At 70.2% G+C, this 45,959-nt stretch carries 28 protein-coding genes and 2 pseudogenes (1 of these 30 cut by a window edge); 6 read left to right on the forward strand and 24 right to left on the reverse strand.

Going from position 1 to position 45,959, the window contains the following annotated elements:
* From OO71_RS11375 to OO71_RS11385, 3 genes are all read right to left on the reverse strand, one after another.
* On the reverse strand, window positions 1-170 hold the beginning of the coding sequence (locus OO71_RS11375) for a putative protein N(5)-glutamine methyltransferase (protein WP_033289643.1). The gene continues 580 nt to the left of window position 1, outside the view; 170 of the gene's 750 nt are visible here — the first part of the coding sequence; it begins with the start codon at window positions 168-170; its stop codon lies beyond the left edge, outside the window.
* A gap of 19 nt (window positions 171-189) precedes the next feature.
* Window positions 190-1,305, reverse strand: a complete 1,116-nt coding sequence (locus tag OO71_RS11380) for an acyl-CoA dehydrogenase family protein (protein WP_245633638.1) — start codon at window positions 1,303-1,305, stop codon at window positions 190-192.
* Between the two features lie 109 nt (window positions 1,306-1,414).
* Window positions 1,415-1,900, reverse strand: coding sequence for a universal stress protein (locus OO71_RS11385; RefSeq protein WP_033289645.1), 486 nt, complete (start codon window positions 1,898-1,900; stop codon window positions 1,415-1,417).
* Between the two features lie 195 nt (window positions 1,901-2,095).
* On the opposite strand from OO71_RS11385, the gene OO71_RS11390 reads away from it, so the two are divergent.
* Window positions 2,096-4,168 (forward strand): AMP-binding protein, encoded by a 2,073-nt coding sequence (locus OO71_RS11390; RefSeq protein WP_033289646.1) that lies wholly within the window; start codon window positions 2,096-2,098, stop codon window positions 4,166-4,168.
* Window positions 4,169-4,180: 12 nt separating this feature from the next.
* On the opposite strand, the gene OO71_RS11395 is transcribed toward OO71_RS11390, so the two are convergent.
* Both OO71_RS11395 and OO71_RS11400 read right to left on the reverse strand, forming a co-directional pair.
* Complete coding sequence (locus OO71_RS11395; protein WP_033289647.1) at window positions 4,181-8,314, reverse strand: tetratricopeptide repeat protein; 4,134 nt, start codon at window positions 8,312-8,314, stop codon at window positions 4,181-4,183.
* A 108-nt stretch (window positions 8,315-8,422) separates the two neighbouring features.
* A complete protein-coding gene (locus tag OO71_RS11400) occupies window positions 8,423-9,373 on the reverse strand; it encodes a LysR family transcriptional regulator ArgP (RefSeq protein ID WP_245633639.1) in 951 nt (316 codons plus the stop codon).
* 67 nt (window positions 9,374-9,440) lie between these two features.
* Here OO71_RS11400 and OO71_RS11405 point away from each other — a divergent pair, with 67 nt between their 5' ends.
* The 3 genes from OO71_RS11405 (at window position 9,441) to OO71_RS11415 (ending at window position 14,854) form a co-directional block, all read left to right on the forward strand.
* Window positions 9,441-10,049 carry a LysE/ArgO family amino acid transporter gene (locus OO71_RS11405; RefSeq protein ID WP_425388666.1) on the forward strand — a complete coding sequence of 203 codons (609 nt, stop codon included), beginning with the start codon at window positions 9,441-9,443 and terminating at the stop codon, window positions 10,047-10,049.
* A 212-nt stretch (window positions 10,050-10,261) separates the two neighbouring features.
* Complete coding sequence (locus OO71_RS11410; RefSeq protein WP_211260489.1) at window positions 10,262-12,391, forward strand: transglycosylase domain-containing protein; 2,130 nt, start codon at window positions 10,262-10,264, stop codon at window positions 12,389-12,391.
* An 825-nt stretch (window positions 12,392-13,216) separates the two neighbouring features.
* On the forward strand, window positions 13,217-14,854 hold the full coding sequence (locus tag OO71_RS11415) for an AMP-binding protein (protein ID WP_211260490.1): 1,638 nt from the start codon (window positions 13,217-13,219) through the stop codon (window positions 14,852-14,854).
* A 31-nt stretch (window positions 14,855-14,885) separates the two neighbouring features.
* Here OO71_RS11415 and OO71_RS11420 read toward each other — a convergent pair whose 3' ends face one another.
* The 6 genes from OO71_RS11420 to OO71_RS11445 form a co-directional block, all read right to left on the reverse strand.
* A complete protein-coding gene (locus tag OO71_RS11420) occupies window positions 14,886-15,299 on the reverse strand; it encodes an ATP-binding protein (RefSeq protein WP_033289650.1) in 414 nt (137 codons plus the stop codon).
* A gap of 2 nt (window positions 15,300-15,301) precedes the next feature.
* Window positions 15,302-15,673 carry an STAS domain-containing protein gene (locus OO71_RS11425; protein ID WP_051791432.1) on the reverse strand — a complete coding sequence of 124 codons (372 nt, stop codon included), beginning with the start codon at window positions 15,671-15,673 and terminating at the stop codon, window positions 15,302-15,304.
* Window positions 15,674-16,113: 440 nt separating this feature from the next.
* The gene (locus tag OO71_RS11430) at window positions 16,114-17,712 is read right to left on the reverse strand and encodes a glutamate synthase-related protein (protein WP_156096254.1); all 1,599 of its coding nucleotides are present in this window, start codon (window positions 17,710-17,712) and stop codon (window positions 16,114-16,116) included.
* 9 nt (window positions 17,713-17,721) lie between these two features.
* On the reverse strand, window positions 17,722-18,672 hold the full coding sequence (locus OO71_RS11435) for an acetamidase/formamidase family protein (protein ID WP_033289651.1): 951 nt from the start codon (window positions 18,670-18,672) through the stop codon (window positions 17,722-17,724).
* Window positions 18,669-20,984 (reverse strand): cation-translocating P-type ATPase, encoded by a 2,316-nt coding sequence (locus tag OO71_RS11440; RefSeq protein ID WP_051791433.1) that lies wholly within the window; start codon window positions 20,982-20,984, stop codon window positions 18,669-18,671. The genes OO71_RS11435 and OO71_RS11440 overlap by 4 nt, the downstream gene beginning before the upstream one ends.
* 4 nt (window positions 20,985-20,988) lie before the next feature.
* Window positions 20,989-22,107, reverse strand: coding sequence for an FAD-dependent oxidoreductase (locus tag OO71_RS11445; protein WP_033289652.1), 1,119 nt, complete (start codon window positions 22,105-22,107; stop codon window positions 20,989-20,991).
* A gap of 205 nt (window positions 22,108-22,312) precedes the next feature.
* On the opposite strand from OO71_RS11445, the gene OO71_RS11450 reads away from it, so the two are divergent.
* Entirely contained in the window at window positions 22,313-22,711 is a 399-nt protein-coding gene (locus OO71_RS11450; RefSeq protein ID WP_033289653.1) for a thioredoxin family protein, read from the forward strand.
* Between the two features lie 240 nt (window positions 22,712-22,951).
* On the opposite strand, the gene metH is transcribed toward OO71_RS11450, so the two are convergent.
* The 12 genes and pseudogenes from metH to OO71_RS11505 all read right to left on the reverse strand — a co-directional run bounded on the left by metH (window position 22,952) and on the right by OO71_RS11505 (window position 37,691).
* Window positions 22,952-26,551: a methionine synthase gene (gene metH / locus OO71_RS11455; protein WP_033289654.1), complete on the reverse strand. Its 3,600-nt coding sequence runs from the start codon at window positions 26,549-26,551 to the stop codon at window positions 22,952-22,954.
* Window positions 26,552-26,690: 139 nt separating this feature from the next.
* Window positions 26,691-26,939: a hypothetical protein gene (locus OO71_RS52140; protein ID WP_245633640.1), complete on the reverse strand. Its 249-nt coding sequence runs from the start codon at window positions 26,937-26,939 to the stop codon at window positions 26,691-26,693.
* The gene (locus tag OO71_RS52145; protein ID WP_245633641.1) at window positions 26,905-27,291 is read right to left on the reverse strand and encodes a DinB family protein; all 387 of its coding nucleotides are present in this window, start codon (window positions 27,289-27,291) and stop codon (window positions 26,905-26,907) included. The genes OO71_RS52140 and OO71_RS52145 overlap by 35 nt, the downstream gene beginning before the upstream one ends.
* The gene (locus tag OO71_RS11465; RefSeq protein WP_342669923.1) at window positions 27,292-28,761 is read right to left on the reverse strand and encodes a carboxylesterase/lipase family protein; all 1,470 of its coding nucleotides are present in this window, start codon (window positions 28,759-28,761) and stop codon (window positions 27,292-27,294) included.
* A gap of 71 nt (window positions 28,762-28,832) precedes the next feature.
* Window positions 28,833-29,636: pseudogene (locus OO71_RS48710) on the reverse strand (lysylphosphatidylglycerol synthase domain-containing protein); the annotation flags it as partial.
* Window positions 29,633-30,616: a glycosyltransferase family 4 protein gene (locus tag OO71_RS11475; protein WP_033289655.1), complete on the reverse strand. Its 984-nt coding sequence runs from the start codon at window positions 30,614-30,616 to the stop codon at window positions 29,633-29,635. The gene OO71_RS11475 and the pseudogene OO71_RS48710, both read right to left, overlap by 4 nt.
* A 114-nt stretch (window positions 30,617-30,730) precedes the next feature.
* Window positions 30,731-30,914, reverse strand: a pseudogene (locus tag OO71_RS48715) (aldo/keto reductase); the annotation flags it as partial.
* Window positions 30,915-31,293: 379 nt separating this feature from the next.
* Window positions 31,294-31,707, reverse strand: a complete 414-nt coding sequence (locus OO71_RS11485) for an SsgA family sporulation/cell division regulator (protein ID WP_051791434.1) — start codon at window positions 31,705-31,707, stop codon at window positions 31,294-31,296.
* Between the two features lie 1,038 nt (window positions 31,708-32,745).
* Window positions 32,746-34,155 (reverse strand): L-fucose/L-arabinose isomerase family protein, encoded by a 1,410-nt coding sequence (locus OO71_RS11490; RefSeq protein ID WP_033289657.1) that lies wholly within the window; start codon window positions 34,153-34,155, stop codon window positions 32,746-32,748.
* Between the two features lie 5 nt (window positions 34,156-34,160).
* Window positions 34,161-35,165 (reverse strand): substrate-binding domain-containing protein, encoded by a 1,005-nt coding sequence (locus OO71_RS11495; protein WP_033289658.1) that lies wholly within the window; start codon window positions 35,163-35,165, stop codon window positions 34,161-34,163.
* A gap of 25 nt (window positions 35,166-35,190) precedes the next feature.
* On the reverse strand, window positions 35,191-36,171 hold the full coding sequence (locus OO71_RS11500) for an ABC transporter permease (RefSeq protein ID WP_033289659.1): 981 nt from the start codon (window positions 36,169-36,171) through the stop codon (window positions 35,191-35,193).
* Window positions 36,168-37,691 carry a sugar ABC transporter ATP-binding protein gene (locus OO71_RS11505; protein ID WP_033289660.1) on the reverse strand — a complete coding sequence of 508 codons (1,524 nt, stop codon included), beginning with the start codon at window positions 37,689-37,691 and terminating at the stop codon, window positions 36,168-36,170. The genes OO71_RS11500 and OO71_RS11505 overlap by 4 nt, the downstream gene beginning before the upstream one ends.
* Window positions 37,692-38,089: 398 nt before the next feature.
* On the opposite strand from OO71_RS11505, the gene OO71_RS11510 reads away from it, so the two are divergent.
* Window positions 38,090-43,546, forward strand: coding sequence for an ATP-binding protein (locus OO71_RS11510; protein ID WP_033289661.1), 5,457 nt, complete (start codon window positions 38,090-38,092; stop codon window positions 43,544-43,546).
* A gap of 6 nt (window positions 43,547-43,552) precedes the next feature.
* Here the strand turns inward: OO71_RS11510 and dnaE are convergent.
* On the reverse strand, window positions 43,553-45,959 hold a 2,407-nt coding region (dnaE, locus tag OO71_RS11515), incomplete at its 5' end, for a DNA polymerase III subunit alpha (protein ID WP_033289720.1).

Genomic DNA, 45,959 nt, shown 5'->3' on the forward strand with positions numbered 1-45,959 from the left:
CGCCCGGCGAACTCCGCCCAGCCGAGCACGTACTCCAGCGGCTCCCCCGCGACCCGCCGCGCGACCATGGCGCGGAGCTCGTCCCCGGACGCTGCGGCGGTGAGCAGCCGCGCCTCGTCCTCGGCGAACACGCATCCGGCCGCGCGCAACTCCTCGACGACATCGCCCACCCAGGCACCTTAGCCCTGGTCAGAGCAGTTCGGTTTTCGTGGGCCGGCCGAGCAGCAGGCGGCCGGTCAGCCCGTACATCGCGGTGCCGACCTGGTGGTGCGCAGTCACGGTGTGCGCGTCGCGGAACCGGCGCTGCAGCGGTGAATCGTCGAAGATCGCGGTGCCACCGCCGAGGTCGTACATCGATCGCGCGACATTCGCCGATACCTGCGCCGCATACGTACTCGCCAGCCGCAGATCGACCTTGACCCGCTGGGGAATCTCGGCCGATTCCTGCGCCGCCTGCCACGCGTCGTCGATCGCCCGGTAGTAGAACTCCCGCGCCGCCCGCAGCGACGCCTCGGCTTCGGCAACCGCGGAATGCGTCGCCGAGCGCTCCGCGAGCAACCGGCTCGACCCCGACGGCTGCTTGGTACCGGCCAGCTCGATCAGTTCGGTGATCGCCCCGCGCGCATTGCCGAGCGCTGCCGCCGCGATCGACGCCGCGAAGAACCCGAAGACCGGGAACCGATGTAGTGGCCCGGCATCCGCGGGCGGACCGTCCAGCAGGGAGAACACCCGGCGCTGCGGGACGAAGACGTCGTCCGCCGTGGTGTCGTGGCTGCCGGTCCCGCAAAGGCCCGACGTCCGCCAGTTGCCCAGGATCTCCAGTTCGGCCGTCCGCACCGCGACGACCACCGGTTTGCCGCCGAGAAACCCGCCGAGGAAGATCCAGTCGGCGTTCGAAACCCCGCTGCAGAACGGCCAGCGGCCGGTGACCGTGACCCCGCCGCCGGCCTCGGTCATCGTGCCGCGCTGCGCCCAGACCCCCACGGCGACGGCGTCCGGATCGCCGTACACCTCCGCCCCGCCCTCGGGCGATACGTAGGCACTGTTCAAGCTGCTGGTCGCCGCGATCGACACGCACCATCCGGCGGACGCGTCCGCCTCGGCGACCCGCTCGGCCGCCCGCAATGCGGCCGCGGGCGGAGGTTCCGTGCCGCCGAGCCGCCGCGGCAACCCGGTCCGCAGCAGCCCGGACGCCCGCGCCGCCGCCTCGACCGCAGGTGCCAGCGCCCGCAGGCGTTCCGTCTCCGCCGCGTGCGCACCCGCAACGGCCGCCAGCGTCTCCGCTGCTTCGAGAAGCTCGTCCACCATGACTCCGTCCGGCCGGGATGACTGCCACGGCGACGATCACCAAGCGGGCGTCCGGGGTCAACCTCCGCGCCGGGGCCGATGCCCGTCCGCCCCCGGATCGGGCCGCTCAGGGCACGACCACCACCGGCCAGGTCGCGGCCCGCACGAGGCGGTTGCCGACCGACCCGACGAGCCGGTGCCCGCCCTGCTCGGACGCGCCGACCACGACCAGGTCCGCGTTCTCGTCGAGCGCGGCCTGGCGCAGCTCGGGAAACGTTTCGCCACGGCGTACCGCGAAAGTGACCGGCACCTGCAGGTCGGCTGCGCGGTCCCGCAGTTCGGCCCGCAGCTGTTCGATTTCTTCCTCGAAAGTCTGCTGCTGCACGTCGACCACCGCAGCCGCGGCGAGGCCGGTCCACACCGTCGGCGCGGCCACGTACACCACCACCAGCCGGGCACGCTGCCGCCGGGCGAGACCTCCGGCGTACGCCGTCGCGCGCAAACCGGTCGGCGAAGTGTCCGCGCCGACCAGGATCACGCGCGGTCCGTCGGTGCCCCGTTCGTACGGACCCGGGTCCCAGCGCGGCCCGTACTCCTCGACCAGTTGCTCCACCCGCCCATTATGTCCGCGCTGCCGGACCTCGCCCGTCCGCCTCCGCACCGGGCCGGGAGAAAATTCCCACCATGTTGGATTTTGCGCCGTTCGGAGTATCCCGGACCCTCGGCAACTGGTAGCGTGCCCGCCACCTGACACGCGTCCGGAAAGGACCGGGGAGCCCACACGCGTGCTGCGGCGAGGCGGATCGCGATGCGAGACGATGTGGTCGAGGCGAGTGCGGTCATCGGGCATCGGCCCGAGCAGGTGTGGCAGATCGTCGGCACGCCGGAGCTGTACTCCCGGTTCGTGCCCGCCGTCAGCTGGTGCGAGATCACGCGGGCGGCCGAGCGCGGCCGCGGCCCGCACTGCCTGGTCCGGCTCGCGCCTGACCGGGAAACGCTGGCCGAGGGCATCGTCCACACCGCGGTGTGGCGCCCTGGCGAGCACGTGGTCTGGTGCGGGCTGCCGGACGAGCGCACCTGGGTGTCGGTCGAGCTGCGCCCGGAAGGCCGCGGCAGCACGGAAATCGTGCTGCGGATGATGCTTCCGTCGCTGCCGCCCGGGCATTCCGCACTGCTCTCGCGCAGCACGGTGCGCGGCCTGCTCCGGCAGCTCGCCAAGCGGATCGACCAGCAACTGTCGGCGCTCCCGGGTGACCCGCCGGAACACGAGCGCGCAACCGCCCTGCGCACGGCCAACACGCTGGTCCGCGCGGGGGTGCTCGCCGCCGGACGGCCGGACAAAGTGGTGCGGCAGCTCAGTTCTTTCGCTCAATGGGGTGCGACGCTGGCCGGCGGCTACCTCGCCGCGGCCGCACGCGGAGCCGACGACGTCGCCGTGCACGACGAGCGCAACAGCCGCACCTTCGGCGAGATCGACGAGCGCAGCAACCAACTGGCGAACGCGCTGGCTGCGCTCGGCGTACGGCCCGGCGCGCGGGTCGCGCTGATGTGCCGTAACCACGCGGCGATGGTCGAAGCGTTCGTGGGCTGCAGCAAGCTCGGCGCCGACGTCGTCCTGCTCAACACCGGCCTCTCCCCCGCCGCCGTCGAGGAGGTGCTCACCGAGCACGCGCCTGCCGCGGTACTGGCCGACGACGAGTTCGCCCCGATCATCGCTTCCGTGCCAGGGGATTTCCCGCGCGTGAGCATGTGGGACGACGCCGAGCAGGGGTACCGGACGATCGACGAGCTGATCCACGACGCGCCGGGCACGCGGCCGAAACCGGCCGAGCGCGAGGGCCGGATCGTCGTGCTCACCTCCGGCACCACCGGCGCCCCGAAAGGCGCGCGCCGTCCGACCCCGAAGGGCGTGAGCACGTCCGCGACCATCCTGTCCCGGATTCCGTTGCGGGCACGGGACAAAATCGCCGTGGCCGCACCGCTGTTCCACAGCTGGGGCCTGGCCGCGATGCAGCTCGGCATGGCGTTGCGGGCGGAACTGTCGCTGATCCGCCGTTTCGACGCCGAGCAGACGCTGCGGATGATCGCCGAGCACCGCTGTGACGCGTTGTTCGCGGTACCCATCATGCTGCAGCGGATCCTCGACCTGCCCGAGCGCGTGCGCAGCAGGTACGACCTGTCGTCGCTGCGGATCGTGGCCAGCAGCGGGTCGGCGATGCCGGGTGCGTTCGTGACGTCGTTCATGGACGTGTTCGGCGACGTCCTCTACAACTTCTACGGCTCCACCGAGGTTTCCTGGGCGAGCATCGCCGACCCGGTGGACCTGCGGGCGGCGCCGACCACCGCGGGCCGCTGCCCGCCCGGCACCCGGATCGCGATCCTCGACGACGACCGCCGCCCGGTCCCGCCCGGCGACGAGGGCCAGATCTTCGTGGGCAACGACATGCTGTTCGACGGCTACACCAACGGGTCCAGCGTGCCGCGTGCACACGACCTGATGGCGACCGGCGACGTCGGGTACCAGGACGCGTCGGGACGGCTGTTCGTCACCGGGCGGGCGGACGAGATGATCGTGTCCGGCGGCGAAAACGTGTTCCCGCGTCCGGTGGAGGAGGCGCTGGCCGCACTGCCCGGGGTTTCGGACGCCGCGGTGGTCGGCGTCCCGGACGACGAGTTCGGCCAGCGGCTCGCGGCGTACGTCGTGCTCCGCCGCGGAGCCCGCATGCACGCCGACGACGTGCGGCACTACATCCACCAGCGCCTCGCGCGCTTCGCCGTGCCACGCGACGTGTACTTCGTCCCGGAACTCCCCCGCAATGCCACCGGAAAGATCGTGAAACGCCTGCTGAACGACGATTTGTGGCCGCTGCCGCAGTCCTGATCCAGTCCTGAGCTACAGCCTCGCCAGCTGCCCCTGCGGCCCCGGGCTGACCGCCGCGGCGGTAACGCTGAACCGGCCGGGGCCGAAGGTCTCCTCGCCGGTCGGACCGGACGAGATCTGCCGGATGCTCGCGCTGAGGTCGGCCTCGACGCCGCCGGGGAGCTTCAGCCGGATCAGGAACGGCAGCACCAGCCCGAGGACCACGAGCCCGACGAGGACCGGCGTGAGCGTCGTCAGCATCACGCCGCTTACCTTGTCGGACAAGAAGAACGCGGTCCACAACGCCGCCAGCGCGGCGATCCCCACGACCACCACCACGACACTGCCCGCGGTGCTGCTGCGGGTGATCCGCAGGCTCTCCTCCATGATCTGCAGGCTGCGCTGCGCTTCGACGTTGCCCGGGTCGATCTTCACGCACCGGCGCAGGTCGCGGATCGCCTTACGACGTTGCGCAGGCTTCGCGGGGAAGTCACCGGCGGACTCGGCCAGCTTGTACCGCGCGACTGCTGCCACGAAGTACGGCTCGGCTTCGTTCGAGGCAAGGGAAATCGCCTCCTGCGCGTGCGCGAGCGCGTCCGCGTGGAACTGCCTGCCCTGCGTGGCGTCGCCGCGCTCGATCAGCAATTTGGCCACTGCCACCAGCAATTGCCAGCGCGGCAGGTCACAGTCGTTGCGGCGCAACGCTTGCTGTAACACGTCTTCGCCCTCGACGAAATCCCCCGCCGACCGCGTGAGCGCCACCGCGAGCCCGAGGCTGGCGCTCCCGTTGGCCGGGTCGATCTGCCGGGCCTGCCGGAAATGCCGGACGGCACCGGCCCCGGGTTCGCTCGCCGGATCGTCGATCGCGCGCTGCAGATGGAGATACCCGAGCTCGACGTGCGCCTGCGCGTCGTACCAGTCGCGGGCCAGCGCCGCGGTGAGGTGCTCCTCCGCTTCCTCGAACCGGCCGAGCTGGGAGTACAGCGCGCCGAGGTCGACGTAGCTCGCGTGATGCCGGTCCAGTTCGACCGCGCGGCGGAAATGCTGTTCCGCTTGGGCGAACTGCCTGCGCTGGTAGCCGAGGACGCCGAGGCAGGTGTGCGCCGCATGGTGCCGGGGTTGCTGTTCCAGCACGGAAAAACACAGCTGCTCGGCCTCGTCCCGGCCCCGCGGCGTCGCCTGCCGGACGAGGCACCAGGCCAGGCCGAACCGGTGGTCGACGCTGTCCGGTTCCTTCTCGCACGCCGTGCGGAACCGCTCCTCGGCCGCCGGGTAATCGCCTGCGGCGAACCGGACCCAGCCCGCCTGCGCGGCGGTTTCGGCTTCCTCTCCGGGATTCCGGTTGCCGTCTTCGAGGCGGACGAGCTCCTGATCGGCTTCGTCGAGCCGTCGGCTGTCGTGGTGGATCCAGACGAGTTCCCGGCGCAGCGCCCGGTTCCACGGCATCCGGCCGAGCGCTGCGACGACCCCGCGCTCGGCCTCGTCGAACCGCCGCAGCGACCGCAGCGCCGCCGATCGCCCGTTGATCGCGCTGACGTCCGCCGGATCGATCCGGAGCGCTTTCTCGAACCAGGTCAGGCTTTCCTCGTACTGCAGCTGCTCGTCGTGGAGCAGGCCGAGTTCGACGAGCAGGTCCGGCTCGTCCGGCCGCCGCCGGATCGCCTCTTTCGCCGCGGCCTCGGCCTCGTCGTACCGGTCGAGCTCGCCCAGCGCGGTCACCTGGCCCACCAGCGCGGATTCGTGCAGCGGGTCGGCTTCGAGGACTTGGCGGAGGGTCGCCAGCGCGTCCTCGAAACGGTCCTCGTCGCCTTCGAGCCAAGCCCGCTCCACCAGCAGGTCCGGGGCGTCCGGGTGCAGCGCGAGCGCTTCCTTCAGTGCGGCGCGGGCCTCATCGAACCGGCGCAGCCGCCGCAGCATGGTGACCCGCCATTCCAGCGCACCGGCATGCCGCGGCTCCACCTCCAGCACGCGCTCGTACCACTGCAGCCCGGCCTCCGGCCCGACCCAGACGCTGTGCAGCGACGCCATGTTCATGAACGCGAGCACGTTGTCCGGCTGCCGGTCGAGGATCGCCTGGTTGGCGGCCTTGGCCTCGTCGAACCGGCGCAGCCGGAAGAACGTGACCGACTGGGAGCGCAACGCCCATTCGTACGCCGGATCGAGCGCGAGCGCCCGGGCGAAGCTGTCCAGCGCGTCGTCGAGGCGCTGCCGGTCGAAGCGCAGCCAGCCCTGCTGCACGAGAAGGCCCGGGTCGTCCGGACGCCGTCCGATGGCTTCGGCTGCCGCCGCTTCCGCCTCGTCGAACCGTCGCAGCCGACGCAGGATCGCGACCCGCTCCCCCAGCGCGCTGGCGTATCCCGGGTCGACGTCCAGCGCCCGCGCGCACCAGCGAAGAGCCGACTCGAGCCGGTTGCGGTCGCCTTCCAGCCAGGACCAGTGCACCAGCAGGTCGACGTCGTCGGGGCAGTGCCGGAGTCCTTCTTCGAAGACCTCCTCGGCCTCGGCGAACCGGCGCAGGGAGGCCAGCATCGCCACGCGCGACCGCCACGCCCAGGCGTGCTCCGGGTCGACGTCCGCGGCCTTCCGGAACGTCTCCAGTGCCTGCTCGTACTCGTATCGTGCGTCGTGGATCCAGCCCAGCTGCACCAGCAGATCCGGGTCTTCGGGATCGCTTTGGGCCACTGCTTCGGCGTCGGCGTAGCGGCGCAGCAGGCGCAGGGCCAACGCCTTCGACCGCAGCGCGATCCGGTGCTCCGGGTCGAGGTCCAGCGCCCGGTCGTACCAGGTCAGCGCCGCTTCATAGCGGTCCTGATCCGCCTCGATCCAGCCCATGACGACCCAGCAGCTCGCGTTGTCCGGGCTCCGCTCCGCGACCTCCCGCGCCGCCTTCTCGGCCGTCTCGAACCGCCGCAGCACGCGAAGCACGAACAGGCGGCCCAGCTGCGCGTCGGTGTCTTCGGGATCAACGCCCAGCGCGCGCTCGTACCAGCTCAGCGCCTCCTCGAACCGGGACCGGTCCTCAGCCACCTTTGCGGCCTGCACCAGGAAGGCCGCGTCGTCCGGGAAACGCTCCACGGCTTCCTGCACGGCCCTCGCCGCCTCGTCGAACCGCTTCAGCTCGTGGAGCACCCGCACGCGGGCCCGGGCGGCGAACTCGTTCCACGGTTCGAGCGCCTGCACTCGCCCGAACCAGTCTGCGGCTTCCTCGAACTGCTCCCGGCACTCGGCGAGCCAACCTCCTTGCAGCAGGAGATCGGCATCGTCCGGACGGAGTTCGAGCGCCGCCTGCAAGGCCGTCTCGGCCTCGTCGTAACGCTCCAGCTGCCGCAGTGCGCTCAGCCGCCATTCGAGCGCCCGGCCGTACTGGGGCTCGATCGCCAGCGCCTGCTCGTACCAGGCGAGGGACTCCTCCTCGCGATCCCGGTCGTCCTCCACCCAGCCCAGCGCCACCAGCAGCCGCGGTTCCCGTGGCCGCAGCGCGATCGCGGCCCGGCCGGCGGCTTCGGCCTCGTCGAACTGTTCGAGCCGGCGCAGCGCCCCCACCTTGAGCCGCAACGCCCATTCGCTGCGCGGATCGACCTCCAGCGCCCGCTCGAACCAGCCGAGAGACTCCGCGCAGCAGTCCCGTTCGTCCTCGATCCAGCCCATCGTGACCAGCGGATCGGGGCTGCCGGGATACCGGTCGATCAGCTCCTGTGCCGCTGCCACCGCCTCGTCGAACCGCCGCAGCGACGCCAGCGTCATCACCCGCCAGCGGCCCGCCCGGACATGCCCCGGATCGGCCGCCAGCGCCTGCTCGAAGAACGGCAGCGCGCCGGCCCAGTCCTGCTGGTCGCAGTACACCCGCGCGCGAGCATGGAGGATTTCGGCCTCCGGGCGGTCCGCTGCCACCTCCTCCGCCGCGGCGAACCGCCGCAACCGGCTCAGCGCGGCGACCTGCCACGCCACCGCTTCCGGCGGCGCATCGGGACACCGCACGGCCCGCTCGAAGGACTCGAGGGCCTCCTCGCGGTGGTACAAGTGGAGCTGAGCCTTCCCGAGCGCGATCCAGCGCTCCGGATCGTCCGGGCAGTCCTGCACCGCCTTGCGGCCCAGGTCCTCCGCCTCGCTCATCCTCCAGTCGTCGCACAGCCGGTCGATGGCCTCGGCAGCGGCCGGTTCCGTCACGGGCGTTCCTTCCCCTCAGCAGGTCCGCGCACAGCATGCCTGGTGCGGGCCGGTTCCGTCACGGTGTTCCTCGCACCCCGGCGCTGGTCCGCGCACAGCATGCCCGCGTCACCGGCCTTCCTTCCCCTCCGCAGCCGCGCGCACAGCATGCCCGGCGCGGCCCGTTCGTGTCTGCCGTTTCGCCGGGTCCAACGCCCGCCCAGCCGCCTTCCGGACCGCCTCGGCCACCGCAGCCAGCGGCGGTGACTCGAGCTTCCACTGCTGCCAATACAACGCGACGTCCGCAGGCCGGTCCGGGGCGAGGTCAACCAGGTCACGGCCACGCAGCTGCAGCTCCGGCACCATGCCCCACGCCAGCCCGGCCGCCACGGCGTCCACAAAGGACACTGACGCTGGTACGTAATGCCGGACCGGGCTCGGCAGCCGACGTCGGGTCAGGCGGCGCAAGAAACGGTCCTGCAGGTCGTCTTTGCGGTCGAACAGCACAGCCGGCGCGGCGGGCAGGCGCTCGGCCAGCGAACCGCCGTCGAGCCAGCGCGCGGCGAACTCCGGGGACGCCACGGCGCGGTAGCGCATCGAGCCGAGGCGGGTCACCGTGCAGCCCTGCACCGGCTGCGGCGTTGCCGTGACCGCGGCCATCACGAGACCCTCGCGCAACAGCACGGCGGTGTGATCCTGGTCGTCGCTGCGCAGGTCGAAGGAGATCGGCGGCTCGGCGGGTACGGCTTCGAGCGCGGACAGGAACCAGGTGGCCAGCGAGTCGGCGTTGACCGCGATGGGCAGCGTGGTCGCGCCGCCCGGCCCGCCCAGCGCGGCCCGGGTGTCGGCTTCGAGCCGGGTCAGCTGGCGGGCGAACCGCACGAGGACCTCGCCGGATTCGGTGAGCCGCACGGGTTTCGACCGCAGCACGAGCACCCGCCCGATCCGCTGTTCGAGCGCCTTCACGCGCTGGCTCACCGCGGGCGGCGTCACGTGCAGCACCGCCGCGGCCCGGTCGAACGACTGCTCGTCCACGACCGCGAGCAACGTGCGGACCTGGTCGAGCGGAAGGTCGGACATCACAGTTGCTTATCTTAGATCAGAATCTTTACCTGGAGTTAAGTACCGCCGCAGCCGTAGCGTCGGGATCGTGTTCGCTCCGCTGACCGCCGGATTCGGCACCGGCCTGTCCCTCATCGTCGCCATCGGCGCGCAGAACGCGTTCGTCCTCCGGCAAGGGCTGCGCGGCGGCGTCGTGCTGCCGGTGATCCTCGTGTGCACGCTGTCCGACGCGGTCCTCATCGCGGCGGGGGTGAGCGGGATCGGCGTGGTGCTGCACAACTGGCCGTCGGCGATCGGGGTGATCCGGATCGTCGGCGGGATCTTCCTGGTGGCATACGGGATTCTCGCCGCATACCGGGTATTCCGCCCAGCCGCACTCACAGTCTCGCCGGACGCCCTGACGTCTCGTCGCCGCACCCTGCTCACCTGCCTCGCGCTCACCTGGCTCAACCCGCACGTATATCTCGACACCGTGCTGCTGGTCGGTTCCGTCGCGGCCGGACACGGCGACGGACGCTGGCTGTTCGGCATCGGCGCAATCGTCGCGAGCGCGGTCTGGTTCAGCGCGCTCGGCCTTGGTGCGCGCCGGCTTTCCGGGGTCTTCGCGCGACCGGCCGCTTGGCGCGCACTGGACGCGCTGATCGCGGTGACGATGGCCGCGCTGGGGATCGCGCTCCTGCTCGAACGGGGATGAACCGGGAGGCTCCCGGTGAATGGTCGCTCAGCCGTTGCGCGGTCCGGCCGACACGCCGCGCGGAAAATTGATCGGCCTCCGGAGAACCTTTTCGCGGATCTCGGCGTCTGGGTAAGTGCGACCGCATCAGCGATCGTGACCGCACCGCCCGGAAGGCCGCCCGATGACACACCCCCGCCCGCGCCGCACATTCCTGCCCGGACCGGCCTAACGTGGGTACCGTGGCTCGTCGCAAGGGGATCGCCCCGTTCCTGGGTTTGTGTGTGCTGGCCGGAATACTCGTCGCCGGAACGCTGGCGCCGGCGGCGATCGGTGCCGGGGTGCTGTCCAACCGGATCAGCACTTCGGTGGACGCGATCTCGGCCGATCTCGTGCGCGCGGAACCGCCGCTCGTCACCACGGTGACGGACCGGAACGGCGGGACGATCGCGACTTTGTACGCACAGGACCGGATTCCGGTCACCCCGGCGCAGATCGCCGCCACGATGAAGGCCGCGATCGTCGACATCGAAGACCGGCGGTTCTACTCCGAAGGCGGCGTCGATCCGCAGGGCATGCTGCGGGCGGCCGTGCACGACAGCTCGGGCGGGAACCTGCAGGGCGCGTCCACGATCACGCAGCAATATGTCAAGAATTACCTGGTGAACGTCGTCGACCGCAACGACAAGACGGCACAGCAACGGGATCAGGAGGATTCGCTGGCCCGCAAGCTGCGCGAGGCGAAGATGGCGGTGCAGCTGAACCAGACGGTGCCGAAGGACGAAATCCTCGCGGATTACCTGAACGTGGTGGAATTCAGCGGCACGGTGTACGGCGTCGGCGCCGCCGCGCAAGCGTATTTCGGGACGACAGCGGACAAATTGACCGTACCGCAGGCCGCGTTGCTGGCCGGAATGGTGAACAACCCCAACGTCTACAACCCGTACACGCATCCGGACAAGGCGCTCCAACGGCGCAATCTGGTGATCGACGCGATGGTGTCCGCCCGCTCGATCCCGGCTTCCTACGCAACCACCGCGAAAGCGACGCCCCTCGGCGTCACCGGCACCCGCCCGCAAGCGCCGCCGAGCACGTGCATGGGCGCGGCACCGGACGCCGGATTCTTCTGCGCGTACGCGGTGCATTACCTCGAACAGTCCGGCCTCACCGCAGACCAGATCGACACCGGCGGGTACACGGTGAAGACGACGCTCGACCCACGCGTGAGCCAGGTGACGAAGGACGCGGTCGACGCGAACGTCCCGACCACACAGGACGGGGTCGCCAACACCTTCGCGGTGATCCAGCCGGGCAGCGACGGGCACCAGGTCCTCGCAATGGTGTCGAACCGCAACTACGGCACCGATCCGGCACAGGGCGAAACGTCCTCGAACATCGTGGCGGACGCGAGCAACAAGTTCGGCGCAGGCTCGTCGTTCAAGATCTTCACCTCGGCGGCCGCGATGGTCACCGGCAAGGCAGGGCTGAACACACCCCTGCCGAACCCGTTCAGCACCTGCTTCACCCCGCCGAACGCGAACCAGTACACGCATTGCTACCCGGTGAGCAACGACGGCGCGGGCTACCCCGACCCGATCTCGCTGGCGAGCGGGCTGGCAACGTCGCCGAACGTCGCTTTCGTGGGCCTCGAATCGCAAGTAGGCATGCCGGCGGTCCTGGACATGGCCCGGAAACTGGGCCTGCGCACCACAATGGCAACCAACGACGCAGGCACCAGACCGATCACCGACCCGGCCGATCCGCGGTCGAAAAACCCGCAGTACAACGAGCCGCAGTCGCAGTATTTCCAGAACCTGCTGTCGTTCACCCTTGGCAACAGCCCGGTGAGCCCACTGGAAATGGCGAACGTGACGGCAACCCTGATGAGCGGCGGCACCTGGTGCCCGCCGACCCCGATCCTGTCGGTGACCGACCGCCACGGAAACCCGGTAGCGTTGCACCAGCAGGCGTGCGAACAGGTAATCCCACCGGGCGTCGCGAACACCCTGGAAGCAGGCCTGAGCCAAGACACCACCACCGGCACCTCGGCGACCGCCGCCCACGCCGCCGGCTGGACCCACCCGGACATCGGCAAGACGGGCACCACACAGGAAAGCGAATCAGTGGCATTCGTCGGCGGAGTCGACCACTACGCCGTCTCGTCCATGGTCTTCGCCGACGGCCCCCACCCGGAGGAAATCTGCCCAGGCACCCCAGTCCACCTGGGCACCTGCGGCCACGGCGCATTCGGCGGCACAGTCGCCGCACCGCCGTACTTCCACGCAATGACGAGTTTACTGGCCGACCAGCCGGACGTCCCGATCCCACCACCGGATCCGCAATACCTGGACGCCCACCCCTGACCCCGCTCCCGGCTCGGCTGCACGCGACCGCCCCGGCCCGACACCCCGCCCAGACAAGGAGGACCACCCCGGACGCGGCTTCCCGGGCCACCAGACCGCCGACACGCAAGCCACCAGACGGCGCAGCCCGCTACGCAGCGCAAGCTGCTCCGGCGGCGCAGGCCGCTCCGGCGGCGCAGGCCGCTCCGGCAGCGCAAGCCGCCCTGGCGGCAGGCCGCCCAACCGCCGGGCAGCACAGGCAACTGACCCACTGAACCACTCCGCCCACAAACCCGCGGCCGCCCACCCACCGCCCCGCCCACATTCCGTGAAGGGAACCATCACGGAATCTGATTCCCTCATGGTTCCCTTCACAGCCCCCCACATTCCGTGAAGGTTCCCTTCACAGCTTCCCCCACCACCCAAGCCGCACGCGCGAACCCAACTCAAGCCGGGCAGCCAGCCCCCGCCCTGCGCCCCGATACGAAGCCGAAAACACGGGCGGCGGTGGGTTGTCAAGGCATCTTTCCCGCCTTGACAACCCACCGCCGCCCGTAGTCACAATCCGGCTTCGGGGTGCTCCCACCGCCACGTCATCCCGCACCCAGACCCCAACCGCCGCCAATGCGCGGAACAGACCAAGCCGCACGGAATGAGACCGCACAACCAGCCCGGCGCGCCCCAAGCCCCCGCCCCACAGACCGCCCACAGACCGCCTCACGAACCGCCCACGAACCGCTGCTCTCCGTACTCCCCCAAACCCCCTCCGCAACCATCCGATGTTGCGTCTTCCTGACGGTCGTAAAACGTATTACAGTAGCTTCCGCGTGATAACCGAAGCCTGAAATGGGGTCAGTGGTGGTGCAGCTCCAGCCGAGTGCGCATGTGGACACGTTCTGCCGGGATCACCTCCCGCCGTTCGAGCAGTGGCCTCGACTCACCTTCGACCTGCCCGAACTCCACTACCCGGACCGGCTCAACGCCGCCACCCGACTGCTCGACGACACCGTCGCGCGCTGGGGCGCGGACCGGCCCGCCGTGCTTTCGCCCACCAGCTCCTGGACGTACGGCGAGCTCCAGACCCGCGCGAACCAGATCGCGCACGAGCTCACCGCGCTCGGCGTCGTACCGGGGAACCGCGTCTTGCTGCGCGGGCCCAACACGCCGTGGCTCGCCGCGTGCTGGCTCGGCGTGTTGAAGGCCGGGGCGGTCGCCGTCGCCACCATGCCGATGTTGCGGGCGCACGAGCTGGCCAAGATCGTCGACGCCAGCTCGCCCGTGGTGGCGTTGTGCGATCACCGCTTCCCCGACGAGCTGCGGACTTTCGACCTGCCCATCGTCACCTACGGCGGCGACAGCGCCGACGACCTCGCGGCCCGCTGCGCCACCCGGCCCGAAACGTTCGAGGACGTCGACACCGCTGCCGACGACGTCGCGATCCTCGCGTTCACCTCCGGCACCACCGGCCGTCCCAAGGCCACCATGCATTTCCACCGCGACCTGCTCGCGATCGCCGACACCTTCTCCCGGCACATCGTGCAGCCCCGCGAGACCGACCTCTTCTGCGGCACTCCGCCGCTCGCGTTCACCTTCGGCCTTGGCGGTCTGCTGGTGTTCCCGTTGCGCGCCGGAGCCGCGACGTTGCTCGTCGAACGCGCCACCCCGGCCGAGCTCGCCGACCTCGCCGCCGAGCACCACGTCACCGTCCTCTTCACCGCGCCCACTGCGTACCGGGCGATCCTGGCGTCGGACAAGCGGGCGCAGCTGGCGAAGCTGCGCCGCGCGGTCTCGGCCGGTGAAGCGCTGCCCGAGGCCGTAGCGCTCGATTTCCACGAGGCCACCGGCAACTGGCTCATCGACGGCATCGGCAGCACCGAAATGCTGCACGTGTTCATCTCCGCCGCCGACGACGACACCCGCCCAGGCGCCACCGGCCGCGCCGTGCCGGGGTACCGCGCGCAGGTCGTCGACGACAACGGCGACCCGGTCCCCGACGGCACCCCCGGCCGCCTCGCCGTGCAGGGCCCCACCGGATGCCGCTACCTCGCCGACGACCGGCAGACCGTCTTCGTCGAGAACGGCTGGAACCTCACCGGCGACACCTACGTCCGCGACTCCGACGGCTACTTCCACTACCGCGCCCGCAGCGACGACATGATCGTGTCGTCCGGCTACAACATCGCCGGTCCCGAGGTGGAGGAAGTGCTGCTGCGCCATCCGGACGTGGTGGAGTGCGCCGTCGTCGCGGCCCCGGACGACGCACGCGGTTCGATCGTCGCGGCGTACGTCGTGCTCAACGAGGGCGTCGAGGGCAACGACGCGAAGGTCAAGGAACTTCAGGACTTCGCGAAAAACCTTGCTGCGCCGTACAAGTACCCGCGGCGGGTGGAGTTCGTCAAGGACCTGCCGCGCAACCCGAGCGGGAAACTGCAGCGGTACCTCCTCCGCCACCGCGCAGCCGGGGAAACCGCGCCGGTGAGCTGAGCCGTCACGGCGCCGAGCCAGAACCGAACCGTCACGGCTCCAGGTGCCAGCCCAGCGTGACCACCGTGCCGTCCACGCCGGTGCGCACGTCCGCCTCGTCGGCCGTCGCCTGCAGCAGCAGCAAACCGCGGCCGCGCAAGGACACCGGGTCGTCGGCGCCGTCCGGCGGGTGCCAGCGGCCGTGGTCGGTGATCACGACCTGCACGGAGCCGGGATGGCACACCGCATCGAGGTCGACCAGCCCGCTCTCCTCGCCCGGGTACGCGTGGTCGGCCACGTTCGCGAGGGCCTCGTACCCGGCGAGCACGATGTCGTGCGCCCGGTCTTCGGGGATGCCGGACGCCAGCGCCCAAGCCAGCAGCCGGTGCCGCAACGCGCGCAGCGCACCCGGCTCCGCGACGATGCCGTGGCAGCTGAGACCGCGGGTGCCCGCCTGCACGTCCACGCTCAGCCGCCCGACCCGGCGACCCCGGCCAAAGCCTGGTCGACCGACGTGAACAGGCCGATCCACTCGTCGAGCCCGGTGCTGGTGAACGGCCGCGAAGTAACCGCCGACGTACTCACGACGCGCAGCGCGCCCTCGTCGAGCCTGCGGTGCGCCCCGGCGAGCACCTGCAGCCCGGACGAACTCAGGAAATCGACCCCGCGCAGGTCGACGACCAGCACGCCGGGTTCACGTTCCAGCACCCCGCCGACGACCTCGCCCAGTTCGGGCGCAGTGACCAGATCGATCTCCCCGCCCACGGTCACCACCGCGGCCGGACCACGCCATCGCACGGAGACCTCGAGGTCGCCGGTGTCGTCTCCCGAAACAGCCACGATTGCCGATCGTGCCGGATCGGCGGCCCGCCCGCCAGGGCCCACCCGGTGAACCACCCGGGCCATCGTCCTGGAACCCGCAGTCGATCCCCGGCCAGCTGCCAGGTGCGCCCGAGGCCGTCCGGATCGGGCCCGAACTGCAAGACCAACCGCGCCCGGGCCCGCCGGTGAAACGATCGGGATCTGGCGCCGCCCAACCCCGCTGAGCTCAGCGGCGAAACGCGCCCCATCCCGCGAACCAGACCGCCTCAGCCGCCACCCGGCTCGGCAACGAAACGCCGCGCGCGCCCGGGCAGAATCCGGATCGGGCCTGAACTGCAGGAGCGACCGCGCCCAGGCCGGCAAACCGATCCACCTCCGCCGCCACCCAGCCCGGCACCGGAACAACCCTCAACCCACCAACCGGACACCATTCTCCCAACCCGGCACCGGAACACCCCTCACCCGGCAAACCGATCCGCATCCGCCGCCGCCCAATCCTCCGCCCAACCCGGCAGTGGTTCCGCAATCAGCTGGCCAGGCTCAAGCCAGTCGAACCACTCCGCGTACGACAGCACCGTCCGCGGGTCCACCCGGCGGCGCAGCTGGTGCGGCGCCAGCCCCGACGGGTCGTCCACCCCCATCGCGGCCATGATCCGCAACGCGCTCGCCACCGTGGCCTCCTGATAACGCCGCACCCGCAATGACTTGTCGCCGACATCCAGCGCCCGGGCCCGTCTCGGGTCCTGCGTCGCCACGCCCACTGGGCACCTGTTCGTATGGCACCGCTGTGACTGGATGCAGCCGACCGCGAACATCATCGCCCGGGCGGCGTTCGTGTAGTCCGCGCCCTGGATCAGGCGCTTCACCAGGTCTGCGCCGGTGGCCACCTTGCCGCTCGCGCCGAGGCGGATCCGGTCGCGCAGGCCGGTGCCCACCAGTGCATTGTGGACGATGTGCAGGCCCTCGGTGAGCGGCGTACCCAGGTGGTCGGCAAACTCCAGCGGTGCGGCCCCGGTGCCGCCTTCCGAGCCGTCGACCACGATGAAGTCCGGCGTCACGCCCTCCGCCAGCATTGCCTTGCACACCGCCAGCACCTGCCGACGGGACCCGACGCACAGCTTGATCCCGGTCGGCTTTCCACCGGCGAGCGCGCGCATCCGCGCCACGAACAGCACCAGCTCGCGCGGCGTCGAAAACACCCGGTGATACGGCGGCGACACCACGGTCTGCCCCACCGGCACCTCGCGTACCCGCGCGATCTCGGCGTTGACCTTGCTACCCGGCAGCACTCCGCCCATCCCCGGCTTCGCGCCCTGCGACAGCTTCAGCGACACACATTTCACCGCGTCCTGCGCGGCCTGCCGCGAGAACTCTTCGGGGTCAAAGTCGCCGTCGCGGGTTCGGCAGCCGAAGTAGCCCGTGCCGATTTCCCAGATCAGGTCGCCGCCGCCGCGCAGGTGGTACTCCGACAGCCCGCCCTCGCCGGTGTCGTGGGCGAAACCGCCGAGTGCGGCGCCGCGGTTCAGGGCGAGAATTGCGTTGGCGGACAACGATCCGAAGCTCATCGCCGACACGTTCAGCAATGCCATGTCATACGGCCTCGAACAGTCCGGCCCGCCGACCCGCACCCGCGGCGGCGAGTCCGGCACTGCCACCGGCGCGAGCGACGGGACCAGGAATTCGTACCCGTCGGCGTACACGTCCCGTTCCGTGCCGAACGGTTCCTCGGCGGCCGTCCCCTTGGCCCGCTGGTAGACGATCGACCGGACGTTACGGTCGTAGGGGCGGCCGTCGAAGTTGCGCTCCACGAAATACTGCTGCATCTCCGGCCGGATGCGCTCGAGCAGGAACCGCGCGTGCCCGAGGACCGGGTAGTTGCGCAGCACCGAATGCCGCCGCTGCACCAGGTCGTATACCCCGGTCGCGGCCGGCGCGAGCAGTGGTCCCGCGAGGAACCACCACCACGCCGACCCCGCCGCGGTCAGCACCACCGCCCCGCCCGCGAGCACCACCAGCCCCGCGACCAGCCCGAACCGGACCAGATTGAATCTCGCCACCCGCCGAAACTAGCCGGAGCCACCAGCGCCCGCAGGTCGGCGGATCGCATCGTGGCCGAGAGTGGCGTGCACGCCCCACGTTTCGTTCACCACTTGCGTCACATGCAGGTCGACGACCGCGCCGGCCAGCGCGAGCGCAACCGTCTTGGACAGGCCGTGCGAATGCTGGATCCACTGGACCATCGCGTCGAGCGCGGTGGTCGTCGCGACGGCGAGGTCCTCGTCGAAGCCGAACGTGACCCGCGCAGCCGGCGTGACGGCGTGGATACCCGGCACGGGTGCACCGGGCAGGACATCGACCGTCATTTCGGTGGTCATCGGACATTCCACCGCGGTACCGGCCACCTCGCCGTCGCCTTGCGCCGCATGGCCGTCGCCGACGTGCAGCAGCGCGCCGGGCACCGTCACCGGCAGGTACACCGTCGTACCGGCGACGAGGTCTCGGCAGTCGATGTTGCCGCCGAACGACGTGCTCGGTGGCATCGTCCGATGCTCGCCCGGTTCGGCCGGGGCGACGCCGAGCACGCCGAGGAACGGCGCGATCGTGACCTCGTGCCCGAGCTGGTCGGTGGCCGTGCCGCGGTCCGGATCGATGTCCCACAGCAGCCAGGCGGGCGGCTCGCCGGTCACGTTCAGGTCCCGGTTGAGCTTGGTGTCCTTGGCCGCCGCGACCGTCCAGCCCCACCGGCCGGGCCGGATCGACTTCAGCTGCACGGCCAGCACCGTCCCCGGTTCCGCCGTGCGCACCGCGATCGGACCGGCCAGGCAGTGCCCGCGCCCCGCCGGGAACATCCGGGGTTGCTCCTCCCCCGGCGTCTCCAACGGCGCGAGATAGCCCCGCGCATCGAGCGCGTCGACGACGACCGTGTCGCCGGGATCGATTTCGAGCACCGGTGGCGTGTCCTGGTCGAACACGTCCACCACCGCCGCGCGAACCGGGTCGAGCCGGTGCCGCGTCATTTCGCCCACCTCCGCTGGCAGAACCGGACGAGCTCCATGGCCGCGATGCCGGCCGCACCGATGCCGAGCCCGAGCGTCGTGTGGCCGAGCCGGCTCGGGTCGAGCTCGAAGAAGTCCCGCGGGCCGGGGATCAGGAAGATCAGCAAGGTCGACAGCGCCATCCCCACGATCAGCAGGATCTTCCACCAGCGGAACGGGCGGGCGATCGTGGTGAGCGTCCACAGTGCCATCAGCATCAACGTGATCAGCGCGGTGGTACCCGCTTGTTCCGGTGTGGCAACATCTTTCACCGCGACGTACGACCCGAATGCGGCCAGTCCGATGAGGACTCCCGCCGGGGTGGAGGTCCACAATGCCCGTTTGACGAACCCGGGCCGCACGCGTTCGTCGTTGGGGGTCAAGGAAAGGACGAACGACGGAATCGCGAGCGTGAACACGGCGATCAGCGTGACGTGCCGCGGCAGGAACGGGTACTGCAGCTGCGCGATCCCGATGGCCAGCGCCAGCACCACCGAGTACACCGTGCGGACCACGAACAGCGTGGTGAGCCGCTCGATGTTCCCGATCACCCGCCGTCCTTCGGCGACCACGTGCGGCAGCGCGGAGAACTTGTTGTCCAGCAACACGAACTGCGACACCGAGCGCGCCGCCGGGCTGCCCGAGCCCATCGCGATGCCGATGTCGGCGTCCTTGAGCGCGAGGACGTCGTTGACGCCGTCACCGGTCATCGCGACCGTGTGCCCCCGCGATTGGATCGCCTGTACCATTTCCCGTTTGCGTTCCGGGGTGACCCGGCCGAACACGCCGTACCGCTCGGTCGCCTCTTCCAGGGTGCCCGGCAGATTCTGCGCGTCCTGCGGGGTCCGCGCGGTCGGAATGTCCAAAGTGGCCGCCACGGCGCCGACGGTCGCCGCGTTGTCCCCGGAAACCACCTTCACGTCCACGTTCTGGGCGGCGAAGTAGTCGACGGTTTCCTTGGCATCCGGCCGGATCCGGTGGTCCAGCACCACGAGCGCCACCGGCCGGACGTCACCGACCGTGTCCCCGGCGAGCTCGGCCCTGGCGAGCAGCAGCACCCGGCTGCCGGTGGAACCGATCCGATGAGCCTGCTCGGATTCCGCGCTGCCCGCCGGAAGCAGGACGTCCGGCGCCCCGAGCACCCACTGTCCATTGTGGCCGAAGCTGGCCCCGCTCCACCGCCGTGCGGAGGAGAACGCCACCGAATGATCCGCCACCCAGCCGGGATCGGCGGGGTAAGCGTCCACAATGGCCAGTGCGCTGGCGTTCGGGCTGCTGCCCACGCGGGCGAGCGCGGCCAGCGCGTCGGCGGCCGGGGCACCCTCGTCGAGCACGACGACCTCGGCCAGCTGCATGCCTTCCTCGGTGAGCGTGCCGGTCTTGTCGGTGCACACGACGTCCACCCGCGCGAGACCTTCCACCGCGGGCAGTTCCTGCACCAGGCACCGCCGCTTGCCGAGCCGTACCACCCCGACCGCGAATGCCATGCTGGTCACCAGGACCAGCCCTTCGGGCACCATCGGCTGCAGCGCGGCGACCATCCCGCGCAACGCCTCGGACAGCGGCGCGTGCACCACGAACAGCTGGTTGAAGATGGTCAGCGCGCCGACCGGGACCAGCAGGTACACGATGAACGTCAGCACCCGGTCGATGTCCCTGCGCAGCCCCGATTTCGTGAGCGTGAACCGGCCGGCTTCCTCGGCGAGCCGCGCCGCGTAGGCGTCCTTGCCGACCTTGGTGGCGCGGTACGTTCCGCTGCCCGCCACCACGAAACTGCCCGACCGCACCTCGTCGCCGGGCTGTTTGACCACCGGATCGGACTCCCCGGTGAGCAGCGATTCGTCGACCTCCAGCCCGGTGCCGCCCAGCACCACGCCGTCGACCACGACCTGGTCGCCCTGGCGGAACTCCACCACGTCGTCCAGCACGACCTCGTTGCGCGCGACGTCCACCGGCGCGCCGTCGCGGCGCACGACCGGGCGGACCTCGCCGAGCACCGCGAGTTTGTCGAGCATCCGTTTCGCGCGGACCTCCTGCACCATGCCGATCGCGGTGTTCGCCACGATCAGGATGGCGAAAATGCCGTCGGCGAGGTACCCGGTGGAGGCGACGATGAGAAACAGGATGCCGTAGATCAGGTTGATCCGGGTGAAGGCGTTGCCGACGATGATCTGCGTGACGGTGCGGCTCGTGCGCACCGGAATGTCGTTGACCTGCCCGGCTTCGATTCTCTCGCGCACCTGCGCGGCGGACAGTCCCCGGTCCGGCGCGCTGTTCTCGATCACGGTTTCCATGCCGTCACCGCGCCGAAACCAGCTCGCGGCCCGCGACGGGCTGCTGGCTGGTCATCCAGTGGCTGAAAGCGGCGTAGTTCTGCGCGAATTCTGCCGGGGACGCGGATTTCTCCACTGCCCCCGACAAGGTCGCCACGTGCTCGTAATGCGGAATCCGGTCCGCCTCGTACCGGGCCAGCGCGTGCTCGGGATCGTCCGCGAAGTAGCGGGCCAGCAATGCGGCATCCTCGACGCCGAGGGAAGCCCCCGCGGTGATGTGCGGGGACATCGCATGTGCCGAATCCCCTGCCAGCGCAACCCGCCGAGAGGTCCAGCGCGGCAACGGCGGCACGACCATGATCTGGTTGTGCAGGATCGCTTCCTCGGGCGTCGCCTCGATCAATTCCTCGAGAAGCGGATTCCAATTGCCGTCATTGAGGTCACGGGCACGAAGAAGGCACTGTTCCTTTTTCGTCCCGGTGAGCTCTGGTGCATTGAACTGCGAAAGCAGCCAGAACACGCCGCCGTCGTACGTACGCGCGTACCCGCCGCGGGAATCGTTGCGCCCCACCACCATTACGTCACCGGGCGCGGTCGCCACCTCCGGCGGCAGCACCGCCCGCCACGCGTGGTGCCCGACGTGCTCGCGCGCCGCCGCGCCGGGCACCAGCTGCTCCCGGACCACCGAATACGCGCCGTCCGCGCCGATGAGCAGGTCCGCCTCGATCTCGGTGCCGTCGGCAAACTGCGCCGTGACCCCGCCGTCGTGTTCCTCGTACCGGCCGAACCGGGCGCCGAGCCGGATGTTCTCCGCCCCGATCGCGTCCGCGACCAGCTTGTTCAGCTTCGCCCGGTGCACCAGCAGGTAGTCCCCGACCCCGGCGGGAAACCCGTCGGGCCGGATGATCTTGCCGTGGTTGTCGTGGAAGTACATTTCACTGGGCTTGCCGATGTCCTGTACCCGGTCGTGCAAGCCCAGCGTGGCGAAAACCGCCAGCGCGTTGCTCCACACGCCGAGCGATGCCCCGGCCGCCCGGATCTCGTCCGCTTGCTCGCAGACGATCACCTCGGCCCCCGCCTGCCGTAACGCCAGGCCCGCCGTCAAGCCGACGATCCCGCCACCGATCACGACTGCTCGTGTCATTTCCGCGCCTCCCGGAAGTGGTTTGTGTGCCCGGTTTCGACGCTAGTGACGTTTGCCGATTAACTCCATTGCATGCTTGGTACAAAGTCATTCCACCTGTGGTCATCGGCAGCTGGTCCGGAAGGGCAGGAATCCCGGTACTCGACGGGCATCATGTCCGCGCAGCACGGCCGGGAGCGGAGTGCCGGGTATTACCGTGAGCCGCATGATGAAGGCACTGTCTGCAGACCAGCACGACACCGTTCTCGCCGACGGGCTGACCGTCCTGGTGTTCCGGGTCGCCGAGAGCCCGGCTTGCCGGGAATTCCAGCCGGAACTGGACAAGTTCGCGGCGCGGCGACCGGAGATCGCGGTGTGGACGGTGGAGGCGATGGAGCAGCGTGACCTCGCTGAGCGGCACGGCCTGCGCGCGCTGCCGACGATCGTGCTCTACCGCGACGGCCTGCCGGCCCGCCGCTTCGCCGGTGGGATGTCGGCAGACGAGCTCGAGGAGGAGGTGGCCGAGCTCGCCGACGCCGACATGCAGGAGGAGTACAACGACTGGATGGTGGAGATGCTGGAGACCGGCGAAGCAGGCTCACCGCACGTCGGCACGAGCCGCTGAGCCGTACTCACGGTGACCGCACGAGCCGAAGACTGCCAGCGGCCAACGCGAGCAGATCGGCCGGTGGTACTCCGGCACGGCGCATGAGCATGGCGGCAACATCCGGGCTCCCGCGCGGCGAAACCACGACGGCCGACCCGGCAATGGTTTCAGGGATCTGATCGGCCTTCCGCACACATCCCATCGCCCAGGCGCGCACGCCCTTCCCCCACCGCAACCGCGAGCGGTGAGCGGGTTCTGTCAGTACGCCAGATTCGGCCGCAGCCAACGCTCCACTTCGGACAGTTCCAGACCGCGCCGCCGGGCGTAGTCCTCGACCTGGTCGCGGCCCAGCCTGCCGACCGTGAAGTACCGTGACTCCGGGTGCGCGAAGATCAACCCGCTCACCGCCGACGCCGGGGTCATCGCGTACGACTCCGTGAGGCCGATGCCGATTTCCTCCGCGCCCAGCAGCGTGAACAGGTCCTTCTTCTCGCTGTGGTCCGGGCTTGCCGGGTACCCCAGCGCCGGGCGGATGCCGCGGAAGCGTTCCGCGTGCAGGTCTTCCAGCTTCGGCTCCGCGTCCGGCTCGAACCAGCGGCGGCGGGCCTCCAGGTGCAGGTGCTCGGCGAACGCCTCGGCCAGCCGGTCGGCCAGTGCCTTGACCATGATCGCCCGGTAGTCGTCGTGTTCGGCCTCGTAGCGGGCGGCCAGCTCGGCCGCGCCGTGGATCGCCACGGCAAAGCCGCCCAGGTGGTCCCGGGAAGGAGCGACATAGTCGGCCAGGCAGCGGTTCGCGCGGCCTTCGGGCTTCTGTGTCTGCTGGCGCAGCATCGGGAACTTCCAGTCCGAATACTCGCCGTCGAGCAGGATGTCGTCGCCTACGGAGTGCGCGGGCCAGAACGCGTACGCGCCGCGCGCGGTGAACGCGCCGTTCGCGATGATCTCGTCGAGCAGCTCGTTGGCGTCGTCGAACAGCTCGCGCGCCACCGGCTGGTCGAGGATTGCCGGGTACTTGCCCTTCAATTCCCAAGCCAGGAAAAGGAACTGCCAGTCGACCATCTCGCGCAGCTCGGCAATCGACGGCTCCACCACGCGTACCCCGGTGAACTCCGGCACCGGAATCTCGTCGAACGACACGCGTTCGGCGTTTGCCCGCGCCTGTTCGACCGTGAGCATCGGCGTCGCGTGCCGGTTTGCGTGTTGCTCACGCAGCCGCTGCTGCTCGGCGCGGTTGCGCGAATCGAGCGCGTCGGCACGGTTGACGTCCAGCAGGTCCGAGACCACGCCGACCACGCGCGACGCGTCGAGCACGTGCACCGTGGTGTGGTCGTACACCGGCGCGATCTTCACGGCCGTGTGCTGCTTCGACGTGGTCGCGCCGCCGATCAGCAGCGGCAGCTTCAGCCCGCGCCGCTGCATTTCCTGCGCCACCGACACCATTTCGTCCAGCGACGGCGTGATCAGCCCGGACAGCCCGACGACGTCGGCGTGCTCGGCCACCGCGGTGTCGAGGATCTGCGCCGCGGGCACCATCACGCCGAGGTCGATCACCTCGTAGTTGTTGCAGCCCAGCACCACACCGACGATGTTCTTGCCGATGTCGTGCACGTCGCCCTTGACCGTCGCGAGCACGACCTTGCCCTGCCCGCGTGACGTGTCGAACCGCCCCTCGGCCTTGAGCTTTTCCTTCTCCGCCTCCATGTACGGCTCGAGGTAGGCCACCGACCGCTTCATCACGCGCGCGCTCTTGACCACCTGCGGCAGGAACATCTTGCCGGACCCGAAGAGGTCGCCGACGATCTTCATGCCGTCCATCAGCGGACCCTCGATCACCTCCAGCGGCCGGTCGAAGGCGAGCCGCGCCTCTTCGGTGTCCGCCTCGATGAAGTCGACGATCCCGTGCACCAGCGCGTGCGAAAGCCGCTGCGCCACCGGCGCTTCCCGCCACGACAGGTCGACGACCCGCTTGGTGCCGCTGCCCTTCACCGTCTCGGCGAACTCCACGAGCCGGTCGGTGGCGTCCTCCCGGCGGTCGAAGAGCACGTCCTCGACCAGTTCCAGCAGGTCCGCCGGGATGTCCTCGTACACCGCGAGCTGACCCGCGTTGACGATCCCCATGTCGAGCCCGGCCTTCACGGCGTGGAACAGGAACGCCGAGTGCATGGCCTCACGCACGACGTTGTTGCCCCGGAAGGAGAACGACAGGTTCGAGATACCGCCGGACGTGTGCGCGCCCGGGCAGCGCTCCTTGATCAGCGGCAGCGCCTCGATGAACGCCCTCGCGTACCCGTTGTGCTCGCTGATGCCGGTGGCGACGGCGAGCACGTTGGGGTCGAAAATGATGTCCTCGCCCGGGAATCCGGCCTCGCGGGTGAGCAAATCGTACGCCCGCGCGCAGATCTCGACCTTGCGCTGAGCCGTGTCGGCCTGGCCCTTCTCGTCGAAGGCCATCACCACGACACCCGCGCCGTAGTCGCGGATGCGCCGCGCCTGCTCCAGGAACGGGCCTTCGCCCTCCTTGAGGCTGATCGAGTTGACCACGCCCTTGCCCTGCACGCAGCGCAGCCCGGCCTCCAGCACGGTCCAGCGCGAGCTGTCGATCATCACCGGGATGCGCGCGACCTCGGGCTCGGTGGCGATCAGGTTGAGGAAGGTGGTCATCTCCTGCTCGGATTCGAGCAGATCGGCGTCGAAGTTGACGTCGAGCAGGTTGGCGCCGCCGCGGACCTGCTCCAGCGCGACGTCCACGGCCGCCTGGTGGTCCCCCGCCTCGATGAGCCGACGGAACTTGGCCGACCCGGTGACGTTGGTCCGCTCGCCGATCATCACGAACCCGGTGTCGGCGCCGATCGTGAACGGCTCCAGGCCGGAGAAGCGCGTGCTCTGGGTGTGCGAAGGCACCCGCCGCGGCGGCAGATCCTTGACCGCCGCGGCGATCTTCGCGATGTGCGCGGGTGTGGTGCCGCAACAGCCGCCGACGATGTTGACCAGCCCGGACCCGGCGAACTCGCCGAGCATGCCGCCGGTTTCCTCGGGCGTCTGGTCGTAGCCGCCGAACGCGTTGGGCAGGCCCGCGTTCGGGTACGACGCGGTGTACGTGCCGGCCAGCTTGGAGAGCTCCTCGACGTGCGGGCGCATCTCCTCGGCGCCGAGCGAGCAGTTGACGCCGACGACCAGCGGTTCCGCGTGCGCGACGGAACTCCAGAACGCCTCGACGGTCTGGCCGGACAGCGTGCGGCCGGACAGGTCGACGATGGTCACCGAAATCCACAGCGGCAGATGCGGCGCGACCTCGCGCGCGGCAGTAATGGCGGCCTTGCAGTTGAGCGTGTCGAAGATCGTCTCGACCAGCAGCAGGTCGACCCCGCCGTCGGCGAGCGCCTTGATCTGCTCGGCGTAGGAGGCCTTGACGTCCTCGTACGTGACCGCGCGGTACGACGGGTCTTCGACGCGCGGCGACAGCGACAGCGTGACGTTGAGCGGCCCGATCGACCCGGCCACGAACCGGTTCTCGAACTCGTCCGCGGCCTGGCGCGCCAGCTCGGCGGCCCGCAGGTTCATCTCGCGGACGTGGTCCTGCAGGCCGTAGTCGGCCTGGCCGATGCTGGTGGCGGTGAACGTGTTGGTGGTGGTGATGTCCGCGCCCGCGGCGAGGTACTGGCGATGGACGTCGAGGATGACGTCGGGCCGGGTGAGGTTCAGCAGGTCGGGATCGCCGGTGACGTCCTTCGCGTGCCCGTCGAGCCAGTCCGCCCGGTAGTCGTCCGGGGTGAGACCGGCGCCCTGCAGCATCGTGCCCCAGGCCCCGTCGAGCACGACGACGCGCTGGTCGAGCAGGTTCCGCAGGTTCTGGGTCATCGCCACCTCCGCATAAGTCCACGGAGGCGCCCTTGGGATGGTGGTGCCGGCCGAGCGTGGCGGACCACCGGTCCGTTGCAGCGCCTCTCGACCTGGGTGTCGAGACTACCGGATGTGACCGTTCCGTGGGCAGCCGTGTTCACTCCGCGGGACGGGCGCCGTCCTCCGGCGGGCTCCCGCGCCACTTCCAGCCGGTCCGGCGCGGACGTCCCGGCAGCTCGATCCGGCCCGCGCACCAGCGCAGGAAATCCCACGCGCCGGGAACGGGTTCCTGCTCGGGGAACAGCCGCGCGGCGACGCGGGTACACACGTCGCGGGGCGGGTCGAGGACGGCACCGAGGCCCTGGGCGAGATCATCGCCATGGAGCAGGAGTTCCGCGCAGCCCATGGCCACGAATCCGGCCGGATCCGACTGGCCGGTGGGGGTGATACGCCCGTTCGCCGGGGTCGCTGGCCCGGACGGCCGAAGCCAGCAGCCGCGCGCCGGTCACGATGAATTCGAGCAGCTCGGCCGGGGTCGCGTCGTCGTCGGTCTTGGCGAGGAACCGGACGTAGTGGTCGGCCGGGCGGGCGACCACCTGCGCCGCGTACGAAAGGAGCACGTCACCGAGGTGCTCCGCGGTCTGGCGGCAGTCCCAGTCGAGGTCCCCGGCGCGGCGGGTCCAGTCACTCTCGGTGACCGGTTCCAGCGCGGTGACGACGCTGGTCAGGGCTTCGTCGAGGTCTTCCGGGGACACCATTCAGCTCCAGAATCCGCAGTGGTGGTCTTGGGTGAACCCGGTCAGCGGGTGCGCGCCGTCCGGGCGGTAGGCGGTGGCGGAGGCCGCGGGCCGGCCACGGACGAACGACGTCCAATCGTCCACCATCCGGTCCGCGAGGCGTTGCTGCTTCTCGGTGAACGACGCGGGCTTGCCGTCGAAGTCGAAGAGGTACGGCAGCTCGGCGGTGTGGGTTGCGCCGAGGGGGAACGGCGCGGGCCAGGTGACCGCGGTGGGGTCGGCGAATTCGTAGGTCGAGGCCGACGGCAGGGAGGCGGCCATCCGGGCGGCCGGGCAGGAGAACGACGAGTCCGTGACTGCCGCGGCGTACGCGAGGGAAGCGTTGCCGCTGAACGCATCCACCGGGTATTCGCGAGCGACTGCGGTGGCGTTCGGGAACACGCGGCCGAGCGCTGCGGGGTAGCCGTGCCGCGTGATTTCCTGTCCGGTCGCGGTCTGCTGCGCGAGGAAGTAGGTGAACTCGTCATGGGTGGTACCGATCAGCACCGGAACCGGAGCGGTCGGCCCGCCTTTCGGCAGCACCGAGCCACCGGTGACCGGACCGGGCATTTCGATCCTGGCGAGCGAAACGTACGTCGGCGCTTCGAGCAGCTTCGCGACCGGCAGCGCGCGCAGGCATGCCGCAGCGGTCGCGCGATCGGTGCAGCCTCGGGCAGCCGCGTACGTGACACTCTTGCGCTGGGCGTCCGCGAGCGTCGTCTGGGCCTGACAAGGTCCACTTTGGACAATCGCGGCCCGGAACAGCCCCCGTGAGCCGGGCGCGACGAGGTGGTCGCACACCGACATCCCACCCGCGGACTCCCCGGCGATGGTGACTTGCTTCGGATCGCCGCCGAAGGCTGCGATGTTGTCGCGGACCCAGAGCAGGGCCTGCTGCTGGTCGAGGAAACCGTAGTTGCCGGGTTCCTTGCCGAGCGCCGGGTCGGCCAGGAAGCCGAGCGCGCCGAGCCGGTAGTTGAGCGTGACGACGACCTCGTCACCGCGGCCGACCAGCCGCCGCGCGCCGTAGCGGTCCCCGCCGCCGGTCACGAACGCGCCGCCGTGCAGCCACACCAGCACCGGCCGCCCGGTCGCACCGGCCGGCGGGGTCCACACGTTCAGGTACAGGCAGTCCTCGCTGGTCACGGCTCCGGACTGGGGACAACGGGGTCCTGGCCGGGTGGCGTCGCGCTCCCCCGGCCACGGCGGTACCGGGGCGGGCGGCTGCCAGCGCCGCTCGCCGACCGGCGCAGCCGCGTACGGAATGCCCTGGAAGAGCCGGTGATCAGGGGCGCCGGTACCCCGGACGGAACCGGCCGCGGTCGCCACGACGTCACCGGCCCGGACGACCGCCGCGTCCGAGGCCGCGCATGCCGTCGCGAACAGGACCGGCAGGAGCACGAGGGCCGCGGACCATCGTCGCCGTGCCGCGCGAAAAGCCGCCTCCACCACGGCGCGGACCCTACCGGCCGGACGCGCGGGATGATCCGGCGGACCACGAGGACCACTCCGCCGGGCAACGTCGACACGAGACCGAGCACGCCGTACCCGACCGCGACCGTCACGCCCAGCTGCGCACCCAGCCCGGCAGCCGCGAAAGACACCGCCGCGGCACCCTCACGCGGTCCGAAACCGGCGACGTTCAACGGCAGCCCCATCGCCAGCAACGCCAGCACGAGCAGCGGCAGGAGCACGGTCAGCGGGGCGGTGGCACCGGCCGCGCGGGCGGCGATCACGAACAGCGTGAGATGCCCGGCGACCGCGACGACGGACCATCCGGTGACGCCGGGCCAGACGGCGAGCAGACCGGTCCGGACGTCCACCGCCCAGCCCCGGCGGCGCGCCCACCACCCGAACGCGACCAGCACTACGGCCACGATCGCGAGACAGATCAGCATTTGCCGCGGCAGCAGCTGCGGCCGGAAGGCGAGCACCGCGAGCCCCGCCACGACCACGACGGCTTGCCCGGCCGCGCGTTCGAGCACGACTGCCCGCACGCCGCGTCCGACATCACCCGTGCGCCGTCCGTGCTGAACCGCACGGTTGACGTCGCCGAGCACTCCGGCAGGCAGGACGCCGTTGAGGAATTGCGCGCCGTAGTAGTCGCCGACGGCTTCACCGAACGGCAGCCGCAACCCGAGCCGCGCCGCGACCAGCCGCCACCTCGCGGCACTCGCGACGGTGGTCACCGCTCCGAGACCCAATGCCGCGGCGATCGGACCCGGACCCAGCGAGCGCAGGCCGTCGAGGAAAGCGCCGGTGCCGAACCGCCAGAACAACGCGGCGACCAGCGCGGCCCCTGCCAGCAGACGCAGCCATCGCATCATCGGACCGCCTGTCCGGCAAGGATTCCGCCCAGCCGGGCCGCCGCGGCCGGCCAGTCCTCCAGCGTTCGTCCGGCGGCTGCCGTTCGCAGCTGGTGGCGCAGGTCTTCGTCGTCTCGCCATTTCCGGAGGGCTTCCGCCAGCGCGGACACGTTGCCAGGTGGAACGAGCATCCCGCCGTTGCCGCCCAGTGCGTCCGGAACTCCGCCGACGGCCGAGGCCACCACGGGAATTCCGCGGGCCAGCGCCTCGGTGATGACCATTCCGTAGGTTTCCGCGTGGGAGGGCAGGACCAGGAGGTCGGCGCGATGGTAGGCCGCGTCGAGATCGGCGCCGGAAAGCGGGCCGGTGAGGTCCGTCCGGAGGCTGGTTGCGTAGGCCCGATCCCGGATGGGGCCGACGAATTCGGCCCGCAGACCGTCCACTTGGGACAGTGCGGCCACGAGAATGTCCTGTCCCTTGCGCGGGGTCACCGAGGCGACGCAGAGCAGCTGCGACACCCCGTCGGTACCCGCGGCTTCGGGCGCGGGATCGGTGCCGGGCGGAGCGACGTGGACGGAATCGAGACCGTGCCGGGCGATCAGCCCACGCGCGGCGGCCGGGCTGGTGACCACGATCCGGTCGGCCAGCTTGAGGGTCTCGCGTTCGCGGGCGTCCAGGTCGGCAGCGCGATGCGGGGCGTCGTCGGCGAGCGGCAGATGCACGAGGACCACGAGCCGGAGCCGCTGGGCATGCGGCGCGAGGACGTCGGGAACGCCGCAGGCGACGAGACCGTCGAGCAGCGCCAGGGACCCGTCGGGGACGGCGGCGAGAGCCTCGCCGAGCCTGCGTTTCGCGCCGGGATCGGGGTCAGGCCAGCTCCCGGCGACGGCCACCTCCCGCGCGGGCAGGTACCCGGCCATCCGGCGGTCGTAGGTGTTGCCGCCGCTGGGCAGGCGCGGGTCGGCGATATCGCCGGGTACCACGAACCAGAACGGTCGCACGCTGTCTCCCTTCCACGGGACACACGTGCGACCGCGCACTCCGGTTCACGACGGTCCTCGATCGGCGGGTTCACGTACGGATCGCGGCCCGCCTCCAGGTACCCGCGGCCGCTTCTCGCGGATGCGCTGGGGGGTAACGGATTTCGCGAAGACGACGTTGCCGAGCTGCAGATGCCACCGGAGCACGACCTGCGCGGGTCTTGCCGTATTGCTCCGCCAGCCCGGTGAGCAGCGGATCGTCGAGGACCTCGCCCTTCGCGAGCGGGCTCCACGCCTCGGTGACGATGCTGTGTTCCGCGGGTCCTGGTGCGGCAACGGCCGGTGGATGAGGGAGAGGTCCGCGTAGTCGAGGCCCAGCCGCTGGAGGCGGCCTTCCAGCGCGGTGATCGCGTTGTCGTGGCAGCGTCGTTGGCGAGCTTGGTCCGCGGGTTTCGACCGTAATGGTTTCGGCCTGCCCGGGCCTACTGGCGTCGATGACCACGGTCCGGCGAGGGTTTCGACGAGTTCGCGGAGGACGGGCGCGGTGGCCGCGTCGAGATCACCGGCCGGGGCGATGCTGTCCGCCTGCCGGACGGTGAGGTTCATCAGTGCGCATGTTCCGCAGACCTGCCTGCGCCGACCGCTGGGGCCAACCCGCCGAAGGCACGCACTGCGCCAGTGCCGTCCACTGTGGAGGGTCAGTCGCGGAGGGCGAGTTTGGCCAGCTCGTCGTCGAAGTCGAACCAGCTGCCCTCGTCGCCGGCAGGCACCTCGTCGTAGGTCCGGTCGAGGAAGTCGGCGAGCTCGCTCGCGGCGGCCTCCAGCACGGCGGACCCGTCGGGCGCATTCAGCTCGACGACGATCCGGCTGTCGTCAGCGGCGGGCCGCACCCGGACGTCGCCGTCCCCGGAAGGGGCGAGCAGCCCGTCGGCGAGCAGATCGCGCCCGAACAGCCAGCGCACGACCCCGCCCCCGGCGTGGTACCCGACGGACACCGCGAACGGATCCGAGGGGTCGTACTCGAGGTCGGCACGCACCGGCAGCGGGACGGACCCGAACGTGCGCAGCCCGAAGATGATCGTCGCGCGGACGACCTGAGGCTCGGCACCCACGGCGGCACCTCCTTCGTGTTACCCGGTCTCGAACACGTCCGGACCGTAGTGAATGGTTCTCCATGAGTAACGCGCCGTAAGAGAGTAAGCTGCCCGGCTGGCCAATCTTCACCCCAATGGTGGAGATTTATGTCTCACTTGCTTACTCCCGGGCAACAGAATGAGCACGAACGGGCAGCGGGAGGTGCCCCGACCGAGTCGCGGGCGAAACCGTGCCGGGGTGACGGGACCTGGGGAAACCACCACCGGGCCGAGCCGGGGGTGAACGGTCCGGCAGGGGACGGACGGGGGCCGTGCGGGGGCGGAATATCGGCTTGACGGGGTGCCGGAATCCGGTTGAAGCCGGGGCAGCTCGGTGCGGCGGGGGTCACGGGGGTTGATTGCTCACCGGGCGGGGTGATACCGGGGTGGCCTGCCGCCTCCGGGGTGATGCCTCCCGGGCGCGACGTCCGCGGCGCCGCCTCCAGAGCGCAACGTCCGACGCCACCTCCCTGGCGAAACATCCGGGGCGCTGCCGCCCGGGCACAACTTCCGGCGCCACCTCCCGGGCGAAACACCCGGGGCGCTGCCTCCCGGGCGCGACTTTCCGGCGCCACCTCCCCGGGCACAACGTCCGCGGCGTCACCTCCCGGGCGAAACACCCGGGGCGCTGCCTCCCGGGCGCAACTTTCCAACCCGCCGCCACCAAGGCCCGCTCCCGTCCACGGGAACATCACGACGATGGCAGCTCATCCCGCGGAACATCACCACTGCCTGCGCGTCCACCGGTGGCCACCGCGATTGCCCTCGTCTCCGCTGGACCACCCCGCTCGGGCGCGCGCTCCGCCGGAACGTCACCACCGTCTGCGCATCCGGCGACGTGTCACCACCCACGCCCCGGACACCACCCGCGTATCCGCCGAAACGCCGCCGCCCTGGCGGATCTCAGCCAAGGGCGCCGGTCAGATCAGGCAAACCGGGCATCATACCCGCGACAAGCCCGAAGGTCGCCCCGAAGCCGGACCCCAAACCCCGGCCCTTCACCGCAAGCTCACGAGGTCACCGGCTCCACTCCTCCACCCGGACCCCCATCAACCCCGCCGCCGCGCGTACCTCCCGTCGTCGATCCCCCGGTACCGCATGCACATGGTTCGCACCGAAACGGGACAAAAACACCTCCGCCGCACAATCCAGGCGGGCGAACGCATGCGGCCACTCCGGCGTGGACCGGGCCACCAGCTCCTGCGTAGTCACCTCGTCGTACGTCTCGAAGTCCGCCAGCACCAGCTGCAGCCGGTACTCCCCCGCCAGGCGGCTCAGCCGGGCCAGCGTCATCTGCCCCGGGGCCGCGATGTGCTGCACCGACGCACCACCGGCCGGGAAGAAGAACACCTCCGGGTACAGGTGCACGTTGGCCAGGTTCTCCGCCGGATCGTCGCTGCGGGCGGCGAACCACGTCGCGTGCTGGCCGGAGTTGCAGAGGTCCCAGACGTCGCGGTCCGGATGGTGGTGGCGGACGTCCGCGAACAGCACCGGCGTACCCGTGATCCGGTGCAGCAGCTGCATCGTGAGCGCGCCGTCCATGTCCGCCTCCGTCGCGGTGACGTGCACGGCCTTGGGCCCGTTCCAGTCGTACGGGTCGTTGAGCAGCGCCTCGGCCACGTCCGCGGTCGCGAAGTGCTCGGTCAGCTCCGGTTGCGCCTTGATGCCGGAGAAGTCGAGGTGCCGTTCGGCCACCACGTCGCGCACCGCCAGGTACAGCCGCAGCTGCCGCTCCAGCAGTTCGGGCGTGAGGCGGTCGCCGTCGTAGTGCACGGTGGCGTTCCGTTCCAGCCACTCGCGCCCCTTCTCCGCCTCCGACGACGCCGAGGCCTCCGAAGCCCGTCGTACCAGCTCGTACTGGTCGATTTCCTCGACGTCCACCCCGAACTGCCGCATCCACTGATCTGTGTTCGCCACCGCCGTGTTCATCCCCATCGGGCGCCCGCCGAAGCGGCCGAACGTCGAACCGCGCAGCGACCCGACGGCAGCCGCGGCGCTCGCGTGTGCGCTCACCGACGCGATCAGCTCCGCGTCGTCCGGCGCGCCCCACAACCGCGTGTGCGTACGCCCGATCTGGTCCAGCGCTCCCCCGGCGGCCAGCATGCCGACCAGGCCCGGCTCGGTCGGGTCGGTGCTCGCCACGAGCAGCAGCGGACCCGGGGTCGCGTCCGCGGCCAGCATCGTGAAGTGCGGAAACGCCCACACCGCGTAGTACAGCACCGTCACATCCACCGACCCGGCCGCCACCGAGCGCGCGGCCGCCGTTGCCGTGGTGTTCGTGGCGACCAGCCCGCCGCTGACGACGTCGTGGCCCGCTGCCGTCAGTGCGGCGGTGAAAGCGTCCATTTTGGACCGGATGAAGCCGGTGTTCCGCTGGTGCACGTGGTCGCGTCCGTCGGAGACGGCAAGGACACCGATTCGCGCCATGGGGGTCAGCTCCGGTTCAGCTCGGCGTACACCTGAGCCGCGTTGTCACGCGTGACCAGGCGGGTGGACAGGGTCTGGGTCTTGGCCACCGGCTGGCAGTCGATGAGCAGTTTCTTCGCCGCGGCAACGGCTTCCGCCCCGCCGGTGGGGTAGATGAACGTGGCCGACAACCGTCCCGCCTCGACCGCCTTGAGACCTCCTTCGGGCACCGGCAGGCCGTCGATGCCGACGATCGGCAGGTCGGCGCGACCCGCGTTCTGCGCGGCAATTCGCGCGCCCTCGGCCATCGGGTCGTTCTCGGAGAAGATCGCCTGCGCGTCCGGATGCGCTTTCAGCAACGCGTCCGCCTGCTGTTGTCCCTTGTCCCGCAACCAGTCCGCGTCCGCGGTGGCCAGGATCGTGATCCCGCGCCCCGCGATTCCTTCGGTGAACCCGTCGGCGCGCTCTTTCGCCGGAGTGGATCCGGCAAGTCCCTTCAACTCCACGATTTTCCCACCCTGCGGTAACACTTTCTCGGCGACGAACCGGCCCGCCTGCCGCCCGATGTCGACGTTGTCCGCGCCGATGAACGACGTATAAGCGTCCCCGTCCACTTTCCGGTCCAGCACCAGCACCGGAATGCCTTTGTCGTAAGCCTTCTTCACCACCCCGGTGAGCGGCGTCGCCTCGTTCGGGCTGATGATCAGCAAATCGATCCCCTGCGTGAGGAAAGTGTTGACCTGCTCGACCTGTTTCGCATTGTCCTGCGCGGCATCGGAATAGCTAATGCTGAATTGCGGTACACCGGCAGCAGCCTTGCGGATGTCGTCGTCCATCCGCTCGCGGTACGGCTCGGCGAGATTCGCCTGGCTCATCCCGATCCGGTACTTGCCGTCGGGTCCGTGACAGGTCTTGGCGGCCGGAGCGGTCCCGGACGCCCCTGGTGCGTTCTCGTGAGTGGTGCCGCAGGCGGCGGCCGAGACGAGGGCCAGCCCCGCCAGCACCGCCCCGCTGCGGATGATGCCGGACATCCGTTCCCCTTTCCCGGATCGTGCGCTAAACCGTCGCCGGACGCAGCCGCTGCAGGCCTGCGGCCAGCACGATCACCACGCCGACCACGATCAGCTGCACGTTCGAATCGATGTCGTTGAGCTGGAGGATGTTGTCGAGCACCCCGACGAGCAGCGCGCCGGCGACGGTGCCGAACACCGACCCGCGCCCGCCGGACAGGCTGGTCCCGCCGATCACGACGGCCGCGATGGCGTTGAGCTCGTAGCCGGTACCGTCGTTGGGCCCGCCGAAGTTGAGCTGTCCCGCGTGCACGATCCCGGCCAGCGCGGCGAGCAGCCCGCACACCCCGAACACCAGCACCTTGACCCGGATCACCGGAACCCCGGACAGCACCGCGGCCTTCTCGTTGCCGCCGATCGCGTACACGTGCCGCGAGAACGCGCTCGTCCGCAGGAGCAGCACGGCCAGCGCGGCGACCACCACGAAGATCAGCGCCGGAATCGGCACGACCCCGCCGAAAGTACGTTCGCCCAGCAGCGAAAACGGCACCGGCGCCTGGCCGGGGCCGTCGCCGTAGGTGATGGACACCCCTTCGCCGCCCGACCACATCCGCGCGATCCCGCGCGCGACCTGCATGCCCGCGAGCGTGACGATGAACGACTGGATCCGGAACCGCGCGCTCGCGATCCCTTGCAGCAGCCCGAATCCGAAGCCGAGCGCGAGGATCACCAGCACACCGGGCACGAGCCCCCAGCCATCGGTGGTCAGCAGTGTCGCCACGCCGACACTGGCCAGCCCCACCACCGACCCCACCGACAGGTCGATCCCGCCGACGAGGATCACCAGCGTCATCCCCACCGCGATGATGCCGATCTCGGAGATCGCGCGGACGACGTTGAACAGGTTGCCGCTGTCGAGGAACACCAGGTTCCCGTTGCGGTGCGGGGAAAAGACGATCGCCGCGGCGAAGACGAGCACCAGCCCGAACACACTCTGGAACCGGAACAGCACCCCCAGCCGCTTCACCGCACGTCTCCCATCGACGCGGCGAGCAGCTCCGCCTCACCCGCGCTGGCCGTGTCCAGCTCGTGCACGCTGCGCCCGCCCCGCACCACGACCACGCGGTCGCACACCCCCACCAGCTCCGCCGGTTCCGACGACGCCAGCAGCACCCCGACCCCGGCCCGCGCGGCCTCGCCCAGCAGCCGGTAGATCTCTGCCTTCGCACCCACGTCCACGCCCCGCGTCGGCTCGTCGAGCAGCAGCAACGCGGGTTCGGTGAGCAACGCCCGCCCCAGCACGACCTTCTGCTGGTTACCCCCGGACAACGCCCCCACCGGATCGGTCAGCGAGCTGTGCTTCACGCCCAGCCGCCTGGTCTCGCCTTCGGCCACGGCACGCTCGCGCCGTCCGGGGACCAGGCCGAACCGCGCCAGTCTGTCCACAATGGAGAGTACGGTGTTCGCGACCACCGAATGGTCCAGCGCAAGGCCCGCGATCCGCCGGTCCTCGGGCACGAACGCCATCCCCGCGCGCAGCGACGACCGCGGCGAACGGGGCCGGAACTCCTTGCCCCGGAAGAAAATCCGCCCGCCGATCACCTTGCTGCCAGAAGCGCCGTACAGGGTCTCCAGCAACTCCGTCCGCCCGGCACCGAGCAACCCGGCGACCCCGACGATCTCCCCCGCCCGCACGGTGAGACTGATCCCGTCCGGCTCCCGTCGCCCGGTCCGCGGGCGCACCACCAGGTCCGAAACCCGCAGCACCTCATCGCCGTCCGCCCCGGAAGCAGCGCGGAACATCAGATGCACCGGACGGCCGACCATCGCCTCGGCAGCCCGCGCGGCGGTCAGCTCCGCCGCACTGAACTCCGCGACGACCTCCCCGTTCCGCAGCACCGTCGCCCGGTCCGCGACCCGGCCGATCTCGTCCATCCGGTGCGACACATAGACAATCGCGACCCCGTCGGCACGCAGCTGGTCGATGACCGTGAACAGCCGCTCCACCTCCCGCGGCGACAGCGCCGACGTCGGCTCGTCCATCAGCAGGATGCGCGCGTGCAGCGACAACGCCTTCGCAATCGTGACGAGCTGCTGTTCCCCCGTCCGCAACCGCTCGACCGGCGTGCGCGGGTCGAGGTCCACTCCGGACCGCTCGAGCACCTCCCGGGTCTGCGCGAGCATCCGCCGCCGGTCGACCGTGCCGGCGCGAGTGTGCGGTTCCCGGCCGAGGAAGACGTTCTCCGCCACCGAAAGCGCAGGCACGAGGTCGAGTTCCTGATGGATCATCGCGATCCCGGCCCGGCGCGCGTCGGCCGGGTGGGCGATCCGGACCGCCTCCCCGCCGATCCGGATCGCCCCCTCCCCCGCCGTGACCTCCCCCGACAGGATCTTCAGCAGCGTCGACTTGCCCGCCCCGTTCTCGCCGAGCAGCGCGTGCACCTCGCCCGCCCGCACGGTGAGGTCCACCGCGCGCAGCGCCCGCACCCCGCCGTAGCTCTTGCCGGCACCGGCCAGCTCGACCAGCGCGACGCCGCCGTCGCCCATGCCCGCCCTCTCGGCCCCGCCCCGCGTCGAGAAATCGATTACCCGCGACGGTAGGACGACCCCGCGGGAGTGTCAAGGGTCACCCCCTCGCGAGGGGCGGAACCGGTACGCGGCCCGACGGGAACATGACTCGGCGCCGAACTCCCGGTAACACTTGCCCACGTCGGACTACCCCGGCGTGATTTGTGGCATACCTCGCGAGAAAACCCGCCTTGCCGTCGTGATCCGAGCGGTTTTTGGCGGGTTCCTACAATCCGGCAGGTCCGGCATGCGTCATGCCTGACATTGGTGTACCCGCCGGTAAGGGAGCAGGGTGTAGACGAGGACAGGCGACGTTCCGGCGAGCCGGGCGTCGCCTGCTGTGCGTGGGTGTCGTTCGGGTTCGGGAGGCTCTGTCCGTGTTCAGTCGTGTCGCCATCGTCAACCGTGGGGAAGCTGCCATGCGGCTGATCCACGCTGTCCGGGACCTCTCCGCGGAGACCGGGGAACAGATCGAGACGGTCGCGCTCTACACCGACGCGGACGCGAGCGCCACGTTCGTCCGCGAGGCCGACGTCGCGTACTCGCTCGGCCCGGCCGCCGCCCGGCCGTATCTCGACCTCGCCAAGCTGGAGAAGGCGCTGGTCGACACGGGCGCCGACGCGGCATGGGTCGGCTGGGGCTTCGTCGCCGAGGACCCGGCGTTCGCCGAGCTGTGCGCGAAGATCGGCATCACGTTCGTCGGCCCGAGCGCGGACGCGATGCGCAAGCTCGGCGACAAGATCGGCGCGAAGCTGATCGCCGAGGAGGTCGGCGTACCGGTCGCGCCGTGGAGCGGCGGCGAGGTCGCGACCCTGGAGGACGTGCTCGCCGCGGGTGACCGGATCGGTTACCCGCTGATGCTCAAGGCCACCGCGGGCGGCGGCGGGCGGGGGATCCGCAAGGTCGCTTCGGGGGACGAGCTCACCGAGGCGTACGAGCGCACCAGCCAGGAAGCGTTGCGCGCGTTCGGCAGCGGCATCGTGTTCCTGGAGCGGCTGGTCACCGGCGCGCGGCACGTCGAGGTGCAGGTGATCTCCGACGGTGAGACCGCGTGGGCGCTCGGGGTCCGCGACTGTTCGGTGCAGCGGCGCAACCAGAAGATCATCGAGGAGTCCGCGTCGCCGGTGCTGGCGCCGGAGCAGACGGCCGAGGTCAAGGCGTCGGCCGAACGGCTCGCGGTCGCGGTCGGCTACCGCGGCGCGTGCACCGTCGAATTCCTGTACCACCCTGGCGAGCGGCTGTTCGCGTTCCTGGAGGTCAACACCCGGCTGCAGGTGGAACACCCGATCACCGAGATCACCACCGGGACCGACCTGGTGCGGCTGCAGCTGCACGTCGCGTCCGGCGGCAAGCTCGACGGCACGCAGCCCGCGGAGCTCGGCCACGCGGTCGAGGCGCGGCTCAATGCCGAGGACCCGGACCGCGACTTCGCGCCGTCGCCCGGCCGCATCGCGCGGCTGCTGCTCCCGGCCGGTCCGGGCATCCGCGTGGACACCGGGGTCAGCGAGGGTGACACCATCCCGGCCGACTTCGACTCCATGATCGCCAAGATCATCGCCTACGGCAGCGACCGTGACCAGGCACTCGCGCGGCTGCGGCGGGCGATGGCGGAAACGTCCGTGCTCATCGAGGGCGGCGCCACCAACAAGAGTTTCGTGCTCGACCTGCTCGACCAGCCCGAGGTCATCGATGCCAGCGCGGACACCGGCTGGATCGACCGCGTCCGCGCCGAAGGGCGCCTGGTCACCACCCGCCATTCCGCGGTCGCGCTGGCCGCGGCGGCGATCGAGGCGTACGAGGACGACGAGGAGGTCGGCCGCCAGCGTCTGCTGTCCACCGCGCGCGGCGGCCGTCCCCAGGTCCAGCACGAAATCCGCCCGCTGGACCTGAAACTGCGCGGCGCGTCGTATCGCGTCACGGTGGCGCGAACCGGGCCGAAGCGGTACCGCATCGGCATCAGCGGCGGCGGTGACGTGCATCCCGCCGACGTCGAAATCGAGCGCTTCGACGAGCACAGCGGGCAGATCACCGTCAACGGCACCCGGTTCCGGCTGGTCACGGGCACGCACGGGCCGATCCACCTGGTGGAGGTCGACGGCGTCACGCACCGGGTCAGCCGCGACGAGGGCGGCGTCGTCCGCTCCCCCGCGCCCGCGCTGGTGGTCGCCACGCCGGTCGCGGTGGACGACGAGGTCGAGTCCGGCGCGCCGGTGCTCGTGCTGGAAAGCATGAAGATGGAGACGGTGCTGCGGGCGCCGTTCCGCGCGCGGGTCAAGGAACTCCCGGTGTCGATCGGCAGCCAGGTGGAGACCGGGGCCGCGCTGCTGCGCCTCGAACCGCTGGCCGATGGTGACGAGGAAGAGGCCGTCGTCGAGGCCGCGGAGATCGACCTGCCCGCCGAGCCGAATGGCAGGACGGCCGCCGACCGGGTCACGCGTGGCAGCCAGGACCTGCGCAGCCTGCTGCTCGGCTTCGACGCCGACCCGCACGATCAGGGCCGCGTGCTCAGCGGGTACCTGACGGCGCGCGCGGAGCTGCCGGTACGCCCGCTGGACGGCGAGATCGGGCTGCTCGAGGTATTCGCCGACCTCTCCGAGCTGAGCCGCAACAAACCGGCCGACGACGACCTCAGCGCGGCCAGCCCGGTGCACAGCGCACGCGAGTACTTCCACGCGTACCTGCAGAGTCTCGACGTCGAACGGGCCGGGCTGCCGGAGAAGTTCCAGGGCAGGCTGCGCCGTGTGCTCGGGCACTACGGCGTCGGCGACCTGGAGCGCACGCCGGAGCTGGAAGAGGCGGTGTTCCGGATCTTCCTTGCCCAGCAACGGGTTTCCGGCGACGGCGCGATCGTTTCCGCGCTGCTGCGGCAATGGCTCACCGAAGGGCCGCCGCCCGCCGAGCTGCGCGAGACGGCCGGTCTGACACTCGAACACCTGGTGGCCGCCACCCAGCTGCGCTTCCCCGCGATCAGTGACCTCGCGCGCGGCGTCGTGTTCCGCTGGTTCGCGCAGCCGCTGCTGCGCCGTGCCCGGGCCGAGGCGTACGCCGGAATCCGCGGGCATCTGCGGTATCTCGACCGGAATCCGGAGGCGCCGGACCGCGCCGAGCGGATTGCCGAGATGGTGTCCAGCAACGAGCCGCTGGTACGGCTGCTCGGCCAGCGGATCGGACGGCCGGGTGCCGACGCCGCGCCCCTGCTCGAGGTCCTGACCAGGCGGTATTACGGCAACAAGACGCTGTCCGACGTTCGCGTGCAGGAGGTCGCGGGCTGCCCGTTCGTCATCGCGGAGCACGCGGAACCGGCGCGGGTCGTCACCACCGCGGTCGACTTCCCGCAGCTGGCCGACGCGATGGCGGCGGTGGCCGAGCTGTCCGGCGACGCCGGGGCGCCGGTCGCCGCGGACGTGTACCTCACCTGGGCCGGGCAGCCGGACACCGACGCGATGGCCGGGCAGCTGGGTGAAGTCGTTGCCGCGCAACCGCTTCCGGCCGAGGTCACGCGCGTCACCACCACCGTCGCCGGGGGCGGCGGCGCGGTGATGCACCACCACTTCACCTTCCGCCGCAACGGTTCCGGCTTCGTCGAGGACCGGCTGATCCGCGGGCTGCACCCGCGCGTCGCGGAGCGGATGCAGCTGGAGCGGCTGCAGGAGTTCGACCTCACGCGGCTGCCCTCGGCCGACGAGGAGGTGTACCTCTTCACCTGCACCGCGCGGGCCAACCCGGCCGACGAGCGGCTGGTCGCGATGGCCCAGGTCCGCGACCTCACGCCGCTGCGCGAGGCGGACGGACGGCTCGTGTCGCTGCCCGCGGCCGAGGACACCCTCGCCGCGTGCCTCGACGCGATCCGCAACGCACAGGCCCGGCGGCCGGCGCGGAACCGCTTCGACACCAACCGGATCGTGATCTACGTCTGGCCGCCGAGCGGGATCACCATGGACGAGCTGAACCTGCTCGCCCGGCGCGTGCTGCCGACCACCGCGGGCGCCGGCCTGGAGGAAATCCAGTTCCTCGCCCGCCGCCGGAACGAGGAAACCGGCGAGCTGTCCGACGTCGCGGTCACGATCCGCAACGAGGTCGGCGCGGGTACGCGGCTCACCGTCGAGGCTCCGGTGACGGAGCCGCTGCAGCCGCTCGACGATTACCGGCAGAAGGTGCTGCGCGCGGCGCGGCGCGACACGGTGTACCCGTACGAGCTCACCGAACTGCTGGCCGGTGGCGGGTCCTTTGTGGAGCACGACCTCGACGACCGCGGCGCGCTGGTCCCGGTCGACCGGCCGCGCGGGCAGAACAAGGCCGCGATGGTGGCCGGGGTGGTCAGCACACCCACCGAGCGGGTGCCGGAAGGCGTGCAGCGCGTGCTGCTGCTGGGTGACCCGACGAAGTCTCTCGGCGCTTTGTCCGAACCGGAATGCGCCCGGGTGATCGCGGCGCTCGATCTCGCGGAACGCATGCGGGTGCCGGTGGAATGGTTCGCGTTGTCGTCCGGCGCCCGGATTTCCATGTCGTCGGGCACCGAGAACATGGACTGGGTCGCGGCCGCGCTCAAGCGGATCGTCGAGTTCACCCAGGACGGCGGCGAGATCAACATCGTGGTCGCCGGGATCACCGTGGGCGCGCAGCCGTACTGGAACGCCGAAGCCACGATGCTCATGCACACCAAGGGAATCCTGGTCATGACGCCGGATTCGGCCATGGTGCTCACCGGCAAGCAGGCGCTCGATTTCTCCGGCGGCGTGTCGGCCGAGGACAACTTCGGCATCGGCGGGTACGACCGCGTGATGGGTCCCAACGGGCAGGCGCAGTACTGGGCGCCGAACCTCGCCGGGGCGCGCGACGTGCTGATGGCGCACTACGCGCACACGTACGTGGTTCCGGGCGAGCCGGGTCCACGGCAGGCGGTCACCAGCGACCCGGCGGCGCGCGATGTGTCGGATTACCCGCACGCGATCGTCGACAGCGATTTCACCACGGTGGGCCAGATCTTCTCTGCGGAACACAACCCGGACCGCAAGAAGCCCTTCGATATCCGCACGGTGATGCGCGCACTGTCCGATCAGGACCATCCGGTGCTGGAACGCTGGGCAGGCATGGCGGACGCGGACACCGCGGCAGTGCAGGACGTGCACATCGGCGGGCGTCCGGTGTGCTTGCTGGGCATCGAATCCCGCTCGGTGCCGCGGCGCGGGTTCCCGCCCACCGATGGTCCGGACGCGTTCACCGCGGGTACCTTGTTCCCGCGGTCGTCGAAGAAGGCGGCGCGCGCGATCAACGCGGCCAGCGGCAACCGTCCGCTGGTGGTGCTGGCGAACCTGTCCGGCTTCGACGGCTCCCCGGAGTCCATGCGGAAACTACAGCTGGAATACGGCGCCGAAATCGGCCGGGCGATTGTGAACTTCCAGGGTCCGATCGTGTTCACGGTGATTTCCCGCTACCACGGCGGCGCGTTCGTGGTGTTTTCCAAGGCACTGAACCCGAATATGACGGTGCTGGCTTTGGAAGGCTCGTTCGCCTCCGTGCTGGGCGGTGCCCCGGCGGCGGCCGTGGTGTTCGCCGGAGATGTGAACACTCGTACCGCCAACGACCCGCGGGTCGCTTCGCTGCAGAAGCGGCTGGGTGAGCTGAGCGGTGCCGAGCGGGCTGCGTGCGCGGCTGAACTGGCGGAGGTCAAGACGACCGTGCGGGCCGAGAAGGTCGGCGAGGTGGCTGCCGAGTTCGACCGGGTACACAGCATCCAGCGTGCCGTGGAGGTCGGCTCCGTGGACGCGATCGTGAGCGTGGCGCAGCTGCGGCCGCGCATCATCGAGGCGATCGAGCACGGCCTGAAGCGCTGACCTTTCTTACGACGTCACGGTGATCCCCCGGATCGTTTTCACCTCGCCGAGGAGCGCCGGGGTCACCGTGACCGAGTAGCCGTCGAGCGCGTAGCGACGGTCGCCGACGTGCAGGTGCACCGGCGTGTTTCCCTGGTGCGCCTGCAGGGTTTGCTTGAGTTCGAGCACGACGGGCAGCGTCACCTTCTCCGCTCGGGTGTGCAGGACAAACGGCGTTTCGCCGAGTTCGGTGAGGTCAAGCGAGACGAGCCCGGCGCCGAAGATCGCCATCTTGTCCTCCCGCCAGTTCACCCGTCCTTTCACCAGAACTGCGTTGTCCTCCACGAGATCCGCCGCGCACAGGGCGTAAGATTTGGGGAAGAACAACACTTCCAAGGACGCGTCCAAGTCCTCGACGGTGCAGATCGCCCACGGTTCGCCCTTCTTGTTGATCCTTCGCTCCACTGCCGTGATCAATCCGGAAACGACGAGTTCACCTTCCTTCGGTGGATTGTCCATGATCGCGGCGATCGGTTTCGGCGCGTGCTTGCGGAGTACGCCCTCGGCGCCGTCGAGTGGATGACCGGAAACGTAGAGGCCGAGCATGTCCCGTTCATGAGCCAGCAGCTGTTTGCGCGGCCATTCCTCTTCGCTGAATTTCACGTGCGCCAACGGTGCGGCCGCGGGTTCCTTTTCACCGGTGGTGAAGAGGTCGAACTGGCCCATGGCTTCCTGGCGTTTGAGCGGCACCACGGCCTCGACCGCGTCCTCGTGCACCTGGATCATCGACAGCCGCGTGTGCCCCATCGAATCGAACGCGCCCGCCTTGATCAGCGACATGTACTCCGCGGTGTAATTCGCCTTGAGGTACGCGGTCCAGTACCCGACCAGCGCGTATCCCGCGGCGTGCGACTTGTTGAACGCATAGCCCGCGAACGGCAGAATGGTGTCCCACAAGGCTTGTACAGCTTCCCCGGAAAACCCGCTGGCGAGCATTCCTTCGTGGAAACCTTCGAACTCCTTTTCCAGGACCTCTTTCTTCTTCTTGCCCATCGCGCGGCGGAGCGTGTCCGCCCGTCCCATCGAATACTTCGCGACCTTCTGCGCGATCTGCATGATCTGCTCTTGGTACACGATAAGGCCATAAGTTTCGGCCAGGATCTCCCGCAGCGGTTCTTCGAGCTGCGGATGGACCGGCTCGATGGCCTGCCGGTGGTTTTTCCGGTCGGCATAGTTGTTGTGGGTGTTCATGGCCATCGGACCGGGGCGGTAGAGCGCGTTCACGGCGACGATGTCCTCGAACCCGGTGGGACGCATGCGGCGTAACAGATCCCGCATCGCGCCACCGTCCAATTGGAACACGCCGAGGCTGTCTCCCCTGGCCAGCAAGGCGAAGGTGGGGTCGTCGTCAGTGGTGAGCCGGTCGAGGTCGACGTCTTCGCCACGGTTGGCGCGGATGTTGTCGATCGCGTCGCCGATCACCGTCAGGTTGCGCAGGCCGAGGAAGTCCATCTTGAGCAGGCCGATGGCCTCGCACGACGGGTAGTCCCATCCGGTGATGACCGACCCGTCGTCGCGCTGCCACAACGGAATCATGTCCACCAGCGGTTCACTGGACATGATCACGGCGCACGCGTGGACCCCGGCGTTGCGGATCAGGCCTTCCAGGCCGCGGGCGGTGTCGAAGATCGTCTTGCACTCGTCGTCGGTCTCGACCAGCGCGCGGACCTCGGCGGCCTCCCCGTACCGCTCATGCTGCCGGTCGACGATGCCCGACAGCGGAATGTCCTTGGCCGCCACCGGAGGTGGCAGCGCTTTGGAGATCCGGTCGGCGATGGCGTACCCGGGCTGTCCGAAGTGGACCCGGGCGGAGTCCTTGATGGCCGCTTTCGTTTTGATCGTCCCGAAAGTGATGACCTGCGCGATCCGGTCCGAACCGTACTTCCCGGTGGCGTACCGGATCATCTCCCCGCGGCGGCGGTCGTCGAAGTCCATGTCGATGTCGGGCATGGACACGCGCTCGGGGTTCAGGAACCGTTCGAACAGCAGGCCGTGCTGGAGCGGGTCGAGGTTGGTGATCCGGAGCGCGTACGCCACCAGCGACCCGGCCGCGGAACCCCGGCCGGGCCCGACCCGGATCCCGGCTTCGCGGGCGTACGCCATGAGGTCCGCGGTGATCAGGAAGTACCCGGGAAACCCCTTGCCGGTGATCACTTCGAGCTCGTATTCGGCCCGTTCCCGATACTCGGCGGGTACCCCGTCCGGCAGGCGGTGTTCGAGACCGGCCAGCACCTCGTGGTGGAGCCAGGAGGCTTCGTCGTGGCCCTCGGGGACATCGAAGACCGGCATCCGGTCCTTGTGCGTGTACACCTCCTCATACGACTCGACCCGCTCGGCGATCCACAACGTGCTGTCCGCCGCCCCCGGCACCTCC

This window comes from Amycolatopsis jejuensis, from assembly GCF_000717335.1.
GTDB lineage: Bacteria > Actinomycetota > Actinomycetes > Mycobacteriales > Pseudonocardiaceae > Amycolatopsis > Amycolatopsis jejuensis.

What these genes read in the sequence shown, in the direction of transcription:
- OO71_RS11445 (WP_033289652.1), bottom strand. Translation starts at nt 22,107, where the DNA reads ATGACACGAGCAGTCGTGATCGGTGGCGGGATCGTCGGCTTGACGGCG.
- OO71_RS11505 (WP_033289660.1), bottom strand. Translation starts at nt 37,691, where the DNA reads ATGGGCGACGGCGGCGTCGCGCTGGTCGAGCTGGCCGGTGCCGGCAAG.
- OO71_RS11495 (WP_033289658.1), bottom strand. Translation starts at nt 35,165, where the DNA reads ATGTCCGGCATCATCCGCAGCGGGGCGGTGCTGGCGGGGCTGGCCCTC.
- OO71_RS11435 (WP_033289651.1), bottom strand. Translation starts at nt 18,672, where the DNA reads ATGACGCGGCACCGGCTCGACCCGGTTCGCGCGGCGGTGGTGGACGTG.
- OO71_RS11440 (WP_051791433.1), bottom strand. Translation starts at nt 20,984, where the DNA reads ATGGAAACCGTGATCGAGAACAGCGCGCCGGACCGGGGACTGTCCGCC.
- OO71_RS11390 (WP_033289646.1), top strand. Translation starts at nt 2,096, where the DNA reads ATGCGAGACGATGTGGTCGAGGCGAGTGCGGTCATCGGGCATCGGCCC.
- OO71_RS52140 (WP_245633640.1), bottom strand. Translation starts at nt 26,939, where the DNA reads ATGGGCTGCGCGGAACTCCTGCTCCATGGCGATGATCTCGCCCAGGGC.
- OO71_RS11400 (WP_245633639.1), bottom strand. Translation starts at nt 9,373, where the DNA reads ATGTCCGACCTTCCGCTCGACCAGGTCCGCACGTTGCTCGCGGTCGTG.
- OO71_RS11450 (WP_033289653.1), top strand. Translation starts at nt 22,313, where the DNA reads ATGATGAAGGCACTGTCTGCAGACCAGCACGACACCGTTCTCGCCGAC.
- metH (WP_033289654.1), bottom strand. Translation starts at nt 26,551, where the DNA reads ATGACCCAGAACCTGCGGAACCTGCTCGACCAGCGCGTCGTCGTGCTC.
- OO71_RS52145 (WP_245633641.1), bottom strand. Translation starts at nt 27,291, where the DNA reads ATGGTGTCCCCGGAAGACCTCGACGAAGCCCTGACCAGCGTCGTCACC.
- OO71_RS11490 (WP_033289657.1), bottom strand. Translation starts at nt 34,155, where the DNA reads ATGGCGCGAATCGGTGTCCTTGCCGTCTCCGACGGACGCGACCACGTG.
- OO71_RS11415 (WP_211260490.1), top strand. Translation starts at nt 13,217, where the DNA reads ATGGGGTCAGTGGTGGTGCAGCTCCAGCCGAGTGCGCATGTGGACACG.